The sequence below is a fragment of the Aureibaculum koreense genome (genome assembly GCF_034296135.1).
Lineage (GTDB): Bacteria > Bacteroidota > Bacteroidia > Flavobacteriales > Flavobacteriaceae > Aureibaculum.
The window spans coordinates 1-57671 of record NZ_JAXKVV010000016.1 but is presented as its reverse complement, the minus strand read 5'-3'; the positions used below and the strand labels follow the sequence as shown (position 1 = coordinate 57671).

Annotated in this window: 62 protein-coding genes (1 of these 62 running past the window's edge); 19 read left to right on the top strand and 43 right to left on the bottom strand. The window is 33.4% G+C overall.

Annotated elements, in window-relative coordinates:
* Window positions 1-723, bottom strand: the 5' portion of a protein-coding gene (locus UMM65_RS12975; protein ID WP_321977075.1) for a serine hydrolase domain-containing protein. It extends 378 nt beyond the left edge of the window; 723 of the gene's 1101 nt are visible here — the first part of the coding sequence; its start codon is at window positions 721-723; the stop codon falls past the left edge of the window.
* On the bottom strand, window positions 723-1982 hold the full coding sequence (locus UMM65_RS12970; RefSeq protein WP_321977073.1) for an exo-beta-N-acetylmuramidase NamZ family protein: 1260 nt from the start codon (window positions 1980-1982) through the stop codon (window positions 723-725). Before UMM65_RS12970 ends, UMM65_RS12975 begins: the two co-directional genes overlap by 1 nt.
* 5 nt (window positions 1983-1987) lie before the next feature.
* Here UMM65_RS12970 and UMM65_RS12965 point away from each other — a divergent pair, with 5 nt between their 5' ends.
* The 3 genes from UMM65_RS12965 (at window position 1988) to lpdA (ending at window position 5476) form a co-directional block, all read left to right on the top strand.
* Window positions 1988-3220: an ABC transporter permease gene (locus UMM65_RS12965; RefSeq protein WP_321977071.1), complete on the top strand. Its 1233-nt coding sequence runs from the start codon at window positions 1988-1990 to the stop codon at window positions 3218-3220.
* A gap of 49 nt (window positions 3221-3269) precedes the next feature.
* Window positions 3270-3644 (top strand): GxxExxY protein, encoded by a 375-nt coding sequence (locus UMM65_RS12960; RefSeq protein WP_321977070.1) that lies wholly within the window; start codon window positions 3270-3272, stop codon window positions 3642-3644.
* A gap of 446 nt (window positions 3645-4090) precedes the next feature.
* Complete coding sequence (lpdA, locus tag UMM65_RS12955) at window positions 4091-5476, top strand: dihydrolipoyl dehydrogenase (protein ID WP_321977069.1); 1386 nt, start codon at window positions 4091-4093, stop codon at window positions 5474-5476.
* Between the two features lie 206 nt (window positions 5477-5682).
* Here lpdA and UMM65_RS12950 read toward each other — a convergent pair whose 3' ends face one another.
* Genes UMM65_RS12950 through UMM65_RS12930 form a run of 5 tightly spaced genes read right to left on the bottom strand, consistent with a single transcriptional unit; the run spans window position 5683 to window position 7851 of the window.
* Window positions 5683-6054, bottom strand: a complete 372-nt coding sequence (locus UMM65_RS12950; protein WP_321977068.1) for an iron chaperone — start codon at window positions 6052-6054, stop codon at window positions 5683-5685.
* Window positions 6055-6071: 17 nt separating this feature from the next.
* Window positions 6072-6554, bottom strand: a complete 483-nt coding sequence (locus tag UMM65_RS12945) for a VOC family protein (RefSeq protein WP_321977067.1) — start codon at window positions 6552-6554, stop codon at window positions 6072-6074.
* Window positions 6555-6558: 4 nt separating this feature from the next.
* Complete coding sequence (locus tag UMM65_RS12940; protein WP_321977065.1) at window positions 6559-7062, bottom strand: SRPBCC domain-containing protein; 504 nt, start codon at window positions 7060-7062, stop codon at window positions 6559-6561.
* On the bottom strand, window positions 7052-7516 hold the full coding sequence (locus UMM65_RS12935) for an SRPBCC family protein (RefSeq protein WP_321977063.1): 465 nt from the start codon (window positions 7514-7516) through the stop codon (window positions 7052-7054). The genes UMM65_RS12940 and UMM65_RS12935 overlap by 11 nt, the downstream gene beginning before the upstream one ends.
* Entirely contained in the window at window positions 7513-7851 is a 339-nt protein-coding gene (locus tag UMM65_RS12930; RefSeq protein ID WP_321977092.1) for a metalloregulator ArsR/SmtB family transcription factor, read from the bottom strand. Before UMM65_RS12930 ends, UMM65_RS12935 begins: the two co-directional genes overlap by 4 nt.
* 194 nt (window positions 7852-8045) lie before the next feature.
* Here UMM65_RS12930 and UMM65_RS12925 point away from each other — a divergent pair, with 194 nt between their 5' ends.
* Window positions 8046-9113, top strand: coding sequence for a DUF3829 domain-containing protein (locus UMM65_RS12925; RefSeq protein ID WP_321977061.1), 1068 nt, complete (start codon window positions 8046-8048; stop codon window positions 9111-9113).
* On the opposite strand, the gene UMM65_RS12920 is transcribed toward UMM65_RS12925, so the two are convergent.
* The 4 genes from UMM65_RS12920 to UMM65_RS12905 all read right to left on the bottom strand — a co-directional run bounded on the left by UMM65_RS12920 (window position 9038) and on the right by UMM65_RS12905 (window position 11812).
* A complete protein-coding gene (locus UMM65_RS12920) occupies window positions 9038-9709 on the bottom strand; it encodes a hypothetical protein (protein WP_321977059.1) in 672 nt (223 codons plus the stop codon). The two genes, UMM65_RS12925 and UMM65_RS12920, sit on opposite strands and share 76 nt — an antisense overlap.
* A 101-nt stretch (window positions 9710-9810) precedes the next feature.
* On the bottom strand, window positions 9811-10554 hold the full coding sequence (locus UMM65_RS12915; RefSeq protein ID WP_321977057.1) for a zinc-dependent peptidase: 744 nt from the start codon (window positions 10552-10554) through the stop codon (window positions 9811-9813).
* 22 nt (window positions 10555-10576) lie between these two features.
* Window positions 10577-10993, bottom strand: coding sequence for a hypothetical protein (locus UMM65_RS12910; protein WP_321977055.1), 417 nt, complete (start codon window positions 10991-10993; stop codon window positions 10577-10579).
* A 114-nt stretch (window positions 10994-11107) separates the two neighbouring features.
* Complete coding sequence (locus tag UMM65_RS12905) at window positions 11108-11812, bottom strand: hypothetical protein (protein ID WP_321977053.1); 705 nt, start codon at window positions 11810-11812, stop codon at window positions 11108-11110.
* A gap of 178 nt (window positions 11813-11990) precedes the next feature.
* On the opposite strand from UMM65_RS12905, the gene tpx reads away from it, so the two are divergent.
* The 8 genes from tpx (at window position 11991) to UMM65_RS12865 (ending at window position 20909) form a co-directional block, all read left to right on the top strand.
* A complete protein-coding gene (gene tpx, locus UMM65_RS12900; protein WP_321977051.1) occupies window positions 11991-12497 on the top strand; it encodes a thiol peroxidase in 507 nt (168 codons plus the stop codon).
* A gap of 3 nt (window positions 12498-12500) precedes the next feature.
* Complete coding sequence (locus tag UMM65_RS12895) at window positions 12501-12872, top strand: diacylglycerol kinase family protein (protein ID WP_321977049.1); 372 nt, start codon at window positions 12501-12503, stop codon at window positions 12870-12872.
* 109 nt (window positions 12873-12981) lie between these two features.
* Entirely contained in the window at window positions 12982-15381 is a 2400-nt protein-coding gene (locus tag UMM65_RS12890) for a DNA translocase FtsK (RefSeq protein WP_321977047.1), read from the top strand.
* A gap of 36 nt (window positions 15382-15417) precedes the next feature.
* Window positions 15418-16065, top strand: coding sequence for an outer membrane lipoprotein periplasmic chaperone LolA1 (gene lolA1 / locus UMM65_RS12885; protein WP_321977045.1), 648 nt, complete (start codon window positions 15418-15420; stop codon window positions 16063-16065).
* Window positions 16066-16234: 169 nt separating this feature from the next.
* The gene (locus UMM65_RS12880) at window positions 16235-17680 is read left to right on the top strand and encodes an LptF/LptG family permease (RefSeq protein WP_321977044.1); all 1446 of its coding nucleotides are present in this window, start codon (window positions 16235-16237) and stop codon (window positions 17678-17680) included.
* Entirely contained in the window at window positions 17680-18825 is a 1146-nt protein-coding gene (gene ribB / locus UMM65_RS12875; RefSeq protein WP_321977043.1) for a 3,4-dihydroxy-2-butanone-4-phosphate synthase, read from the top strand. The genes UMM65_RS12880 and ribB overlap by 1 nt, the downstream gene beginning before the upstream one ends.
* A gap of 256 nt (window positions 18826-19081) precedes the next feature.
* Window positions 19082-20125 carry a tetraacyldisaccharide 4'-kinase gene (gene lpxK / locus UMM65_RS12870; RefSeq protein ID WP_321977041.1) on the top strand — a complete coding sequence of 348 codons (1044 nt, stop codon included), beginning with the start codon at window positions 19082-19084 and terminating at the stop codon, window positions 20123-20125.
* Window positions 20097-20909: a purine-nucleoside phosphorylase gene (locus UMM65_RS12865; RefSeq protein WP_321977040.1), complete on the top strand. Its 813-nt coding sequence runs from the start codon at window positions 20097-20099 to the stop codon at window positions 20907-20909. The genes lpxK and UMM65_RS12865 overlap by 29 nt, the downstream gene beginning before the upstream one ends.
* Before the next feature lie 248 nt (window positions 20910-21157).
* Here the strand turns inward: UMM65_RS12865 and UMM65_RS12860 are convergent, their stop codons facing one another.
* The 20 genes from UMM65_RS12860 to UMM65_RS12765 all read right to left on the bottom strand — a co-directional run bounded on the left by UMM65_RS12860 (window position 21158) and on the right by UMM65_RS12765 (window position 39548).
* Window positions 21158-21685, bottom strand: coding sequence for a hypothetical protein (locus UMM65_RS12860; protein ID WP_321977039.1), 528 nt, complete (start codon window positions 21683-21685; stop codon window positions 21158-21160).
* 72 nt (window positions 21686-21757) lie between these two features.
* Window positions 21758-21973: a hypothetical protein gene (locus UMM65_RS12855; protein WP_321977038.1), complete on the bottom strand. Its 216-nt coding sequence runs from the start codon at window positions 21971-21973 to the stop codon at window positions 21758-21760.
* Window positions 21957-22499, bottom strand: coding sequence for a DinB family protein (locus tag UMM65_RS12850; RefSeq protein ID WP_321977037.1), 543 nt, complete (start codon window positions 22497-22499; stop codon window positions 21957-21959). Before UMM65_RS12850 ends, UMM65_RS12855 begins: the two co-directional genes overlap by 17 nt.
* Window positions 22500-22701: 202 nt before the next feature.
* Window positions 22702-23070, bottom strand: coding sequence for a DUF6326 family protein (locus tag UMM65_RS12845; protein WP_321977036.1), 369 nt, complete (start codon window positions 23068-23070; stop codon window positions 22702-22704).
* 17 nt (window positions 23071-23087) lie between these two features.
* Complete coding sequence (locus tag UMM65_RS12840; RefSeq protein WP_321977035.1) at window positions 23088-23708, bottom strand: hypothetical protein; 621 nt, start codon at window positions 23706-23708, stop codon at window positions 23088-23090.
* Between the two features lie 84 nt (window positions 23709-23792).
* Entirely contained in the window at window positions 23793-24371 is a 579-nt protein-coding gene (locus tag UMM65_RS12835; protein ID WP_321977034.1) for a Crp/Fnr family transcriptional regulator, read from the bottom strand.
* A gap of 63 nt (window positions 24372-24434) precedes the next feature.
* Window positions 24435-26021 carry an N-acyl-D-amino-acid deacylase family protein gene (locus UMM65_RS12830; RefSeq protein ID WP_321977033.1) on the bottom strand — a complete coding sequence of 529 codons (1587 nt, stop codon included), beginning with the start codon at window positions 26019-26021 and terminating at the stop codon, window positions 24435-24437.
* Between the two features lie 110 nt (window positions 26022-26131).
* Window positions 26132-28312 (bottom strand): acylase, encoded by a 2181-nt coding sequence (locus UMM65_RS12825; RefSeq protein ID WP_321977031.1) that lies wholly within the window; start codon window positions 28310-28312, stop codon window positions 26132-26134.
* A gap of 83 nt (window positions 28313-28395) precedes the next feature.
* Window positions 28396-30048, bottom strand: a complete 1653-nt coding sequence (locus UMM65_RS12820) for an N-acyl-D-amino-acid deacylase family protein (protein WP_321977029.1) — start codon at window positions 30046-30048, stop codon at window positions 28396-28398.
* A gap of 79 nt (window positions 30049-30127) precedes the next feature.
* Window positions 30128-30550 carry an SRPBCC domain-containing protein gene (locus UMM65_RS12815; protein WP_321977027.1) on the bottom strand — a complete coding sequence of 141 codons (423 nt, stop codon included), beginning with the start codon at window positions 30548-30550 and terminating at the stop codon, window positions 30128-30130.
* Between the two features lie 58 nt (window positions 30551-30608).
* Window positions 30609-31178 (bottom strand): Crp/Fnr family transcriptional regulator, encoded by a 570-nt coding sequence (locus UMM65_RS12810; protein ID WP_321977026.1) that lies wholly within the window; start codon window positions 31176-31178, stop codon window positions 30609-30611.
* An 89-nt stretch (window positions 31179-31267) separates the two neighbouring features.
* A complete protein-coding gene (locus tag UMM65_RS12805) occupies window positions 31268-32089 on the bottom strand; it encodes a CHRD domain-containing protein (RefSeq protein ID WP_321977024.1) in 822 nt (273 codons plus the stop codon).
* A gap of 222 nt (window positions 32090-32311) precedes the next feature.
* Entirely contained in the window at window positions 32312-32929 is a 618-nt protein-coding gene (locus tag UMM65_RS12800; RefSeq protein ID WP_321977022.1) for a hypothetical protein, read from the bottom strand.
* Complete coding sequence (locus UMM65_RS12795; RefSeq protein ID WP_321977020.1) at window positions 32930-33352, bottom strand: hypothetical protein; 423 nt, start codon at window positions 33350-33352, stop codon at window positions 32930-32932. It abuts the gene before it with no gap.
* Window positions 33345-33731 (bottom strand): hypothetical protein, encoded by a 387-nt coding sequence (locus UMM65_RS12790; RefSeq protein ID WP_321977018.1) that lies wholly within the window; start codon window positions 33729-33731, stop codon window positions 33345-33347. The genes UMM65_RS12795 and UMM65_RS12790 overlap by 8 nt, the downstream gene beginning before the upstream one ends.
* Window positions 33732-33734: 3 nt before the next feature.
* Window positions 33735-34286 carry a TetR/AcrR family transcriptional regulator gene (locus UMM65_RS12785; protein ID WP_321977017.1) on the bottom strand — a complete coding sequence of 184 codons (552 nt, stop codon included), beginning with the start codon at window positions 34284-34286 and terminating at the stop codon, window positions 33735-33737.
* A gap of 392 nt (window positions 34287-34678) precedes the next feature.
* The gene (gene uvrB, locus UMM65_RS12780; RefSeq protein WP_321977015.1) at window positions 34679-36667 is read right to left on the bottom strand and encodes an excinuclease ABC subunit UvrB; all 1989 of its coding nucleotides are present in this window, start codon (window positions 36665-36667) and stop codon (window positions 34679-34681) included.
* Window positions 36668-37138: 471 nt separating this feature from the next.
* The gene (locus UMM65_RS12775; protein ID WP_321977014.1) at window positions 37139-37969 is read right to left on the bottom strand and encodes an ABC transporter permease; all 831 of its coding nucleotides are present in this window, start codon (window positions 37967-37969) and stop codon (window positions 37139-37141) included.
* Window positions 37970-37988: 19 nt separating this feature from the next.
* Window positions 37989-38888, bottom strand: a complete 900-nt coding sequence (locus UMM65_RS12770) for an ABC transporter ATP-binding protein (protein ID WP_321977013.1) — start codon at window positions 38886-38888, stop codon at window positions 37989-37991.
* A 147-nt stretch (window positions 38889-39035) separates the two neighbouring features.
* Entirely contained in the window at window positions 39036-39548 is a 513-nt protein-coding gene (locus UMM65_RS12765; protein WP_321977012.1) for an IS1096 element passenger TnpR family protein, read from the bottom strand.
* 267 nt (window positions 39549-39815) lie between these two features.
* Between UMM65_RS12765 and UMM65_RS12760 the strand changes: the two genes are divergently transcribed.
* From UMM65_RS12760 to UMM65_RS12750, 3 genes are read left to right on the top strand one after another with little or no spacing between them, the layout of a single operon-like run.
* Complete coding sequence (locus tag UMM65_RS12760) at window positions 39816-40232, top strand: hotdog fold thioesterase (RefSeq protein WP_321977011.1); 417 nt, start codon at window positions 39816-39818, stop codon at window positions 40230-40232.
* Window positions 40233-40235: 3 nt separating this feature from the next.
* Window positions 40236-41099, top strand: a complete 864-nt coding sequence (locus UMM65_RS12755; protein ID WP_321977009.1) for an alpha/beta hydrolase family protein — start codon at window positions 40236-40238, stop codon at window positions 41097-41099.
* Window positions 41100-41101: 2 nt separating this feature from the next.
* A complete protein-coding gene (locus UMM65_RS12750; RefSeq protein WP_321977007.1) occupies window positions 41102-42160 on the top strand; it encodes a chorismate-binding protein in 1059 nt (352 codons plus the stop codon).
* A 213-nt stretch (window positions 42161-42373) separates the two neighbouring features.
* Here the strand turns inward: UMM65_RS12750 and UMM65_RS12745 are convergent, their stop codons facing one another.
* The 7 genes from UMM65_RS12745 to UMM65_RS12715 form a co-directional block, all read right to left on the bottom strand.
* Window positions 42374-42778: a hypothetical protein gene (locus tag UMM65_RS12745; protein WP_321977005.1), complete on the bottom strand. Its 405-nt coding sequence runs from the start codon at window positions 42776-42778 to the stop codon at window positions 42374-42376.
* A gap of 86 nt (window positions 42779-42864) precedes the next feature.
* Window positions 42865-45168 carry a TonB-dependent receptor gene (locus tag UMM65_RS12740; RefSeq protein ID WP_321977003.1) on the bottom strand — a complete coding sequence of 768 codons (2304 nt, stop codon included), beginning with the start codon at window positions 45166-45168 and terminating at the stop codon, window positions 42865-42867.
* 45 nt (window positions 45169-45213) lie between these two features.
* A complete protein-coding gene (locus UMM65_RS12735) occupies window positions 45214-45540 on the bottom strand; it encodes a hypothetical protein (RefSeq protein ID WP_321977001.1) in 327 nt (108 codons plus the stop codon).
* A gap of 23 nt (window positions 45541-45563) precedes the next feature.
* On the bottom strand, window positions 45564-46451 hold the full coding sequence (locus UMM65_RS12730; RefSeq protein ID WP_321977000.1) for a DUF808 domain-containing protein: 888 nt from the start codon (window positions 46449-46451) through the stop codon (window positions 45564-45566).
* Window positions 46452-46533: 82 nt separating this feature from the next.
* Window positions 46534-46935, bottom strand: coding sequence for a DNA topoisomerase IV (locus tag UMM65_RS12725; protein ID WP_321976999.1), 402 nt, complete (start codon window positions 46933-46935; stop codon window positions 46534-46536).
* Entirely contained in the window at window positions 46935-48278 is a 1344-nt protein-coding gene (purB, locus tag UMM65_RS12720) for an adenylosuccinate lyase (protein ID WP_321976998.1), read from the bottom strand. Before purB ends, UMM65_RS12725 begins: the two co-directional genes overlap by 1 nt.
* Before the next feature lie 65 nt (window positions 48279-48343).
* Window positions 48344-48940, bottom strand: a complete 597-nt coding sequence (locus tag UMM65_RS12715; protein ID WP_321976997.1) for a hypothetical protein — start codon at window positions 48938-48940, stop codon at window positions 48344-48346.
* A gap of 217 nt (window positions 48941-49157) precedes the next feature.
* Between UMM65_RS12715 and UMM65_RS12710 the strand changes: the two genes are divergently transcribed.
* The gene (locus tag UMM65_RS12710) at window positions 49158-49877 is read left to right on the top strand and encodes a toxin-antitoxin system YwqK family antitoxin (protein ID WP_321976996.1); all 720 of its coding nucleotides are present in this window, start codon (window positions 49158-49160) and stop codon (window positions 49875-49877) included.
* Window positions 49878-49951: 74 nt separating this feature from the next.
* On the opposite strand, the gene UMM65_RS12705 is transcribed toward UMM65_RS12710, so the two are convergent.
* A complete protein-coding gene (locus tag UMM65_RS12705) occupies window positions 49952-50932 on the bottom strand; it encodes a fasciclin domain-containing protein (protein WP_321976995.1) in 981 nt (326 codons plus the stop codon).
* A gap of 208 nt (window positions 50933-51140) precedes the next feature.
* Here UMM65_RS12705 and mnmA point away from each other — a divergent pair, with 208 nt between their 5' ends.
* Together mnmA and UMM65_RS12695 are read left to right on the top strand one after the other, a co-directional pair.
* Window positions 51141-52328 carry a tRNA 2-thiouridine(34) synthase MnmA gene (mnmA, locus tag UMM65_RS12700; protein WP_321976994.1) on the top strand — a complete coding sequence of 396 codons (1188 nt, stop codon included), beginning with the start codon at window positions 51141-51143 and terminating at the stop codon, window positions 52326-52328.
* Between the two features lie 10 nt (window positions 52329-52338).
* Window positions 52339-53295: an NAD(P)H-dependent flavin oxidoreductase gene (locus UMM65_RS12695; protein ID WP_321976993.1), complete on the top strand. Its 957-nt coding sequence runs from the start codon at window positions 52339-52341 to the stop codon at window positions 53293-53295.
* Window positions 53296-53392: 97 nt separating this feature from the next.
* Here the strand turns inward: UMM65_RS12695 and UMM65_RS12690 are convergent, their stop codons facing one another.
* The 4 genes from UMM65_RS12690 to mtaB are packed head-to-tail and all read right to left on the bottom strand — an operon-like array spanning window position 53393 to window position 56912.
* Window positions 53393-54331 (bottom strand): lytic transglycosylase domain-containing protein, encoded by a 939-nt coding sequence (locus tag UMM65_RS12690; protein ID WP_321976992.1) that lies wholly within the window; start codon window positions 54329-54331, stop codon window positions 53393-53395.
* Between the two features lie 38 nt (window positions 54332-54369).
* Complete coding sequence (gene rfbC / locus UMM65_RS12685) at window positions 54370-54909, bottom strand: dTDP-4-dehydrorhamnose 3,5-epimerase (RefSeq protein ID WP_321976990.1); 540 nt, start codon at window positions 54907-54909, stop codon at window positions 54370-54372.
* 12 nt (window positions 54910-54921) lie between these two features.
* Window positions 54922-55578 carry an alpha/beta hydrolase family protein gene (locus UMM65_RS12680; RefSeq protein ID WP_321976988.1) on the bottom strand — a complete coding sequence of 219 codons (657 nt, stop codon included), beginning with the start codon at window positions 55576-55578 and terminating at the stop codon, window positions 54922-54924.
* On the bottom strand, window positions 55575-56912 hold the full coding sequence (gene mtaB / locus UMM65_RS12675) for a tRNA (N(6)-L-threonylcarbamoyladenosine(37)-C(2))-methylthiotransferase MtaB (RefSeq protein ID WP_321976987.1): 1338 nt from the start codon (window positions 56910-56912) through the stop codon (window positions 55575-55577). The genes UMM65_RS12680 and mtaB overlap by 4 nt, the downstream gene beginning before the upstream one ends.
* A gap of 90 nt (window positions 56913-57002) precedes the next feature.
* Between mtaB and UMM65_RS12670 the strand changes: the two genes are divergently transcribed.
* A complete protein-coding gene (locus UMM65_RS12670) occupies window positions 57003-57509 on the top strand; it encodes a GNAT family N-acetyltransferase (RefSeq protein WP_321976986.1) in 507 nt (168 codons plus the stop codon).
* Window positions 57510-57671 lie beyond the last annotated feature (162 nt).

The following is a 57671-nucleotide window of genomic DNA, read 5'->3' as shown; positions in this document are numbered from 1 at the left end:
TTGATTTGTTTTTCTATAATAGCCTGTTTTAAATGGAAGTTCTTTATCTGAAGTTTCAAGAACTGTTTTACTCATATGTAAAGGTTTAAAAACTATTTCTTCCATATATTTAGTAAATGGAGTTTCAGCTGCTTTTTGAACCACCGCACTTAACAAATTCCACCCATAGGTACTGTATTTATATTTTGTTCCTGGTTCAGACAATAAAGGATCGTCTTTAAAAATATCCAAACCCTCTGTAATGGTCATTGGCTTATTCAAAATAAACTCCTTGCCTTTATAATGTCTAATTCCTGCAATATGCCCTGCAACTTGCCTTACGGTAAAATCATATTCCTTTTTAGGATAATCTGGTAAATAAGTATAAATACTTTTATCAAAACCCAGTTTGTCATCATCTACTAATTTAGCCATGGCCAAGGCAGATAATGATTTTGATATACTAGCAATTCTAAATTGTGTTATCACCGGGCTTACTTCGGTCTCGGTTTCAATAGTGGCAACGCCAAACCCTTTCGAGTATAATAGTTCGCCATGTTTTGATATGGAAATAGCCATCCCTGGAATTTTTTCATTTTCTAAAAACCGTAAAGCTATAGCACTTGCCGAATCTTCTTCCTTTTGATAGTCAGAAGGAGGTGGCATGGACGGTTTAGGCGGAGCGACTTGAGCTACACAAAAATTTACAGCAAATAAAACGAGTAAAAAAGTTAATTTTTTCATTAATTATAAATTAAATATTTTGATCTAATTTTTTTAAAATCCTCAATATCCTTTTGCCAGGTTTTTCTAATTTCTGCAGTGGTCATACCACTTTCAATTTGCTCTTGCATTTTCTTAGTGCCTGAGAGTCGCTCAAGATTTTTAAAAAAAGTTGATTTGTTAAGGCTGGAATTATAAGTTTCAATAAGCCAATCTAAATTAATGTAATTCAATTTTTTAACTTTTGATAAATTCTTTCCATAACATAATTTACCATTGTGTTTAGGGTTTTTTGCACCTTCGTTGGGTTGTGGCGTAAAAGTAAAAGTAAATTGTTCTTTAGGTAGGTTTGGAGATCCAAATATTTGGAACTGCATTTCCGTTCCACGGCCAGCACTAACATCGGTTCTTTCAAAAAAGCAAAGACTTGGATATAAATTAATAGACTGGTCATTGGGTAAATTTGGTGATGGTTTAATCGGTAAGCTATATGGTGTTTGGTGTGTATAGTTTTTTAAAGGCATAACTGTTAAATCGCACTGAATACCTTTATTTAGCCACTTTTCTCCGTTAATCATTTTAGCGTATTCACCTATGGTCATGCCGTAAACGATAGGTACAGAATGCATTGCAACAAAACTTTTATGTTCTTCTTCTCTAATTGGGCCATCAATATAGTGGGCATTGGGGTTGGGTCGGTCAATTACAATTAGCGGAATATTGGCCTCTGCACAGGCTTCCATTACATAATGTAGGGTAGAGATGTAGGTATAGAATCTTGCACCAACATCTTGAATATCGAAAATAACAATATCTAAATCCTTTAGTTGTTCTTGGGAAGGTTTTCTGTTCTTGCCATATAACGATATAGATGGGAGTCCGGTTTTGGCATCTTTACCGTCTTCTATTTTTTCACCGGCATCGGCTTTTCCTCTAAAGCCGTGTTCAGGTCCGAACACTTTTTTTATGTCAATATTTAGGGAAATAAGGGTGTCAACAAGATGGGTGTAACCATTATTTTCATTTTTGACTATACTTGTATGGTTTCCAACAACACCTACATCTTTTTCTTTAATTAAATGTAAATAATCAACTGGTTTAGAAATTATTATATCTTTATCATAAAGTTGATATGACAAGCTGTCAGGTGTTGAATTTTGGCTAATTTGAGTACTTTCGGTGTCGTTTTCCGTAGTGGTTTTTCCTTTACAGGAAATCAATCCAAAAACCAAAATAAAAACCCAAAAGAAATACGTATTTTTGAAATTGAAATTTATCATAGGATTTGAATTACGAGTTATTTTTAGCTAAAAGAATTATTACGGGTAAACAGTATAAAAGTAGTATTTCTTCATCAATAATAAAAATTGCCATAACGGCCATTGCGTTGGGGTTAATTATTATGTTAATTTCAATTGCAACTACAGCTGGACTTCAAAAAAAGATAAAAGAAAAAATTTCGGGATTTAACGGTCATATTCAAATTTCCAATTACGAAGACAATAATTCTCAAATTACCATTAGCCCAATTTCCATTAATCAAGAATTTTACCCAGATATTGAAAATGTTGAGGGTATTAAAAATGTTCAAAGTTTTGCTACCAAGGCAGGAGTCATCCGAACCGAAACTGATTTTGAAGGGGTAATTTACAAAGGTGTAAATACAGATTTTGATTGGTCATTTTTTAAAACTTATTTAGTTGAGGGTAATGTTATAGATATTGACGATAAAACGACGGATAAAGTATTGATATCGAAATATACATCAGATAGGTTAAAACTTAAACTTGGCAATAAGTTTAACATGTTCTTTATGAAAGATGATGGTTCTGCCCCTAATGTAAGGTCATTCAAAGTAATTGGCATATATAATTCGGGCTATAAAGAGTTTGATGAAAATTATGTTATTGGTGATTTAAAGCATGTGCAACGCCTTAATAAATGGGAAGCTGACCAAATAGGTGGTTTTGAGGTGATATTGAATGATTTTGACCAATTGGAGGAAAAAGGAACTGAAGTTTATAACCAGGTAGGTTCTACTTTAAATGCACAAACCATAGCAGAAAAGTATGCCCCTATTTTTGAATGGCTTGATCTATTAAATACCAATATTGTGGTAATAATCGTTATCATGATTCTTATAGCGGGTATAAATATGATAACCGCTTTGCTCGTTTTAATCTTGGAACGCACACAGATGATCGGCATTTTAAAATCCTTAGGAAGTTCTAATTGGAGCATCCGCAAAGTGTTTTTATACAATGCGGCTTATCTTATTGCCAAAGGATTATTATGGGGAAATATTATAGGAATTGGTCTGTTAATGGCTCAAAAATATTTTGGTTTTATTAAGCTAGATCCAGAAAATTATTATGTTAGTGAAGCCCCTGTTCATATAAGTTTGAGTGCTGTTGTTATTTTGAACATTGGCACCCTATTACTGTGTTTGTTGATGTTGCTAGTGCCTTCTTACATAGTTAGTAAAATTAGTCCAGTAAAAGCGATAAAATTTGATTAAATTTGCGAGTCAAAACAATTTTTTGCCACGAATTCACTAATTTTATATTTTGGGGGAATTAATATATAAGAAAGAAAGTTATTCTATTGTTGGTGTATTGTTTGAAGTTTATAATAATTTAGGTGCTGGGTTTTCTGAAATTGTTTATAAAGATGCGATTGAATATGAGTTTAAGCAATTGAAAATACCTTTTGAAAGGGAGAAACAATATGATATAACTTATAAGGATGTCACGTTAAAACATAATTTTTTCGCTGATTTTGTGGTATTCGACAAAATTATTTTGGAAATTAAGTCTATTGAAAGTTTACATGCCAAACATTTAGCACAATGTATCAATTATCTAAAAGTTTCTAAATGTAAGTTGGCAATTTTAGCCAATTTTCATGAAGATTTATTGGACTATCAAAGAATTGTCTTATGAATTGAGTGATTGAATTGGTAAGGTTGAATATTTTTGCCACTAATTCACGAATAATTAAATTATTGTTGAAAAAAATTATAGCACAAATAGCTGTCCAAAGGACAGCATTGGTGGGAATTATTTAATACGAAAACATAGACAGATTAGTGCATTCGTGGCGTTAATTTATAAAGCATAGAATTGGAATCAGTTTGGTAATTTTTTTTGCCACTAATTCACGAATAATTAAATTATCGGTAAAAAGTATATCACGAATAGCTGTCCAAAGGACAGCATTTGTGGGGATTATTTTATAAGAAAAACATAGACAGATTAGTGCGTTCGTGGCATTAATTTTTTCTATCACTAGCAATAATTGACTAAAATGAAGAATAAATAATACAAATAAACAATAAATATTAAACCGTGTCTTTGACCAACATCCAAAGACTAAAAGACTAAAACACATGAAATACGACATTATTATCATTGGTAGTGGACCAGGCGGTTATGTAACCGCCATTAGGGCATCTCAACTAGGTTTTAAAGTAGCCATTGTAGAAAAGGAAAATTTAGGTGGAATTTGTTTGAATTGGGGCTGTATTCCTACTAAAGCCTTGTTAAAAAGTGCCCAGGTTTATGATTACCTAAAACATGTTGATGCTTATGGTCTAAAAGCCAAGGAGATAGATAAAGATTTTTCTGCTGTTATAAAACGTAGTAGAAACGTGGCGGATGGGATGAGCAAGGGTGTTCAGTTTTTGATGAAAAAAAACAAAATTGATGTCATTGATGGTTTTGGTAAAGTAAAAGCGGGTAAAAAAGTTGATGTTACCAACAATGATAAAACAACCGAATATTCGGCAGATCACATCATTATTGCCACTGGTGCACGTTCGCGTGAGTTGCCGTTTTTGCCAATTGACGGTAAAAAGGTAATTGGATATAGAGAGGCAATGTCTTTACCCAAACAACCAAAAAAAATGATTGTGGTGGGTTCAGGAGCTATTGGTGTTGAGTTTGCCTATTTCTACCACGCTATGGGCACGGAGGTAACTATAGTTGAGTTTTTACCAAACTTAGTTCCTTTAGAAGATGATGATGTTTCGAAACAATTTGCACGTTCGTTCAAAAAATCTGGCATTAATGTAATGTTAGAATCGAGTGTAACCAAAGTGGATACATCAGGAAGTGGAGTTAAGGCTACGGTCAAGACTAAAAAAGGCGAAGAAATTTTAGAAGCCGATGTTATTTTGTCCGCAGTAGGTATCAAAACCAATATTGAAAATATAGGTTTAGAAGATGTAGGTATAGCCACAGATAAAGATAAAATTATAGTAAATGACTTCTATCAAACCAATTTACCGGGTTATTACGCTATTGGCGATGTGGTTGATGGACCAGCATTAGCACACGTTGCTTCAGCGGAAGGAATTACTTGTGTTGAAAAAATTGCAGGATTGAATCCCGAAGCTATTGATTATGGAAATGTTCCTGGTTGTACGTATGCTACACCAGAAATTGCAAGTGTTGGTATGACTGAAGCCCAAGCTAAAGAAGCGGGCTATGAATTAAAAATAGGTAAGTTTCCTTTTTCAGCATCTGGTAAGGCACAAGCTGCAGGTAATTCTGAGGGGTTTGTAAAAGTTATTTTTGACGCTAAATATGGCGAATGGTTAGGTTGCCACATGATAGGTGCAGGTGTAACTGATATGATTGCGGAGGCCGTATTAGGTAGAAAATTAGAAACAACGGGTCACGAAGTGTTAAAAGCCATCCATCCGCACCCAACTATGAGTGAGGCGGTTATGGAAGCGGTTGCCGATGCTTATGACGAAGTAATCCATTTGTAGTTGGTGGTAGTTAGTTGTTAGACTGGTGGTCTTTGGTCTTTTAAGCTGTTACAGGTAAGAATCTGGATGACAACAGACAAGAGCCAAGACTAAACTTAAACAATAATCAAAAATAAAGTCCTGTAAGGTTTTCTAAAACCTTACAGGACTTTTTCATGGTTTTTTGAATTACTTAGAAGATTTCAGATAAAATACAAGCTATTTCTTTATTTTCCTAATATTTGTTCCAAACGGTATTTAACCATGCTCTCGATCAAATCTTTAGGAAGTAGTCTATCCAATGGAAATTGAACCGAGCCTTTCCCTCTTTTATATTCGCTTAATTCCGAGTCGAACTTTTCCATCGTTGTGGGGTGTGGATAAAATCCAACGTGTGTTTTGTAACCTGCAATCATAATTTGGTGTTCTCTTTTTCCGCCTTCGACTAATGTATATGCTGGAATATTATAATTGAACAATTCCGTAGCATTCGGTTTAACGTTGAGAATGCACTTTTTTAACTCGATAAGTACTTTTTTAGTTTCTTCTGGTAGAGCATTAAAGTAGTCGTCAACAGTTTTAAATTTGTTCGATGCCATAATTATAAAATTGTCGATTAAAATTCTGCAATGATTATTTTTTTCATTCCCATCATTTTTTTGAAAGCCCCAGGTTTTTTGTTGAGTTCTTGCCAATTTTCGGGACATACTTGCCAACTCAGTCCGTATTTATCCTTGAGCCATCCGCAGACACTTTCTTCGCCGCCATTGGTGGTGAGCATATTCCAGTAGTAGTCGATTTCCACTTGGTCTTTGCAGGGTATCATAAATGAAACAGATTCGTTGAATTTGAATTGCGGACTGGCATTGATACCAATAAACCGCATTCCTAGAATCTCAAACTCAACGGTTAGTACCTTGCCCGCAAAATCTTTTTGAAATTCTGCCAGACCTTCGGCTTCCGTTTTAGGATAATAGGTAATGTTCCGTATTTTTCCTCCTTTAAATACCGATACGTAGTATTCGGCCGCTTCTTTGGCGTTACCGTCAAACCATAAGTTTGGGATTATTTTCTGTGTGGGTCTGAATGATTTAGCCATTGCACTAGTTTTTAAGTTTTAACAATAGTTCATCTAATCTTTCAAGAGTAGAAGCCATACCCTCTTCCATTCCCATATTGATAATGGTTTCAAGGTCATTTAACGAGTCGTAAGTAACCACAGTTGTAACCGTAGCATTTTCGCCTTTGTCTTTAAAAGTCAATTTCCAATTTGCTGTAGGGAGTTCTTGATTTATGGTGCCTTCACTATCGCAAAATGAATCGATTGTGCGGTAATAATCAATTGGGTTTACGTCGTGATATTGGGTATAGCCCCAATATTCAGTGCCTTCTGGGTCAATCATTGCATAATGCCAATGGCCACCATTTTTAAAGTCCATTGATTTTGTTTTGGTGGTAAATGGTTTTGGTGCAAACCATTGATCCAACAATTCTTGTTTGGTATAGCAGTCCCAAACCAGTTGTCTTTCTGCATTAAACTCACGTAAAATAGTGAGCGTGTTGTTTTCCTTATCCACAAGGAAGTCGAATTGCAAATTACTGTTCATTTTTTTTGTTTTTGAGTGTTAATAATAAATTTTCCAAAAATTCTTTAAGCGAAACATTAATGGCGTGATTCCATCCATTTTCGAAATTATGAATGGCCAATTCAGGGATATCCGCAGGGAAGGTATCAATGTCTGAATGTGTCAATTTTAGTTTCGTGCCATTGTTTTCTTCAAATAATTCAAATGTTACATAGGACATTCCGGTGTAGCCTTCATACTTCCAAGAGTAGGTGAGTTTTTGTTTAGGAATAACTTCAGTAATCTCACACAAATGTTTCCATTGCTTGGCACCTTCTTCGCCACCCCAAAATTCAAACTTGAATCCAACAATGGTCTTGAATTCTTCAACATGGAAATACCATTGTTTCATTAATTCTTTTTGTGTAAGTGCTTTCCAAACCAGTTCTATATCGGCGTCAAAAACACGTTCTACTATTACGCTTTTACTGCTCATTTTTCTTGCCTGCCTGCCGCAGGCTGGTTTTTAAGTGTGGATAATAAATTGTCAAGTTGGTCAAAACGGTTTTCCCATATTTTCCTGAACTGTTCCAGCCATTGATCGATTTCCTTCATTTTTTCGATTTTCAGCTCGTAGTAAATTTCCCGACCTTGTTGATTTGCTTCAACAAGGTCACATTCGTTCAATATTTGAATATGTTTAGAAATTGTAGGTCTTGCCGCATCAAAATTTTTGGCTATTGCTCCTGCGGTCATAGACTGAGATGCAAGCAATACTAAAATTGCTCTTCTTGTAGGATCAGAAATAGCTTGAAATATGTCTCTTCTCAACTTCATTGCGTAGTTATTTGACTACAAATATATATGAAGTTATTTAACTACGCAAATATTTTATGGATTTTTATTTTTACAATACCATAACTACTGTTAGCAGTAATCTAATAAACCCTTTAAACAGGGGTTTTATGTTGAGCACGTTAATTTAGATTTGTAAGTGAATTTAGTGTTCATTTAAACTACAAATCATGACCTCAAAAAAAATATTTATTTTAATTTTAGTTCTAATTTCATTTTTTGCATGTAATAATGCTCCTGATGATAATTCGGATAGTAAAGCAGATAACATATCAATTAAAGAGCCAACCGATTACGACTTAAAAGTCAAAAAGATTAAGATAATTACTGATAATTTCAATAATTTTTCCAAGGAAGCTTTTAAAACCTATCAAGACTACATTAGCTCATTTGGCAATGACCCAGAAAATTTCAAATCTGAAAATATTTCAAACTTTTCTGAAATCAACGATTATCAAGTCAGATTGTTAAAAACATTAGATAGTGCCATAGCCTTGCCTATTTTAGATGAATTAAACCCTTTAATTAGATCTTATAAAATAAATGCACGAGCTTTCTCGGTAACCATTAATAGTTGTGAATCTTATTATTCTAAAAAAGAGTATAAAAAGGATGGGTACGATAAAGGTAACGTATTGCATAAATTGACCATTGATATTTATGACAAATTTTACAAAGCCGATAGTATTTTAAGGTTAAAAAGTGAAAGAATATTACAAAAATTAGATAATGAATATTTGAACAGCCTAAAAAAGGATGGTTTTGAAATTAAATATTGGATTCTATTGGCAAAAAAGGAGGCAGAAAAACTAAATTCTGTTTTGTCAACAACAAAATATAGCGATTTAAACTTAGAAGAGTTAAAACGTTTAAATGGTGCAATTGCAAAAAGCTACAATAGATTAACTGAACTTAAAGATGCTGATAGCATTCAATTCGATAAAAAAAGCACAGCTTATTATTCAGATTTAGAAGAATTATTAAATGCTACAAGCGAATTATACGAACGTAAAAAAGCAAAAAAGGTTTTTTCAAAAAAGGAATTAAAGAAGCTAAATGAAAATGAAGTTGTGGCAAGTTCAGTAACGGGCTCAATACATGCGGTAACTTTTGCCTATAAAAACTTATTGAAGTCATTTAAAGAGGTTGAGGCTAAACAAGTTTATATTAGTCCTAAAATTGCCAATACAAAAGTTGAAATAGCCAACAGCATTAAAATGCCAAGTGCAATTAAATAAATTTTAACCAATTGATGGTTTTCAGACCTTACCGAACTAAAATAATTGTGAAAAAATGGAATGCTAATAGGTATAAAAATCAGAAGTAAAGTATAGACTATGTTTTTAGAAAAAGAAGTTGCCTGATTGTGTTTTTTGATGAAAACGGCCCTTGCGGCATAATGGCAAATTAACGGATAGGCAATTAATAGCCCCGCAAAGCTGATAGTCTCAGATAAGATGGAAAAAACAGATCTAATACCCTCAGGAAAAAATTCGATAAAAACAAAACAGAAACTAAATACTATATAAACCATAAAAATAAAAAGGGCAATATTAAACCACTTTAATGGTATGCCCATTTCTTTTTTTGATACTAAAAGTACAGCCCCCTTAAGCCAAGACATCCAAATTAAAAAAGGAACTAATAAGCAGAAAGTAACAATTATGCTTAAAATTGAAACAATATCATTAAGGCTAGTATCGGAAGCCTCTGAATTTCTATAAATTACGGAAAACGTTGTGTGGAGAACTATTAAAACCAAAGGCAAAATCACTAATAAAATAGCCAACTTTTTTGCTGAAATACTAAAGATGTAATTTGAAAGTTTTTTCATATAATGATTAATAACCAATCTATTATTTTATAACGCTACATCAGACTTTTAAGTTTAATTTATCATATATTCGAAAGAGTACCCTAATTTAACTTATGAAATTAGGGTCTTTCCCATTGAAGTGGGTTTGTTCTATTCCTCGGATCTTGTTTTAATAATTCAGCCATACTCAAATACAGTTCAGGTTCATGATTGTAGAAGTGATGTGGTTTTTCAAAAAATGCTTCCAATGAAACTGAGAAAAGTTCTATTAAATTTGTTCCCGCATAATCTCTTAACACTTTGTTTTCTTTGGCTTTAATCTTTAAAAGTTTCTTGTGAGCTACTTTTTTCCATTTAGAAAATGCTCTTCTTTTAAAAATTCTACTCAAGTAAGATCTAGCGGCATTTTCAAAAATTAAACAATGACCAAATTCGTGAATTGCCAAATTTAAGGCATCGTTATTTATTTCAAAACCTTTTTTAACCACAGGCCAGGTCATGTTTATCTGTTTGGTATGTAAGTTAACATCGCCGTACATTAACACTTCGCTGTGTTTGTAAGCATACGGAACTGGCGTTACAAATATGAGTTTAAATTTTGATAACGTATGGAAATTAAGTCCGAATGTTATTTGTACAAAAGCACTTGAAATAATGATTTTCATCTTTCTGGTCAACTCAAAACCATGTTTTGAATCGAAATTGGTAGTAAAAAGAAAAATCAAAGTTCTAATCTGAAATATTTCCTTGTTTTTTGGAGATAAACCTTGATAATACGTATTGTAAGCCATTAATATTTGATGGCATTCCTTTTTTGAAGATGCTTTAAAAAAGTAATTTAAGAGTTTGTAGATAATTTTCAAATTGTTTTATGAATAAGCACAATTATAACACACTAAAACCTGCTAATTCATTTTGTGGTTGTTTAGTTTCAATAGAAACTTCCGCTTGCTTGGATTGGGTTAATAAAGCATAAAATTGTATTTTCGTTTTCAACTCGGGAAATTCAACCAACAGCTCATTAAAGCTGGTAGTTGTGGCTTTTTTTATAAAATCATAGATTAACTTTACAAAAGCCTTAATTGTAGCTTTACTAAGAACAAGTATGTGGCCGAAATTCGTATTAAAATGGGTCAATTGTTTATATAGCGTAATGGTAGCTTTTTTAATGCCGTGCTTTTTTACATGTATATAAGCCAACCGTAAATGTGCCTCATAAGTAACGAGAGCGGGAGGTAGGGTGCAGTTTTCAAATTGTTGTTCAAATTGTTGGTCAGTTAATAGCTGGTGTTTTTCTGTCATGACCTTAGGGTTTTTTTTTTAAATAATAAATTAACAACATAGGTGGTTAAACTACGATGTTAATAATCAATGGACTATTTTTAATAATTTAGTTAGAATAAAACTAACAATTATCTATTGTTTCACAACGCCTAGCGTAGCTATTTGTCCCATTCTAATATTCCATTCTTTTTCAGAAAGCAGATATCCTTTTTCGTCAAATACCCTTATCTCTGCGGTATTTGGACCTGAAAAACCTTCATTCAATGCCTCAATATCTATTCGGTTATATCCTTTTTTAAGATCAATATTGATAATATAATACAAACCTTTAAGGCTAACTGTTGACTTCAACATTTTTTCGTTCAAAAACACTCGAATTCTATCACCATCTATCAAGCTATGGTCTCTAACCTCAATTCTAACTGTATTTGAGGTGCTGTGTAGTGTGCCTAAACTAAAATCACTTGAGAGTTGTACATCACTTACATCTTTCCCATTAAAATACTTTTTAGTCATGATGTCAGAATCATCTTCATCATTACCAGAACCGGTCATAAAATTAGAAACTTTTTTCTTTGAAACTTCGGGTGGATTAAAATATTTATCAACATTTGATTTAAAGCCCAATAAATAAGGCTTTTTTTCAACATTGAAAATCGACTCTTTTTCGGAAGCATCTAAAATGGAAATATCTAAAGTTTTTAATTTTTTCTGATTATCGTTTATTAATAATGGTGTTGTTTTGGGAATAGAATCCAATTGAGAAAACAACTGAAAATTAAACCCTATCAAAAAAAATAAGGAGAAAAAGGATTTTATAAAACGCTTTAAATTCATAATAAACCAATAGCAATTTTAATGCCGAAATTATAATATCAATAACCAAAAGTAATTAAAATTGACAAATGATATTGTTAAAAATTAATTAATCCTTTTCCAATATTGCTTTTGTCCTTTAAAAAGATGCCCAATCTTTAAATTTTATTGTATTTTTGAACAAAGAAAAAATAATATTATGGCATCAATTACATTAAAAGGAAATAGCATAAATACATCAGGTAATTTACCAAAAGTAGGTACTCAAGCTCCTGATTTTAATCTAGTTAAAACGGATTTATCAAAATCGACTTTATCAGATTATAAAGGTTCTAAAGTAATTTTAAATATTTTTCCGAGTGTGGATACCGGAACATGTGCAGCTTCGGTAAGACAGTTTAACGAAGAGGCAGCGAAATTGGACAATACCAAGGTGCTATGTGTTTCAAGGGATTTACCATTTGCACAAAGCCGTTTTTGTGGTGCGGAAGGCATTGAAAACGTAGTGAGTTTATCTGATTACGCCACAGGCGATTTCGGAAAAAACTACGGTTTACAAATTATTGATGGCCCATTAGCTCATTTACATTCTAGAGCGGTAATCGTCTTGGACGAAAACGGTAAGGTTGTTTACACGGAGCAAGTGCCTGAAATTGTTGACGAACCTAACTATAAAGCTGCGTTAGAAGCATTACATGACCAATAGGTTTTGAAGAACCCAAAAGACAATTTTTTTAAAGGCAGGCTAAGGAGCCTAAAATTCGCTATACGCGGTGCTTTGTTGTTGATTGCCACCGAGCATAGTATTATGGTGCAATTTACTATCGCAACTGTAATGACCATTTTGGGGTTTGTGATGAAAATTTCTGCTACTGAATGGATGTTTCAGTTTTTGGCAATTGGGTTAGTACTTGTAGCGGAATCCTTAAATACGGCAATTGAAAAATTATCGGATTTTGTGCACCCCGCCTATCATAAAAGAATAGGTTTTATAAAAGATATCTCTGCTGGTGCAGCTACTTTTGCAGCTATTATTGCCATAATTATTGGTTTGATAATCTATATTCCAAAATTTTCTTAAAGCCATATCCATACTCTATTATTTTATGTACTTTTGCAGATTATTGAGAGGTCATTATCCTTAATTAACTATTCTAAGAGTAACGACCAAAGACTACCGACTATTTACAATGGCAAAAAAGAAAAAGACTACTTCTAAAACCAAGAAAAAAAACCGCATTGTGCGTTTTTTTAAGAGTAAACAGACACATCTTGTTTTTGGTATTTTTTTAGCCCTTTTTGCTGTATTTCTTTTGGTATCATTTTTATCGTTTTTTAATACTTGGAAATCCGATCAAAGTCAATTACATCTGTTTTTAGATAGATTGGCGGAAACGAAGAACTTACTCGGTAAAATTGGGGCCAATATCAGTCATTTTTTTATCTATAAAGGTTTTGGTATTTCGGCATTTATCATTCCTTTTTTATTGTTTTTTTCTGGACTTTATATTTTGTTCAATATTTCTTTTAAAGCAATGCGTAAAGCATGGTTTTGGGGTATTGTATTTATGATTTGGCTATCTGTAGCCATTGGATTTTTTATTCCGGAAAAGGCTTTACTATCGGGCATTATCGGCTACGAACTCAATGATTATTTAAGGGATTTTATCGGCAAAACAGGTATTTTTTTAATATTGTTGTTTACTGCATTGGCATATATCATTTCTAAATTTAAGGTTACACCTGAAACTTTAAAAGCCAACCTAGACAAAAGGAAAAAAATTAAGGGATTCCGGACTAAAAAAGCGGGTATTGACGATGTTACCGACGAAGGTTATATTGCAGAGACCATTCCAGAAAAACCAAATTCCGAACTAGAACTGAATGTTGAGACCAAAGCTGAAAAAACAGTTACCAAGCAAGAAACCAAAACAGAGATTAAGGAAAAAGTAAAGGAAGAACCGTCCAAATTGGAAGTAACGCCACCTAAACATGAAGAGGTAAAGATTGAAGTTGAAAAAACGTTTGATGAAGACAAACTGGTTGAAAATCTTTCCAATAAGTTGGTTGATGATTTTGGAGAATTCGATCCTACTTTAGAACTTTCAGAATTCAAATTTCCAGGTTTAGATTTGTTAAAAGACTATGGTAACGAAAATATTCAGATAGATCAGGAGGAATTAGAGGCAAATAAAGATAGAATTGTTGACACTTTAAGTAACTATAAAATAGGTATCGCTAATATAAAGGCAACTATTGGCCCCACGGTTACTTTGTACGAAATTGTTCCTGACGCTGGTGTCAGAATCTCTAAAATCAAAAATTTAGAAGATGATATTGCCTTATCATTGGCTGCTTTGGGTATTCGTATTATAGCTCCAATTCCAGGTAAAGGTACAATCGGTATCGAAGTTCCAAATAAAAAATCGACCATAGTTTCGATGAAATCGGTGTTGTCCACACAAAAATTTCAAAATGCAAAGATGCAACTGCCGTTGGCACTAGGTAAAACTATTTCTAATGAAACGTTTGTAATTGATTTGGCAAAGATGCCGCACTTGCTAATGGCTGGTGCTACTGGCCAAGGAAAATCGGTTGGGTTAAATGCGGTATTAACTTCGCTCTTGTACAAAAAGCATCCTGCTGAGGTAAAATTTGTACTGGTTGATCCGAAAAAAGTTGAATTGACACTTTTTAATAAGATTGAACGCCATTATTTAGCAAAATTACCTGACAGTGAAGATGCCATTATTACGGATACTACAAAGGTCATACACACACTAAATTCTTTATGTATTGAAATGGATAACCGTTACGATATGTTAAAGGATGCCTATGTTAGAAATATTAAAGAATATAATGAAAAGTTTAAGGCTAGAAAATTAAATCCCGAAAACGGACACGCTTTTTTACCTTACATTGTTTTGGTTATTGATGAGTTTGCAGATCTGATTATGACTGCAGGGAAAGAAGTGGAAACTCCAATTGCCCGTTTAGCACAGTTGGCGAGAGCTGTAGGAATCCATTTGATAGTAGCAACGCAACGTCCATCAGTTAATGTAATTACGGGTATTATAAAAGCCAACTTTCCTGTAAGGGTAGCCTTTAGGGTGACATCAAAAATTGATTCAAGAACTATATTAGACGGACCAGGTGCCGATCAACTCATTGGTAAAGGTGATATGTTAATTTCTACTGGAAACGAAATTACCAGATTGCAATGTGCATTTGTAGATACACCTGAAGTAGATAGAATTACCGACTTTATAGGCTCACAACGTGCATATGCCAGTGCTCACCTCTTACCCGAATATATTGGTGAGGAGAATGGCACAGGTATTGATATAGATATGTCTGAAAGAGATGATTTGTTTGAAGATGCTGCTCATGTTATTGTAAATGCACAACAAGGTTCAGCTTCCCTGTTGCAACGGAAGTTAAAGTTGGGTTACAATAGGGCTGGTAGAATTATAGATCAGTTAGAAGCGGCAGGTATTGTCGGCAAATTTGAAGGAAGTAAAGCCAGACAAGTTCTAGTACCGGATATTTTAGCTTTAGAACAATTACTAAGAGACGAAAAAGGATTATAAATCAGTAGAAAAAAATTATCAAAATAAAGTATTAAGATGAAGAATAAATTAATAGCAGTAGTTTTAATTTTAAGTGTCTCATTAACTTTTGCCCAGAGCGATGCCAAAGCAAAAAAATTATTAGACGATGTGTCCAATAAAATGAGTGCATACGAGAATATTTATGTTCAGTTTAAGTACAACTTAGACAACGCAAAGGAAAATGTACATCAAGAAACCAGAGGTGACGTTACAATGAAAGGAGATTTATACAATGTTAATTTTCTAGGAACCAATCAATTTTTTGATGGCAAAAAAACTTATACAATTATTACCGAAGACGAAGAAGTAAACATTTCTGATGCAGAGGACAATGAAGAAGGAACGATAACTCCATCAAAATTTTTCTCATTCTATAAAAAAGGATTCAATTACAAATGGGATATTTTACAAAATATTACTGGAAGAAAAATACAGTATGTAAAATTAACACCAATTGATAGTAATTCTGATATAAAGCATATATTATTGGGCGTTGACGTTAATACAAATCATATCTATAAATTGATTGAAACAGGAAATAATGGTACGGTTACTACGCTTACGGTCTCTGATTTTAAAACCAATCAGCCCATATCAAAAACACTTTTTACTTTTGATAAGGGCAAATATGAAAGTGAAGGTTATATTATTAACGAATTGTAAAATCTAAATTGCTTAGAATTCTGTCCTTATCATGAGTATTTTTGATCGTTGCTATTCGTTGCTCTCTAGGGTATGTGGTACGTTTATCAAGTACTAGAAAGTTTCACCTGTAAAATTCCAAATTAAACTTTACTTTTGTAGGTAACTAAATACACTTAAAACGTTTTAATTGAAAATCTTAAATAGATATATACTTAAAAGTTTTTTAGTACCTTTTTTAGCAACCTTTTTTATCATCCTATTTGTACTTGTTATGCAAGTACTTTGGCTACAATTCGATAAAATTGCTGGAAAAGGTATTGGTATTGGGCATATTTTACAGTTTTTGGGCTATATAGCTCAAATGCAAGTGCCATTGGCATTACCTATTGCCATTTTACTTTCTTCTATTATGGCATTGGGTACATTGGCCGAAAATTATGAATTTGCCGCTGTAAAATCTGCTGGCATTTCTTTGCAACGTTTTATAAGGCCTTTGGTAATCCTTATGGTATTGCTAAGTGGACTGAACTTTTTATTTTTAAACTATGCTTTTCCCAGGGCAGCATTTAAGTTTAAAAATATGTTGGCCGATTTAAAAAAGACAGAACCTGCCTTAGCTTTAATACCGGGCACATTTAATTCTGAAATTCCAGGATATAGCATAAAGTTTGACGAAAAATACGGTAAGGACGATAATTTATTAAAGAATGTACTTATTTATACCGATTTGGACAAAGGTCAAGCCAATGTAAAAATAATTACAGCTAAAAGTGGTGAAATTACAACAGAAGCTGGAAGTAGGTATATGACCTTAATTCTCAAAGACGGTCATCGTCATGAAGAATTACCCGAAAAGAACAGGAATTATAAAGATGGTGCGAAACTCCCCGCAACTAAAACCGATTTTAAGGAAGCTTTGATCAATATTGATGTGTCCGATCTAAGTAATGTAGATGGTGTTGAGTACAAACAAGATAGGGAAATGTTAAGTTTAAAACAGCTTAATTATTATTCTGACTCGCTAAAAGTCCCTTATGATGATTATGTTTTAGCAAAATCAAAGGTTTTTCTGGTAAGAGCGGGAATCACGGATATGAAGAAAGACACTACAGATTTTACAGGGATAAACCCAAACATTTTAGAAAATTTTGAAGATAAAGAAAAAGGTGTGGTCATGAACAATGCTGTTGAACTTTCAAAAAATACCTTGGATGATATTGAAGGTTTTAATTCTGTCCTAAAAAATAAACAGAAGTTTTTAAATGTTTACGATACAGAATATCACAGAAGGCTGGCATTCTCTTTTGCTTGCTTGGTGTTGTTTTTTATTGGTGCACCGTTGGGTTCCATAATCCGTAAAGGAGGATTTGGTTTCCCTATGATAATGGCCATATTAATTTTTGTAATCTATTTCTTTATCTCTACTTTAGGCAGAAATATGGCTTGGTCCAGCACTTTAACAGCTCCATTGGGGGGATGGTTGGCAACGTTGATATTATTGCCTTTTGGTATATTTTTAATGGTAAGGGCCACTAAAGAAAAGGGAATTTTTAATCTAGATACATTCTTACAGCCTATTACCCGATTTTTCAAAAAACTATTTAATATCAAAGAAAAAAAAACAATTAAATAATGATTTCTACCCAACCAAATACCATACAGTTGAATACAATTAAACAAGCCATTGCAGATATTAAAAAAGGTAAAGTTATTATTGTAGTTGATGATGAAGATCGCGAAAACGAAGGTGATTTTATTGCCGCTGCCGAAATGGTTACTCCTGAGATGATCAATTTTATGTCCACCCAAGGTAGAGGATTAATTTGTGCACCCATTGTTGGTGACAGATGCGAAGCTTTAGGGTTGGACATGATGGTTCAGGACAATACAGTGTTACACCAAACTCAATTTACGGTTTCTGTTGACTTGATTGGTCATGGCTGTACTACAGGAATTTCGGTACACGATAGGGCAAAAACCATAAAAGCATTGGTTGATGATACTACCAAACCACACGATTTGGGCAGACCGGGACATATTTTCCCGTTGAGAGCCAAAAACGGTGGAGTGCTGAGAAGAACTGGTCATACCGAGGCCGCAGTAGATTTAGCAAGGTTGGCAGGTTTTAAACCCGCGGGAATACTTGTGGAAATATTAAATGAAGATGGCTCAATGGCCAGATTACCTCAGTTGATGGAAGTGGCTAAAAAATTCGATTTAAAAATAATTTCCATAGAAGATTTGGTGGCTTACCGAATGTTGCACGATTCTTTAATCGAAAAAGTTGAGGATTTTCCCTTTAAGACACGCTTTGGTGAATTCCGTTTAAGAGCTTATAAACAAACTACAAATAACCAAGTCCATTTAGCATTGACCAAAGGAAATTGGGGAGAAGATGAACCCGTATTGGTACGTGTTAATTCAACATTGATCAACAATGATATTATCAGATTATTAACCAGTAAACCTGACGACACTTTTAGCCGAATGTTTAAAATGATAAATGATGAGGGCAAAGGAGCAATTGTATTTATCAATCAAGAAAATCAATCATTTAATTTATTGAGCAGGTTAAATATGATTAAAGATTTACAGGAAGATAATAAAACAAAAGTGCCAAGAATAAAGCCTGACACGAAAGATTTTGGTATTGGAGCTCAGATTTTACATGATTTGGGCATCTCAAAATTAAGAATAATTTCTAATGATGCCCAAATTAAAAAACGTGTCGGAATTATTGGGTATGGATTGGAAATAGTTGAAAATGTAAGTTATTAGTAGAATTATCAATCCTGCAAGGTTTAGACCTACAAGGTTTTTAAAACCTTGCAGGACATCCTTGTAGGTATAATAGCTATCTATTTTAATTAATAGCTTTGTAGAACTTAGTTATGAGTTCAGAGTTGAAAAAAGTTTTCAGTTCGCAGTCTTTTGTAGAAAAAAAATATTAACGATTAACGAATGTTGATTTATGAATGCAGAATTAAAAGTTCTAAACTCGTTAATCACCACTCAGAAATCATCATTCTTTTAAATGGGTTTTTTGCGAAAAATATTATATCCCTTTTCCGTCCTTTACGGAGAAATTACAGCTGCAAGAAACACCTTTTACGATAAAGGCATTTTAAAATCTACTCAGTTTGATGTTCCTACCATCGTAGTGGGTAATTTAAGCGTTGGCGGTACAGGTAAAACACCACAAGTAGAATATTTAGCACGACTTTTACAGGATGACCACAAAGTTGCCATTTTAAGCCGAGGTTATAAACGAAGCACCAAAGGATTTATCATTGCAAGTGCAACAAGCACTGCAGATAAAATAGGGGATGAACCGCTTCAATATTTTAAGAAATTCCCAAATATAATTGTGGCTGTTGATGCCGATAGGGTCAATGGAATTAAACAACTCACAAATTTGTTGGACACACCTGATGTTATTTTATTAGACGATGCTTTTCAACATAGAAAAGTTGAAGCAGGACTTAATATTTTACTAACACCATACAACGATTTGTATGTTGATGATAAAATGTTGCCCACCGGCAATTTACGAGAAAAAGTAAGTGGGGCAGAACGGGCTCAATTAATAGTGGTTACTAAATGCCCAGCACAATTGAATGAAAAAGAACAATTTGAGGTTACCAAAAAACTAAATATAGAGAATCATCAAACCGTATTTTTTTCTAATATTAAATACGGCAATAAAATTTTGGGGAAATCAAATAGCATTGCTATTGAAAAACTTTCGGAGTATAAAATTGTTCTAGTAACGGGAATCGCCAAAACCCAGCCATTAACGGAGTTTTTAACGGCAGAGCATTTGGATTTTCAACATTTAAAATATGCAGACCATTATAGTTTTTCAGAAAAAGACTTGGCTAAAGTAGCTAAGGTTTTTGACGAAACAGAATCGGATAAAAAAATTATTCTTACCACTGAAAAAGATTATGTGAGAAGCTTTATCGATACTGCATTAGAAGTTTATTATTTGCCCATAGAGACTGGTTTCATTGACCATCAAACAGATTTTAATAAGATTGTTAAAGATTATGTGGAACAAGGTTCAAGAAACAGTTAGTTTTTTAAAAGAAAAAGGATTTTTAAAACCTGATTTTGGAATTGTATTAGGTTCTGGATTGGGCGGTTTGGTAGATAGTATTGCAGTAGAAAAAAGAATTTCGTATTCCGAAATTCCAAATTTTTCAACAACAACAACTCCAGGTCACTCTGGAAATTTAATTTATGGCACTTTATCGGGCAAAAAAGTAATTGCCATGCAAGGTAGGTTTCATTATTACGAAGGTTGGTCTATTCAAGAGGTTGTTTTTCCTATTCGTGTGTTGAAATTTTTAGGTGTTGAAAATTTGATAGTATCAAATGCCGCAGGAGGGGTAAATCCTAATTTTAAAGTAGGGGATATTATGATTATCAAAGATCATATAAATATGATGCCCAACCATCCGTTAAGGGGAGCAAATGATAAGCGTTTTGGCCCTCGGTTTGTAGATATGCACGAACCCTATAATTTAGAAATGATTGCCAAGCTCAAAGAAGTAGCCAAGAAACAAAACATTAGTTTAAAAGAAGGTGTTTATTTAGGCTTGCAAGGTCCCACTTTTGAAACACCTGCAGAATATAAAATGGTAAAATTAATGGGAGCCGATGCCGTGGGTATGAGCACCGTACCCGAAGTAATTGTTGCCAAGCATTTGAGCATTAACGTCCTCGGACTTTCTATAATTACCGATTTGGGTATTGAAGGTAAAGTAGAAGCAGTATCACATAAGGAAGTTCAGCAAGTTGCACAAAAAGCTGGGAAGATTGTTAGTGCGTTGGTTGAGGGTTTTGTGGGGATGTATTAATCTTTTGCAATTCTAAAACCAAAACCGTCATTTCGGGTAAGTATTGATTATATATTGGAGGTGAATTAGGAGGGATTGTCGTTTTACTTTTTTAGTCCAATTTTTTATGTAGTTTACTCCAGCAACAACACCTTACCACTCAACACATTTTCCAACTTCTAATTATCCCTAACTAATTTTCAATTAACTAACACATTTACAAAAACCGTTGCCAGTTCATGCGGGTTTATATAGTTAGTTCTAGTTTTTTATACTCCGAAAATTACCTTATAGTAGTCATATTGTTCAATTTTTCCATCTTCTTTAATCATGAAAAATACTTTGTCAACAATGTTTGAGGCATTCGAAAAATTGAGTAAATACCATTGGTTCTTTTTCAATTCCATTGGAAGTTTATCATAAGCATCGTTAGAATAATCATGAAACTTTAAGTCGGTTGATCCTTTTTTGGTGAATACCCATTTATAATTCTTACTTATCTCGAAAAACTTAATAATTTTTTGTGCCTTGAATACAATTTCTTTGTCTTTTTTTCCATAAGCACTTTTTATTCGATATCTTGGAAATCGATTTGTCGGTCCACAAAAAACTGATTCTCTATCAGTGTATTTTAGAGGTCTACCTTCTTTATTAAATTCAGTTACAACTATTTCAATCAAATCAAACCCATTTTGAATTGGTTTGTCTCTTTTTATTCCATCTTGAGTAATTTCATATGATGGGTCAGTACAACCACATAATATTAATAGTGTTATTAAATATAGTACTTTGTTCATAGTTCAAAGTGTACCTAACTTACAAATATACGGAATTACAAGATTTTCTTACAATCACTCAGGCAACAACACCTAACCACTCAATTTTTCAGCCAATTGTTCATTATCCCTCACCAATTTTCCATTAACCAAAACCTTTTCAAAACCAGTTGCTAATTGATGTGAATTTAAATGATCTGTAGGTACTTTGCTAACTGTTAGGTCAAAAATTATAGTATTCGCTTTTATGCCAATGGTTAAAGAGATGCATTTTTTACTTGAATAAATTAAGCTATTGAAATAGAACATATCTTGGTGGTACAAGTCCGTTTAATCTTAAATAGACAAGCATTTGTCCTCTATGGTGTGTAATATGGTCGACAAGTAATAAAAAAATTTGTCTTTTGGATCTATTTAATCCGAAATAGTCCAGTTCGTCATTTAACTTAGTTGTGTCAAATTCTTTAATTAATTTTATAGCTTCATCAAATGTTTTGTCTATGGTAGCAATCATTTCTTCTTTTGTTTTATCGGCAACCTTAAAAATAGTATCGGTTTTCCATTCCCTAGCTTCTCGCCCTCCCAATAAAGACTGGCTGTGCCAATCTACGGCAAAACCTATATGCATTAGATTTTCGGCAAAGGTCAAAGATTCTGGTGTTGCTCTAAAACCATATTGGTCTTCTGGCATCATTTCTGCCACAAGTATTAAATATTTATGCGAATTTTCCAATCGCTCTAGATAATCTTCGATAAAAACATCCTCTTGGGCCGATAATGGTGTAAGGGTAGGGCTAAGAAGTATAATTGTTGCCAGAATAAATAAATTCTTCATAGGTTTTTAAATTTTGCTTTTCTCAAGTTTATTTAGTTTTTAATCGCTACTTTATAAAAGTAATTGATTTAGTAGGCAAGGTAAAATTTATTTCTCAAAAAAGAGTATTTCTGATTGATGCGTTTTTTCGTTTTTAAAGTATTTACCTGTTAAAAGTGATGTTATCCGCAGGAGGAATTTCTAAATAAACAACTTAAATAAATCAATTTTCATTTTCAGCCCATTTCCAAGCCGTTTTAATGATGATAAGTAAAATAATCACTTCAATTGAGGCACAAATAATATAATGTGGCATTAAACTTCCTCCGCCAATAACAAATAGCATTGTTATAAAACCTGCAATAATATTTAGTATACGATTAATTTTAAAACCCAATGCTCTGGAAAAATAAATCATAAGTATGGGTATATTGGTAATAACCGCTGCAATGGCCATTGTAGATTTTACTTCCCCTATAATATCAAGTGTATTTTTATTTACCAACTCTACCATAATTGATAAAATGTCTGCAAATAATAAATTAATCAGTACGACAATCCACAAAGTGGATAATTTCACTTTTGTATTCATAGCTTTATTGTTTTTCGTTAAAAGTTAAATCCGAAATGTAGTCCGGGTTCTCCAAAAAAGAATTTTGAATGTTTATCGTCAAGTTTTTTAAAAGATTCTGGCATTTTTGTGTGGTAGGGGCGATGTGTAATCGCTATGGACGGTTCAATAAAAAAAGTTCCTTTAAACAGTTTAATATGATACCCCAATCTATAAGTATTGAATACTTGGAACCCATTATCAATTTTATCCCCGCTATTGTTAATAAAAGATTGCCAAGCGTTCATTACATGAATACCGGTATATAATCCTTTCCACCAAAAACGTTGGTAGGTCAGTGCAAATCCATATTCTCTAATATATCCCGGAAATTTTTCCTCGGGAGCATTAAACGATTTTCCGTAAGGCAGACCCAGCGGCTTGTGATATTTCCAAGTTTTAAGTTCTAAGGAAATCACATCTTTACCTGTTAATCGATAGCCAAGGTTGAGCTGTATAAAATCTGGTCTTTCATTGGAATCTAAATTCATTAACATAAAAAGGGTACTTCCGACAAAGCATTTTTTATACGCAGTTTCTGCATCATAATATTGCGAATGCAACTTTAAAGCACTAAATGAAATAAGGAAAAGGACAAGAATGATTTTTCTATTTTGCATACTTTGAATTTATACGCAAACTTATAGGTAGTTAGTACAATAAATCGTTCACTTAAGTTAATAAATATCCAATAAGAGTAAAAACTATTTTGATTTTTCTAAAAGCCTTTTTCTCATTCTACTTAACGATTGCGGTGTTAGACCAAGATAACTGGCTATTTGATATTGAGGAACTCTTTGAAGTAAATCAGGTTTCGATTGCAGTAAATTCAAATAACGTTCTTCAGGTGTAGCTATTTTAAAATTATCAAAATTAGTTTTATTTTTAGCTAATAGTTCTTCCGAAAGTACACGACATAGGGATTCGAACCTAGGAAATTTTTCAAAAATTTCCTTCTCCATTTCAGAATTGGAAACCATTAAAATTGAATCTTCAACACACGAAATAAAACAGTCTGACGGTTTTTTATTGATTTTACATTGTGGTTCAAGTGATTCGGCTTCGGTATAGAACGCAGTTGTTTTTTCAACTCCGTCAATTATGTAAAAACTCCTAATACAACCTTTTATTACAAAATAACCATAGTCTGAATACTGTCCTTTCTTTAAAAGCAATGTATCCTTTTTATATTGTTTGAATATATTTAAGTCGACAATCGCGTTCTTTTCGTCAGCAGTTAATGTTATGTATTTAGAGAGATAGTCAAAAAGTACATTCTCCATATTTTTCTATTTTTTAATGTTTTTTAGCCTGTTGGCAAATATATCCATTTAAACCAATAAAAATTATTTGGGTAATAGTACCTTGCCATTTAAGCTACTTGCCAATTGTTCATTATCCCTCACCAATTTTCCATTAACCAAAACTTTTTCAAAACCAGTTGCCAATTGGTGTGGGTTTACATAATCTGCAGGAGCTTTTATGTTTTTTGGATCAAAAATGATAATATCAGCTTTGTTGCCAATAGTTAAAGTTCCCCGATTTTTTAATTGAAGAATTTCAGCAGCATACGAGGTCATTTTTCTGACAGCTTCTTCTAGGCTAAGTAAGCTGTCTTTAACAACATAAGTTTCAATAATTTTGGCAAAAGTTCCATGTCCCCGTGGGTGATGACCCGTTTTACTGCCATCGGAACAAATTCCAACAATAGGGTCTTTTAGAAAAGTTTCTTGTAGTTCTTTATTCATTACAAAATATGCCCCAGAGGAACCTTGTGGACCTAAATCTTCAATTAAAAATTTTTCGAAAGGTTTATTTTTAGATGCAGCTGCTTCTGCTAAGGTCATTCCGGTATAAGGTGATGAGCCTAATAGAGTAGCTTCCGGACCATTGCGTAAATTCACTTTGTTTTTAATAAAGTCTTCTAATTCTTTTCTTCGGGTTTTTTTTGCGATTGCAAATTGTTGAGGTGTTTTGGACCAATCGGGAAATACAATGCCAATGCCTGTATAACTTGCCATATAAGGATACATGTCGGCTGTCAATTGAATTCCAGATTTTCTAATTTCTTTAATGGTATCTAAAATTTCAATGGCTCGGGTTGCACCTTTTCCATAAACAGATTTTAAGTGCGAAATATGAACCTTAGCATATTTTCCTTGTCTACTCAGTTCTTTAATAGATTCAATTACGGCTTCGTCATCTTCGTTACGCATGTGGCTCATAATGAGTTTACCTTCTTTGCCTACAACTTCCGATAACGCTACTAATTCACTTTCTTCGGCATATAATCCCGGGGCATATTCCAAGCCTGTGGATAATCCAAACGTATGTTTTAATCGCTCTTTTAAAATTGTTTTGAGTTTTTCTAGTTCTGTTTCCGTAATTTTTGATTTTACGCCTATACCTGCTAAATTTCGCAACGTACCATGCCCCACAAACTCTACAATATTCACACCTAAATTTTGTGTGTTAACTTGGTCTAAATAGGATTTTAAGTCCTTAACATTGGCACTTGAGCCGTCTTGACCTAATACAATTGTTGTTACACCCATTGCCAAAAAGTTCTCAAAATCAGGTGTGTTTAATGGGTTACCGTGTGCATGTAAATCTATAAATCCAGGGCTTACAAAGCTACCTTTGGCATCAATAGTTTTACCAATTTTCAACTTAGGGTTTATCAAATTTCCGATGTAGACAATACTATCACCTTTAATATAAATGTTTGATTGATATGCCTTTTTACCAGTGCCGTCAAGAATATTGCCGTTAATTATGGCTATGCCAACTGAATCGATTTTGGGTTCAACAACAGTTTCCTGTTTTTCTGATTGCGGTTCCTTTTCCATTTTTGTTTTGTCATTCTTGCATGAATAACAAGAAATCATAATAAAAATGATAAAAACTAGATGGATCGATTTATATGATTTCATTTGAATATGATTATAATTCACAATTAGTTTTTCGCGGTGCAAACCTACATGGTATACCTCCTTTGCGTAATGCTTCGGCGGTCAAGTGGAAACCATACAGGACACACTGCTTACTTTTTTTCGCCTGGACGATAAGTTCTTTTAGCTCTGGCTTCCACATCTTCACGATAATACGGCACATCTTTAAACTTAACATCTACATACCGTTGGGCTTGGTCATCAAAATGAGGGGAATTCGGGTCGCCACTTTGTCCACCAGCTAAAATGGTTTTGGCTTTTACTTTATCTCCAAATTCCACTACGGCTACAAAACTATTACCCCTTGTACCATAAATACGCTTGGTTTTTTGTTTGGAACGCATACCAAATGCGGCCAACGCTCCCCATCTTGCGGTGGTCAATCCAACTGCAATACTTGGTTTGTCATCATCAAATTTTTGGTCAATATCACCATCTAAACGTTGATATCTACTAATTTCTCCCCAAGGGGTATTCCAGGTTCCAAAATCTTTTGTCAGATGGGCAATGCTTTTTCTCAACATGTTTAACTTTTCCGATGTAGGGGATTTTGATCCCATATAAGCGACTTTTCTCATTTCATTTAATCCATTAGGGAAATTGCCTTCACGTAGATAAAATTGTGCATAAAAATGAGCTAAGGACATGGCCACACTTTCTTTAGAAACGGCAAAATCCCAATTGCGTAAAACTTCAATCGGTTCTTTTAATTCTGGGTCTTTTGGTGATGATTTATCATAGGCTTCTACCAAACCGGGAATCGAAATTTCAAACGTGGGTAGGTAAGGGTCATAAGCCATATCAATAAGTTTATCCAATGTTAAATCATTAGCCTTTTCTAATAATCTAATGGCATGTACACCTCTAAAATTCTCAAGATTCCTTGACATATAATTGGGATAATCCTCCATTTTAGGGCTATTTTCCCCAGCACTGGTAAATGGCGTAGAATTACAATTTTGAATCCAGCCATTATCAGGATTTATAACCGTAATATTTTCATCGACCGTATGCAGACCATTCCAATCTGTTTCAGGATTACTTCCATCAACAGGTTCAGTATAGTCAAATTTTGTATTCCGTTGTGGTATAAAATTTCCGTGGTAATACGCAATATTTCCACCAGCATCGGCATAGACCGTGTTGTTGGAAGAATTGGTACGCATATTCATCATTTCCCTGAATTCTTTATGGCCATTTAACTTGGTGCGTGTAAACGATTGCTCCAATGCTTTTACGGGATCCCACATAATGGCCGTTGCAACCCAATTGGAATCAATGGCGTGGGTTACAGGACCGTGATGTGTTCTGAACATGGTGAAATTTTTCTCGGTTAACGAATCGCCCATTTTATATTTTAAGGTTACATCAAGTTCTTTTACTGGACGTTGTTCTTCACCATATTTATAAGTATACCCTTTATCCGTTTTGGTGATAGCTTCTACAAATTCATCTTTTATATCGGTATATGTTGAGGTGTGCATCCATCCTGTTTTTTCATTAAATCCTTGATAGACAAAAAATTGTCCCCAAGTTACTGCACCGTAAGCATTATGGCCTTCCTCACTGACTACATGAACTTCACCACGGAAAAAGAAGGAAGTATGCGGGTTTATCAATAACATGGCATCACCAGATTTTGTATGTTTTCCAGAAATAGCAAACCCGTTAGAACCTGCGGGCTCTTCTTCTAAAAAGGGCTCTTTAGCAGTATTAAATGCAGTCATTTTAGAGGAAGGCTGTTTACCATAAAAAGCCTCTATTTTTCTGGTTGAAATACCTTCAATATCGCCACCAATAGAACCCTCGCTGAAATACATGGGCATCCATGGTTCAAAACGAGTTAGCAATTTAGGTTTTACCTCGGGATGTGAATGTAAATAATAATTAATGCCATCTGCAAAAGCATCGCACAGTTTTTTGAGCCAATCTGGACTTTTTTCATAGTTGGCAATGGCTTCCTCTTTTGTCATGTAGAGTCTTGCACGTAAATCGCTATACAGAGCGTCTTCACCTTCGACTTCTGCCAAACGCCCTATAGCCCAGATATAATTACGTTCCACACGGTTAAAATCATCTTCGCATTGTGCGTATAAAAGTCCAAAAACAGCATCAGCATCCGTTTTTCCATAAATATGTGGTACGCCAAAATCGTCACGGATAATTTCTACATTTTCAGCTTGAGCTTGCCAACGCTGTACTTCTTCTGAAACTTGTGGGGTTTGTTTACAGCTTAAAATAAGCAGCAACGCAATGATGGTTAAATTTTTCATTATTGGCTAGTGTTTGAGAGTATGATAGTAAATGTAAGCATTTTAATTAGTAATTAAGGGTTGTTTCATTAAAGGCTTACTTCTTATTTTACATAGCCAGGCCCTTTTACAACCCTCCCAGGTTTCTTACCAGTATGTTCACCATCTTTTAATACATGTGTTCCATTTACAAAAACGTGTACCATTCCTGTAGCATATTGGTGCGGTTTTTCGAAAGTGGCATGATCTTGTACTTTGTCATAATCAAAAATAGCGATATCGGCATAATTACCAGCTTTTAAACTACCGCGTTTTTTGATTTTGAGATTGGATGCTGGCAAAGAAGTTAATTTTCTGATGGCTTCTTCAAGTGAAATTAATTTTTCATCTCTAGTATATTTTCCTATAACTCTTGCAAAATTTCCATACGCACGCGGATGTGTGCTATATTTTAAGAAATCGCCCTCAGTGGCGTAAGATCCGGCATCCGAACCAAAACTCATCCAAGGTAGGGCAATTTGTTTTTTTACATTTTCTTCTGACATCATAAAGTAAACAGTACTTACGTCGCTTCCGTTTTGCACCACTAAATCCATTGCCGTTTCTTCTGGTGTAGTATTTCTCATTTTAGCAACTTCTGCCAAGGTTTTTCCTGTTAAGTAGCGTAAACTGTCATTATCAAAACCAACTAAAATCATTTTATCAGCCGAACCTGCTGCTTGCATCAGGCTTTCCCATTCAATGGCCGGTTTACGCATATCTTCTAATACTTTTTTACGAATTTTGGGGTCTTGTAGTCGCTCTGCCCATTTATCATAACCACCCTCTTGAACCCACGGAGGCATGGAGGCATCCAGACCCGTAGAACCCGCAATATAGCTGTACATGTTGGTGGTTATGGTTAATCCCGATTTTCTAGCAGAATCTATTTTGGCAACGACATCGTCAAATTTATGCCAATTATCTTTACCGCTCATTTTGAGATGGTAAATTTCCGCTCGGATGTTAGCTTCTTTGGCAATACGAAGTAGTTCGTCAATACTTTCCAATAATTTATTCCCTTCACTTCTAATATGCGAAATATAGAGTCCGTCGTATTCAGCAGCAACTTTAGAAATTTCAATCAGTTCTTCGGTAGAGGAGTAGAACGCAGGTGCATAAATTAGAGAAGAACCGATACCCATAGCACCTTCTTCCATGGCTTGCTCTACCATCATTTTCATTGAATCTAACTCAATGGCTGTTGGAGGTCTATCCTCATAACCTACTGTATTTATACGTAGTGTGGTAGCACCTATAAAGGACGCGATATTAGGCGAAACACCTTTTATGACCATTGCTTGTAATTTCTCGTTTAAAGAAATCCATTCAATAGTATTATTAACGGTATCTATTTTCTTTTGAGGGCCTATAGAACTACCCTCGCCAAAAACTTCTAGGGTAACACCCTGTTTGATATCACCGATGGATCGTCCATCTTTATTTAAAGCAGAAGCTGCCCAGCTTAACATATTTATGAATCCGGGCGAAACGACCAAACCAGTAGCGTCTATTTCTTGTTTAGCGGTTTTGTTTTCTGAGTTGCCAATAAAGTCAATAGTGTCTGCATTAATACCAACATCACCTGTGAATGCTGATTCTCCAGAGCCATCGACTATTTTACCGTTTTTAATAAGGATATCAAAATCAGGTTCTTTTGCACAACTTGTAATTAGTAAAACGGATATTAAAATTGAACCTATTTTCAACATTTTCATTTGTAAGATTGTAGTTAAAGATTTATATTTACTAAGTTACAAATATTATTGTGGCAGAAAACAGAATTCAGGTTAAAACTTATTGACTTTCCGCTATTTCTTTTAATTTTTTATTCATTTTTTCGAACCCTCTTCTGGTTTCAGTATTCAGTTTTTTCCAGAACAATGGCACTAAAATACCGCTAAATTTTTCGCTATGTTCAAAATGCGTCGAACCATCACTGTTCTCGGTTAATAGAAATTTATGCTCACCATCAAAGAAGCCTTTAATTCCTAAATGGCCCAGCCATTTGAGTTGTTTATTTTTATCAAAAATGAGAATTTTAGGTTTAAAAACCATGTCCTGTATCCTGATTTTGATGCGATTGCCCACTTTAACATCACCAGATATGGATGTTATAAATGGATTCCATTCGGGATATTTTTCAAAATCGGTAAGGATATTCCATACAACTTTAGGACTTGCGTTAATGTTGATAAAAGTTTTAATTTGCTTTGCCATAATTTAATATTTATGGTACAAAGTTAGTTTAGGATTTAACCATTGGTCTTGACAAAAATCAAGAAATCTTTTTATTTCTTATTCTGCTAAAAGTTTCTGCGGACATGCCAAGCATAGAAGCCAAGTAATGAAGTGGAACTTGGTTAAAGAGTGTTGGATTGTTTTTAAAAAGTTGATCATAGCGTTCCTCAGCACTTAATGATAAATGGCTAAATATTCTATCCTCCAGGGCAAGAAAACAACTTGCAATAAATTGTTTTTCGAGCTTTTCCCAGTCAGGCACAACTTTGTTTAAAAGATTATAATTTTCTTTTTCAATAGTATATAATTGACAATCGGTTAAGGCCAGTATGTTCCACCTGGCTCTTTGTTTAAATACAAAACTGGATAAATCCGTAATAAATTGACCTTTATTGCCGATCCATTGTGTTACCTCTTTATAATTATAATCAGAATAAACACGAACAAAACCATCATTTATAAAACTCAGTTTTTCACAATACTGACCTGATTTTACAAAATAATCCCCTTTTTTTAATTCTGTTGTAGTAAAAAAAGAGGCTACTTTAGTCACATTTTCTTTAGTAGTACCAAAATATGAGCTAATGTATTGTTGAAGTTCTGTCAATTAATTCTCAATTTATTTAAAAGTGCTAAAATAAGACAAATAAAAAAGACCATCATTTCTGATGGTCTTATATAAGGATAAAAATATAATTATCTTATTTGCCCTCGCATTAGACCTGAAGGGTGATCGGTGGAGTGAATGTTAACATAAAGATCATCATTTTTCAATTGAGTAAGCATACTTGATTCTAACTCTAAACTCTTCGTAATGCCTAATTGAGTTTCGTCCGCCAATTCAAGATTAATCAATACACCTCCGTTTACGGTAGCGTCTCCTTCATGTATATGACCTGCGGTAATAGCATCGCCTGCTTTTAAATCCATTACGGACACTTTGTAATAAACTTTATTTCCTACAATTCTAAAAATAGCTGTTCCACTATCCTCTCTATCTGTGATTGAAGGAATTTCATTGGTTGGTGATAACATTACGTTATATGCTTCAGTGACAACTTGGTCAAGTTGACCACGAACCAAGCCTGACGGATTTTCGGTGGAATGTACATTTACGTAAACATCACCACCCAATAAAGTTGCTACTTCGGTATCAGTCAATTGTAATGTGCCAGTGGCCTTATTTCCTTGAAACGAGATTGTAGTTCCGTCTACTAAGGTTATGGCTACGCCACCTGTAGAAACAGGATCTCCAGTATGGATATGAGCAGCGGTTAAATCATCAGATGATGAAAGGTTATCGACGGTAATTGAAAATTCCATAGTGTTATCATCAAATAAATTCAATAAAAACGTTCCTGTTTCATCACGATTTTCTACAATTGGAATTTCATTTTCGGTGTTTAAATCAATTTGTGCCTGTGCCCTAATTGCTGGCCCTGAATTGTCATTATCCAGACAACTGGATGTAAAACCAATTAATGCTGTACAAAATAATAATAAAAGTGCTTTTTTCATTTAGATAAGTTTAAGTTTTGCCTACTTCGGTTTTTAAGTCTTTTTTCGGCTTGTTCCGACTATAATATACTAGATGGTTAAATTGCCATAAGGTTGCGAGAAAATTTGGATTAATTTTCTTTTACAAAAAAAGTAAATATTAAGAAACTAAATTGACGCATTTAGATTTCTTTTTTGTTATAACGATAATTTTTAAAGAATAGTTTAAATAGAAACGCTTATTTATTTGCCAATCATTATCTCGTATTTTGAGGGAATTTCAACTCCGCTGAACTTATCGGTAAGCCCATAAAATATAATAACGGTCAAAAAGATACCAAAAATTAAAATGGATTTTGACTGCCCTTTAGGTGATAGACCTAAAACATTTGTTTTCATTTTTTTGCTATGCACAGAGGCAATATGCCCAAAAAAAGAAATTATGGCAAACCCGTAATAAGGAATAAAAAAGAGCATGTGCGGAAAAGTATTAAGACCAGCTGCTCCGAAATAAAAGTTAGTATCAAGTTCTAAAATGAATCGGCCGCTTAGGACAGCACCTACATGAATTATAAGAAAAATAGCCAAATAAAGTCCTGACCAAATGTGCAGTTCTTCAAATGATGTAACCGCTGTTTGTCTACTTGATTTAAACAATTTTAATCCTGATATTATTTGTACTATTACTGCAATTAATAAAATAGTTTCCGAAACAATATTCCGATAAAAAATCCGTAAGAATTCCATTATTTCAATATGCTTTTCAACACCGTAAATACTGGATAAGTGATTAAATAAATGAAGCCCTACAAAAACGGTTATAATTATTCCCGTTACATAATGTAAATTTTTAGTTTTCATTTATAAAATTCTTTTTGGTTTTAAATACCATTTTTTAAGTCCGCCCACTAAAAACAAAAGCCCTATAATTACTGCTATAACGGATTGTATAGTTTCAGAAGTAGTTGTTGTTCCGTTAACTAAGTTAAAAATTTGTTCTCCAATACCTCTAAAAAGATAAATAAAAGCAATTGTGAAAATCCCTAACTTTAAAAATGGCATTTTTTTGAATTTATTACTAGCAGAAAGTCCATAAAGCCCGAAAATAAAAAAGACAATGGCCACAAAAACGGTAAGCAGATATGGCAACGAATAATGTATTTTTGAAAGTTCATCCATTTGTTTTCCAACACCAGTTGCCTCGAATATTTTTTTTGCCCAGATCAATCCCACAATATGGGCAATAGCAATTATAATATTGAGTATACCGCCAAGTTTAAGCATCTATTTTTTGTTTTTTTAATCCAATAATGGTTAGTAATCCAATTGGAAAGAATAATATCCATTGGGGAATGAACAGACCGTAGAAAATACTGGCGATTATAAAAGGTACACAGAATAATAAATTTAGATACCCTATAAATTTTATCAACTCGGCATTGGTAGAATATTTTTTGTTAAACCCAGCTAATAGTAAAATAGATGATGTTGTAAATAATAAAATGGTTATAATATGCCATATTGCTATTAGCTCATAGCTTTTGTTTTTGTTTAATGTCGATTCCACCATTGGATCGATAAGGTCTATCTGACCGCCAATTAAATGTAAAAAGAATGTAAACAGGTTTAAAACCCCTGCAAATATCCAATATATGTTTTTCATAATCTAAAATTTTATAAATTGATTGAGTTCTTTTGATACTTCAGTGGTATAATTTTTAGATTGTTTTTTATAGCGTATCATTTCGTGATAGCCAATTAAATATTTGTAAAACAATTCTGACTTTAGTTGAGCTTCTTTTTGAGAATACCCCATTTCTTTTAGTATGCTTTTGGTATAATCTATTCTTTGATTATCAATGTCGTCAATTATAGTTTGAATGTTTTTATCTTTTAGGGCATATCTTTTCAGAAAGAAAATAAAATCTAAATGAGGTTCTTTTTTAAAGGCCAGTTCAATGAGTAGTTTAAACTTTTCTTTTCCAGATTCTACGTTATCGGTGACCTCTATTATTTGTTCAGTTTCAGTAGAAACCCAAAAAGATATAATTTCATTTAAAAAGTCCTTTTTGGTTTTAAAATGCCAGTAAAAGCTCGATTTGTTGACTTTTAATTTTGAAGCCATTTTTTCAACAACTACACCAGATATTCCATTTTCTGCAAACAGTTTAAATCCTAGGTTAATCCAATCTTGTTTTTTTGCTATTATTTTTGGCATAATTAGACGGTATCGTTTAATTATGCAAATATAGAAAAATATTTTATTAAACGGTTACGTTTAATAAAATATTATAATTTGGAAACTTTTATGGGTAAAAAAAGTGGGCACAATTTCTTTTGAAAATTTTGAAATGAGTGGTATAAAATTTTCTAACACCTCTTTAAATAGTAATGAATTGGTAATTATTAGCCAAAACATACTTTAAGGTTCTTTTGCAGTGGTTATTTATATTGGTAGCAGTTATTGAAGTTTTCCTTAAACCAAGTTACTTATCCCCATAATTTTTCAATAATGAATAAAAATTTCAAATTAAGGCCTACAAGGTTTTTAAAACTTTGCAGGTGCATACCAAGTGTAACTGAAGACTGCAACTGCCTACTAAAACTAAATCACAACTGCTCCTTTAACACTTTAATCTCATCCCGTAACTGAGCGGCAACTAAAAAGTCTAATGCTTTGGCAGCTTTTTCCATCATTTTCTGACGGTCTCTGATGCGTTTTTCAATTTCGGGTTTGGGTAGGTATTCCAAATCTTCTTCAGCGGCTTTTGTCGCGGCTGCATCATAATGGAACGAACTGATATTGCTTTTACTTAAACTATCGTCCAAACTCTTTTTAATTTGTGTTGGAGTAATATTGTGTTTTGTATTGTAGGCTATTTGTTTTTCACGTCTTCTGTTGGTTTCATCAATGGTAAATTGCATACTTTTTGTGATTTTATCAGCATACATAATGGCCTTGCCGTTTATGTTTCTTGCGGCCCTACCCACCGTTTGTGTCAAAGACCTGTTACTTCTTAAAAATCCCTCTTTATCGGCATCTAAAATAGCGACCAAAGAGACTTCGGGCAAATCCAACCCTTCACGTAATAAGTTTACGCCCACTAAAACATCAAACAATCCTTTCCGAAGATGTTGCATAATCTCTACACGCTCTAATGTATCTACATCACTGTGGATATAGCGACAACGAATATGTATTCTACTTAAATATTTGGTCAATTCCTCAGCCATACGTTTGGTCAATGTGGTAACCAAAGTCCGTTCGTCTTTTTCTACACGGATTTGAATTTCTTCTATAAGGTCGTCTATTTGATTTAAACTCGGTCTAATTTCAATTTCAGGATCTAACAATCCTGTGGGGCGAATCACTTGCTCCACAAAAACACCTTCCGATTTTTGAAGTTCGTAATCTGCTGGTGTAGCACTTACGTAAATTACTTGATTTTGTATACATTCAAATTCCTCAAATTTTAAGGGACGGTTGTCCATAGCTGCGGGCAATCTAAATCCGTATTCAACCAAATTTTCTTTTCTAGATCTGTCGCCACCGTACATGGCATGGGTTTGTGGAATGGTAACATGACTTTCGTCCACCACCATCAGATAATCATCAGGAAAATAATCCAACAAACAAAAAGGTCTTGTGCCGGGTTGTCTTCCGTCAAGATAACGCGAGTAATTTTCAATACCGCTACAATAACCCAATTCACGTATCATTTCTAGGTCAAATTCGGTTCGCTCTTTTAAGCGTTTGGCTTCAAGATGCTTTCCAATTTCTTTAAAATAATCAACCTGCTTCACCATATCTTCTTGAATTTGGTGAATGGCATTTTGCAGCACATCAGGAGAAGTCACAAATAAATTGGCAGGATAAATGGTCAGTTTGTCAAATTTTTCAATGACTTGGTTGTTGACAATATCAAAACTTTCCATTTCTTCAATTTCATCACCAAAAAAATGGACACGATACCCATAATCTCCATACGATGGAAAAATAGTTATGGTATCGCCTTTTACTTTGAATGTTCCACTTTTTACCTCAAATTCGGTTCTGGAATATAAGCTAGTAACTAATTGATGCAAAAATTTTGTACGTGCAATTTTTTGATCGACTTCAATATGAATGACATTCTTTTTAAACTCTACGGGATTTCCGATACCGTATAAACACGAAACAGAGGCTACAACTAACACATCTCTTCTTCCAGATAATAAGGATGAGGTAGTGCTTAATCGTAAACGCTCAATATCATCATTAATAGAGAGGTCTTTTTCAATGTACAATCCACTTGAGGGAATATAGGCTTCAGGTTGATAATAGTCATAATAAGAAACAAAATATTCCACAGCATTATTCGGAAAGAAATGTTTGAATTCAGAATAGAGTTGGGCTGCCAACGTTTTATTATGAGCCAACACTAAAGTTGGTCGTTGTATGTTTTCAACTACATTGGCTACGGTAAAAGTTTTTCCAGAACCTGTAACACCCAGAAGCGTTTGGTACTTTTCACCAGAAGCTATGGCTTCTGTAAGCTGTTTGATAGCTTCTGGTTGATCTCCAGTAGGTTTAAAATCTGATTTTAGTTCAAATTGCATCTTACAAAAATAATCAACAAATTTGTATCATTACTACAATTGGGTTTTTAATAAGTAAAATCTTAAAATGTTAACAATAATTAACACAAACGTAATATTGTTTAATAGTAATTTAACATTAAACCATAAATTCTGCCTTAAATTTGCGGTATATTATTTGAGTTAGTTAGTTAATAAATGGGTATCGGTTCATAAACGATGCCCATTTTTTTATAATGAGACTTTAGTTTAAGAGCATAGCGAATTATAACTAATTGGTCAAACCTGTCTGCCGACAGGCAGGTTAATCCCGCTGAAAATCGGGATCTGCTCAATTTAACTCCCAAATTTTTTTTGATTTATTATTTTAATAATCTTCAAAAGACCCAATGTATTTTTCTTATTTATTAAACGGTAGGTAAGAAGCCACGTTAGACAAATTATAATCTGGATTCATCTAATATCTAACGTCTAACATCTCATGTCTAATTTTTACAGATCCCTTTTCTTCAATAGGGCATAAGAGCAATAAATAAAGATAAAAATCCATATAGAAGTAATTACAACATCTTGCCATTGTACGGAGAAATCTTTTGATAAATCTTTTCCTACTTGTTTTGCCAAACTTTGTACCGCATTTAATCTTGTACCAGGTTCTTTAATTAAGTTGGACATCGCCTCCAAAGGAAAAAAATTCTTGATAGATTGAGCAACCTGCCAAGAAACTAATTTCCATCCCAACAAACCAAAAATAACCCATTCGGCTATAAACCAAACTAACATACCACCTATTGCAAATGCAGACCTCTTAACTAAAATACCTAAAAACAAACCAAATGAAAAGAAAGCGGTTAGTTTTAAGAAAAAAGCAAATAAATATTCTAGGTCGGAAAAAACAATTCTAAACTCGGTGAAATCAGAGTAAATATATCCTAAAATCAGAGATATTATAAAAACGAATATAGTTGAAATAGCAGCGAAAACGATTACAGTATAAAATTTTGATAGTATAAATTCTTTTTTACTGAGCCCATCAATCAAATTTTGCTTTAAGGTTTTATTGCTATACTCGTTCGCCATCATGGAAACAATAACGACTAAGAGAAAAAATTTCAAAATAGCTGCGACATAAGTATTAAAATGCCAGATATACGGAAAGTTAAAGATTCCTATTTCTGCTAAAGGGACTCCATCTCCAAAAGGAAAATTTATCATAGCAATTAATGCGATAGCAGTAAGCAAGGCGAAATAAATGATAGTCAACACCCTGCTTGCTCTATTGTGCTTTAATTTATGGAATTCTATATTTAACAGTCGTAACATATTTTGGATGCGTTATAGGTTAGTTGTTGTTGGTAAGGGTTAAAAATTGTTGTTCCAGACTTGGCATTCTTTTGACTAAATGCGATAAGATAATTCCATTTTTGAACAAATATGCGTTTATTTCTGAAGCGGACAATTCACTTTCCAACATGGCGATAAACTTACCGTCTTCTTCTTTAACATCAGAAATGGCAGGGTGTTGCTCAAGCAGTTTTGTAATTTTTTCAGGATTTGCCTCGGTATTCAATTCAAAATAACCATTTGTGGCAGTAATGCCATCAACAGCTCCAGAATATAATTTTACTCCATTTCTGATAACGACTACATGCGAACATACTTTTTCAACTTCGTCCAATAAATGTGATGCTAATAAAATAGTTGTGCCGTTGCTGGCTATCTCTTTAATTATTTTTCTAATTTCGTGAATTCCCTGAGGGTCCAATCCATTGGTAGGTTCGTCTAAAATCAAAATCTCAGGATCGTTCAGTAGGGCAGAGGCAATGGCTAAGCGTTGCTTCATCCCTAAAGAATAGGTTTTAAACTTGCTATCCCTACGTTCAAATAAATTTACAATTTTTAGCTTTTCATCAATTTTATCATAAGAAACACCTTTTATCTTACAAATAAGCTTCAGATTTTGAACGGCCGTCATGTATGGATAAAAATTGGGACGCTCAATAATAGCACCCACTCTTTTTAAAGCCTCGTGTGTAGAAACATTCCCATCAAACCAAGAGAAATCTCCAGAGGTTTTATTTACAACATTTAAAATTATGCCTAAAGTAGTTGATTTTCCGCTTCCATTTGGACCTAAAATTCCATAAACATTACCTTTTTCAATATCAAAAGATAAGTTGTTTACAGCGTGCACGCTTCCAAATTTTTTATCTAAATTTTTAAGGGATAAGATGGTTTCCAAGATTGTGATTGTTTGGTTATAATAAATAAGACGAACGAAATTTAATTTCGTAACATAGTAATAGAAATAATTATGAAAATGAATTTTTTATTGAGTAAAATCCTATGTTTGGAAGAAAAGTATTGACAACTATAGGGAAAAAATTTTTTAATTCATCAACTCATCAAAATTATCAAAGTCAAAATCATCAAAATTTTCTAAAGTGTTATAGTCATCATTGTTATCATCAGATATATCTTCACTAATAAATTCTTTTTCTGGTGCTTCGCTAGGAACTAAACCTACAGAAAGCAGCAAACTTGGCAGCTCAATTTGATGTGTATTTTCTTCAACACTAATAAGTTCAACAAAGAATGTCCACATGGAGAAGAAGTCATAAACATAAATAAGTTTATTTTTATCTTCAGTAAGAATATCCCTAAGTATAAAGCCCTGCATAGAAATATTGGCTTCAGATTCCGACATATCAAATAGGGGTATTTCTTCTCCTTGATTCCAATCCTCATCCGTCAGGTAAAAAGCCGCCATTTCTGTACCGTCAAAACCAAAGGCATTGGTAATGGCATTGTGCAGGTCTTCTAGAGAATCATTAAAGCCAATGGCAATATCTCTAAAAACATCCTCTTCCGTATCTAATACCAATCTAATTTTATATATCATAAGTATTGTCAAATTAATTCTCGTAGGTCTTTTTTAAGAACCTTTAAAAACCTCTCCTTGGGAGAGGTCAGAATTACTGAAAGTAATTCTGGGTGAGGCAAAAAAAAATAAAATATTGAAGCAACGTATAATTTCATCCACTTAAATATCAATCAATCTAAGTGTTTTTTTGGCCTCAGCTAAGTATTTTATTTTTTGCAAAGTTAGGTATTTACTGGAAATAAATGATAAAGTTTTTAGTACTTTTGACATCATTAATTTAAAAATATGGATAAATCAACTTTACTAGAAAAGTTAAATGGTCGCACAAAAAATACCTTAATGGAAACATTAAATATTGTTTATACAGATATTGGAGAAGATTATTTAGTGGCTACAATGCCAGTGAATGTTAAAGTACATCAACCAGCGGGATTATTGCACGGTGGGGCATCGGTTGCCTTGGCAGAAAGTGTGGGCAGTACGGCGGCTCATTTTTCCATTGATACGGAAAAACAAGAGATACGAGGTCTGGAAATTACAGCAAACCATATTAGAGGCGTTAGAGAAGGTTTGGTTACCGCCACCGCAAAACCAGTTCATAAAGGAAGGACAACTCAATTGTGGGAAATTAGAATAGTTGATAAACAAGAAAAGTTAATTTCTATTTGTAAACTAACCGTAATAGTATTGGATAGAAAATAGGTAATGATGCTGAAAAAAATCAAGAAGATTTTTAAAATTACCGGAATTATTATCGCAGTTCTTCTTATTGGTTTATTGATTGCCGCTCATATTTTTTTTAAGCCTGCATCTGATAAAAAAAGCATTGAAGAATTAACTACCGATTATTTACAGCCAAAAATAATTTATAATAGTTATAAAGGTTTTGAATATCGTGTGGTTGCAATGCAAAAGGAAATAGATACTACAAAATCTACTTTGGTTTTTATACATGGCTCTCCTGGAAGTTTTTTAGATTATAAAAGATATTTAAAAGACAGTATTTTAAATACCAAAGCCAATATATTAAGTTACGATAGAGTAGGGTATGGAACAAAAAATACAGGTAACGTACAGGGTTCTATTGATTTTGAAATGGGTGTTTTGCATAATGTTATTAAAGACATTCCTACCGAAAAAATAATATTAATTGGATATTCCTACGGAGGATCGATTATTTTGGCTTCCCCTAAAACTTATAAATACAAAGTTTCTTTGGCCAGTGCGGTAAAAGCCGATTTGGAACCTATGTTTTGGGCAATGAAAATTTATGATTGGAAATTAACACGATGGCTTTTACCGAAGAAAGTCCAAGCCGCTGCTAAAGAAAAATATTCACATTTGAAGGATTTACCTAAATTTTATAATAAATGGAGCGATAGTCCATCGCCAATTATTAATATTCATGGAGATAAAGATTGGATAGTACCTTATCAAAATTCAATATTTTTACAAAATAAAATCGATGCTGACAAATTCAATATGATAACTATTAAAGATGGTGGACATGAACTTATTTGGTCTGATTTTGAGTTGATAAAAAGCGAAATTTTAAAAACATTAAAATAATTATGGATGTAAAGAGTACTTTGGTTAATGTTTTTGAGAAGGCCGATAAAGCTTTTGAGAATGAATTGCCCTTTGTTGTATATAGACATCCTGAAAGTAATTTGGTAAAGGGAGTTTTTCAAAAAAATAAAAGCCTTTTTTATGCCAAAAATTATACTGAATCCGGATTTGTATTTGCCCCTTTTGACAATGCGGAACCTGCTATTTTATTCCCACTCGAAGATTCAACCCTAATTGATTCTGAATTTTCTGAAAATAGTATTGAAGGTGAAAATAATGCTGTTTCCGAATCAAATTCAGAAATTTCCAAAGCTAAGCATATAGATTTAGTAAAAGAAGGAATCGAATTCTTGCACAATAATGATTTTAAAAAAGTTGTTCTTTCTAGAAAAGAGAGTGTAAGGGTAGAAGAGTTTAAAGTTATTAATACCTTTAAAAAATTACTTTCAAACTATAAAAATGCTTTTGTGTATTGCTGGTTTCATCCTAAAGTTGGTCTTTGGTTAGGTGCTACACCAGAAACCTTATTGAAAGTAAAAGGAAATACATTCTCTACAATGGCATTGGCCGCAACTCAAGTTTATGAAAAAAATAAAGATGTACAATGGAAATTTAAAGAAGTTCAAGAACAACAATATGTAACCGATTTTATTTTAGAGCAGCTCAATATAAATGTTGAGGTATCTAAACCATACACCATAAAGGCTGGAAATTTACTACATCTTCGCACCGACATTTCAGGAACTTTAACACAACAGCTTCCCTTAAAAAAAATTATAAATTTATTACACCCTACACCTGCAGTTTGTGGTGTTCCTAAACAAGCATCCAAGGAATTTATTTTACAAAGCGAAAATTATAGTCGCCAATTTTACACTGGTTTTTTAGGGGAATTAAATCTTAACAATACGTCAAATTTATTTGTAAACTTACGGTGTATGCAAGTTTTAAAAAATACTATAGAAATTCATATTGGAGGTGGTATAACAAAAGAAAGCAATCCGCAAAGTGAATGGGAAGAAACAGTTGCCAAAAGTAAAGTGATTAGAAAGGTATTGTGATTCTTAATTTTAATAAGTCAGTTAGTATTAGCCATTAATGCAAAAAATCCCGGAGAAATCTGGGATTTTTTTGGTTATAAGGATCTTGTCTATGAATAGTTGCGTTTATTAACATTTAGCTTTGCAAACATACACCAAACTGAAAATCCGCATGAATTTTTAGTAGTAGGTGAATATTAGCAATGAATTATACACGTCTTAAGTTAGGAATAGTTATTCTTCTTCGGCGGATTTATAATTAATAATTCGGTATATAAACCTGTCTTTTTTGCCAATTTGTGAAAAGTACGTTTTGTCTTTAGTAAGAGCAAAAACATAATATTTTTTTCCAGATTTTGAGATATAAAGCGTCCTTTCTCCATTATTTTCTTCACTAATTTCATTTATGTCATACGTTTCGAAAGTTTCATTTTCTTCACCGTAAAATATAACTTTTTTTGAATAGACTAGAATGGTGCCTAAGGATTTAGTTTTCCCTTTTTTAATATACTTCTGGTTTTTAATGTCCAATTCGGATTTTGAGATTTCATCATATCTTAGAAGAAGTTTCTTTTCTTGACTAAAAATCTTTAAAGAGAATAGGGTTAAAAGAAGAAATACTAAGCTAAGTTTTATCATAGTTCTCAAATTATTTCTAACAAGCAAATATACCGAATTCGGTATATTTGCTTTATATGTTTATTTAATGAATTTGGCTTTAAACCTTATAAATTAAATTTTAATCCCAACATCGCCGTTCTGCCCATATTATAAATGCCCTCACTTTTTAAACGTGATAAATGTGAAATATATTCCGTATTTAGGGCATTGTTAAGGGTAAAACTAAGGTTAAATTTGGTGTTGTTGAGGTTAAAATCTCCACCCATCCCTAAATGTAATAATTGATAACCATCGGATTTGGTTTCAAACTGTCCAATATTATTTTGATCAAATACACTTTCCAGTTTTATTGAAGCATAGCCGTTGGCTAACCAATTTTTTATATTAAACTCACCACGTAAGGTATTATTAAACTGGTTTGCGGGTATTAATGGTAAATAATCGCCATTGTCTTGTTTGCCAATAACCATTTCAAAACTACTTTCTAAATGCAGCCAATCCAAAGGGTGTGGGTGTAAATGGAAACCAAATTCACTACCGTATAACTTAGAGTTGTCCTGTACATAAGTATAAGCTTCAACATCATCAATAGTTGTTCCGGTTGGTGTAAGAAAAATATAATCTTTAACCACGTTTAAAAATCCATTTGCAAAAAACTCGATGTGATCATTATAATATTCTAAGGATAAATCGATTTGATAGTTTTGTTCGTTTTTTAAATCGGAATTCCCAATTTCAAATCTATTGGTGCCATGATGTACTCCATTTGAGGTCAACTCTGCCAAATTAGGAGCACGAAAGCCTGTTGCCAAATTTAATCGTGTTTCCACTTTTTTAAACAACGTAGTTTTGTATCCTAATGAAGCGGTAAAACTTCTATATGAATTGTCAATGGCTTCAAAGGCATGTTCATGCTCTTCGTCTTCATGTTCGTCATCCTCATCTTCATGCTCTTCATCATGAGTTACAAAATGATCTTCGGTACTTATGTTTCGTGTATCAAAACGTATTCCGGCTTGCAAGAAGTGAGTATCCCATTTGATATTTACTGTAGCAAAAGCACCAAAATCATTAACATTGGCGTTTGGTATCAACAATTCCTCACCAAAATTGGTATTCTTTTGTGTTAAACCTTGTACACCCAAAATACTTTCAAACTTGCCTAAAGTGGGTAGATGATACTGTGCATCATAAGTAAACGTTTTCAATTTCATGTGTAACGATGCCTCATTGTGTTCATCTTCATGATGTTCTTCCTCTTCTTCATGATCTTCTTCATGTTCATGGTGTTCTTCAAATTCCCTTCTATTGTTAGCTGTATAACCTAAGTGAATATCTAAATTAGAATCGTTAAAATAAATATGGTTGTGGGAGCTTACAATATAATTATCGATTCGCTGATATGGATTTTGTGGTGTAATATGTGTATTTTGAGCACCAATTTCTTCCGATATTCCTATTGTTGAAGTTGTTAGATTGAAGCGGTTGTCTGAACTAAAATTTTTCAACTCAAAACCAAAACCAGCTTTTGCATCAAACTCGTTAAAGCGGGAATTTGTAACTCGTTCTCCATCTGGAATTTTATAGTCATGATGCGAATTATACCCCATAGATGCTATAAATTTTATATTTTCCGCTGAAGATTTTAGTGTAAAAGAAGTATTGCTACCTATTGTATTTGTAAAATATTTTTGGTTAATAGTCGCTTTGGTAGTATTTGCATTGGCAAATTTTTCAGGATTAAAATAAAGTACACCGCCCAAAGCATCGGACCCATATAATAATGATGCAGGACCTTTAATGACTTCGACACTTTCAACACCATTGTCATTTAGACCAAGTCCATGTTCACTACCAAATTGCTGATTTTCCAATCTAACACCTTGAGAATACACCAGCACCCTATTACCACTTAAGCCTCTAATAACTGGCTTGCCAATACCAATACCCGTTGAAATTTGAGAAACGCCAGCAATATTGGAAATTCCTTCCACTAAAGAAGCCGCTCCAGAACGTTGCAACTGTTGGATGGTTTTGTGTTCCACTTTCATTACATTTTCACTTTGTAATTTATTGAATGGTGTGGATAGTATCACTTCATCCATTTTAAAAACAGATTCTTCTAAAACTACGTTTAAAACCGTTTCCTTTTCTTCAATTTTTAACGTTTCTGATTTAGTGTTAAATCCTATATAACTAAAAACAATGGTTACGCTACCTTTTGGTAAATTTTTAAAAAAATAGTTGCCATCAATATCAGTTATGGTACCCTTGTGTAATTCAGGAGCATAAATTTCAGCTCCAATTAGCGGTTGATTGTTGATGTCGGTAATTTTCCCCGAGAGGGTATTTTGGGCATGTAAAAAAAGGCCACACCATACCATAAGTATAGAAATATAAATTTTCATTATTATAAATTTTTATTGTTTATTAATATGTTGGTAAATAGCTAATTAAACAATAAAACAGGGTGGTGCTCTTGAAGATTTTGAGCTTTGAAATGAGGAATGATATGTTTGATTGTAAGAATCAAAAAGTTGAAAATAAACTGTTGGCTCTATAATGGTAAAGCCATTATTAAAATCAAACGAATTGTAAGTAATTTTTAAATGATAGAAATGACAATCAATTTCTTCTTTATGGAAATGTTTTTCGTTTTCGGCATTACAATAGTTATGTTCATGGCTTTCGAAAGCATGCAGTGTTTGCAACGCAAATGGCAAAAGCACAATAGCTGTAACGAGTGTGGACAGGACGCTATGTAAAACCTTATTTTTCACTTGCACAAATATACAAAATCTTATCAGGTCTTTAGCTTCTTTAAGGCACCTTTAAATAACTTTACAAAAAGTAATGCTAGTGCCCCAATTAATAATCCAAAAACAAATTCTTTTAGTATTGATGGTAAAGCAGATAACATATCTTCTGAAATATGATGGAGAAAATCAATATAATGTACAAATATCCCTCCTGCTACTAGCAATAGAGCTACGGTTCCAATAACTGATAATGCCCTAATTACCTGAGGTAATGCTTTTATTAAAAAAGTGCCTAAATAATAGGATATATTTTTTTTGTCTTTGCTTAATTTTATCAATCTAAAACCTAGATCATCCATCCTTACTATTAACGCTACTATACCGTAAACACCTACAGTTGCTATAATGGCAACAAAAGAAACTACCATTATTTGGGTGAGTAAAGGTTGATCTAGTACGGTACCTAATGCGATGATTACAATTTCGATTGATAAAATAAAATCAGTTATAATTGCCGATTTTATTTTTGTTTTTTCGAGTGCTAAAATTTCCTGTTCGGTTAATTTTTTGGCTTTAATTTCTGCGGTTTCCGTGTGGTGCGGTACAAAATATTCGTATATTTTTTCAGCTCCTTCGTAAGCTAAGTAAACACCACCTAAAACTAATATTAAAGTTACGGCCCAAGGTAAAAATGCACTTAATAAAAAAGCAATAGGCAAAATAATTAACTTATTAATAAAAGACCCTTTTGTAATTGCCCATAACACAGGAATCTCTCTTGATGATACAAATCCTGATGCTTTTTCTGCATTTACAGCCAAATCATCACCTAAAATGCCAGCGGTTTTTTTTGTGGCAACTTTGCCCATTACCGCTACGTCGTCCATTAAGGCGGCAATATCATCTAGTAAAGCAAAAAATCCTGATGCCATATAAAAAAAATTGATTAACGAACAACTATTAACGTTCCGAAATTTCGGGATTGATTTTTGAATCTATTATTTCAATATTTCGTTAATAGTTATTCATTTTTACCTGTTTCTCGTCTTTCGTACCTCCAACTTTGACCGCTGTTCCTTTTTGTTTAAAATCGGAACCCTTAAAATGGGCTGTAAATGAATAAGAATTTTCTTTAATTCCTGTTATTTTAACTATAAAGGGTGTACTATCCAACTGTGTTTTTGGATTTAGTTTTAATAATTCATACTCAAAGTTTGAAGTCCATTTAACTGCAAAAGTATCTTTTACGTTATTATAGGTTTCTATTTGAATAGAATCGTTTCTATAAGCGATAGAATTGATGTCAGATTCGTCCAAATGAGTTTTAAAAGTTCCCGTTTTAAACTGATCGATATTCCCTTGCTTACCGCAAGAATAAAACAGAAATAAACTGACTATGACTATGAAATATCGCATTAAATTCCTGTGTAATTAGACGGGGTAATCGCTTTCAGTTCTTTTTTTATTGAATCGTTAACTTCCAAACTGTCAATAAAGTCAGCCATCGATTTTTGGTTTATTACAGCGTTAGTTCGTGTAAGCCCTTTTAAGGCTTCATAAGGATTTGGGTAATTCTCCCTTCTTAAAATAGTTTGAATAGCCTCGGCAACGACGGCCCAATTGTCTTCTAAATCTTCTTCAAATTTTTCTTCGTTCAATAATAACTTATTCAATCCTTTTAAAGTGGAAGAAAAGCCAATTAGTGTATGTGCGAAAGGCACACCCACATTACGCAACACGGTTGAATCCGTCAAATCGCGTTGTAATCTTGAAATAGGCAGTTTGGCTGATAAATGCTCAAAAATGGCATTGGCCAAACCTAAATTTCCTTCTGAATTTTCAAAATCAATAGGGTTGACTTTATGAGGCATGGCTGAAGAACCGACTTCGCCCGCTTTTATTTTTTGTTTAAAATAATTCATAGAAATGTAGGTCCAAATATCCCTATCTAAATCTATGATTATCGTATTAATCCGTTTTAAAGCATCAAAAATTCCCGCTAAATGGTCGTAATGTTCAATTTGCGTAGTAGGGAAGGAGTGATGTAATCCTAATATTTTTTCTACAAAATTACTTCCGAACTCTTTCCAATCCAAATTGGGGTAAGCCACTTTGTGAGCATTAAAATTGCCTGTAGCTCCACCAAATTTCGCTGCGTAAGGTATATTTTGCAATTGGTGCACCTGCTGTTCTATACGTTCCACAAAAACCATAATTTCTTTACCCAAACGCGTTGGCGAAGCAGGCTGTCCGTGGGTACGTGCCAACATGGAAATATCTGCCCAATCATCTGCCAAAGCCCTTAATTTCTGAACTAGTTTTGCCAGTTCTGGATAATAAGTAACATCAAAAGCTTCATTAATTGAGAGTGGAATTGCAGTATTGTTAATATCTTGGGAAGTTAATCCAAAGTGAATAAATTCCTTGAATTTTTGTAAGCCTAAATCATCAAACTTTTCTTTTATAAAATATTCAACAGCCTTGACATCATGGTTAGTCACCTTTTCAATATCCTTGATTTTTTGAGCATCTTTAGCAGAAAAATCATTATAAATATTACGTAATTTATCGTTGGTATTTTTATCGTAATCCTCCAATTGTGGCAAAGGGATTTCCGATAAGGCTATAAAATATTCAATTTCTACCTTAACACGATATTTTATTAACGCTTCTTCTGAAAAAAAAGGAGCTAAAGTTGAAGTTTTATTACGGTACCTGCCATCTACAGGTGAAATGGCATTTAATTCGTTCAGGTTCATTCAGTCTAAATTAGACCGTAAAAATAAATGAAAACCGATGAACAGAAAAGTAATTACAGAGTTTTCTAAGCCATACTGGTTTTTTCGATCATTTCCAGTACTTTTTTAGCTTTTGAGGCATAACTCGCACTTTCATTTGAAATGTTTTTATCAATAATTAGTTTCATTTCGTAATGAATCCAGCCAATTTTGTTACCAATATGGTATAGTGCATCCATGGCGTTGGTTTTAATTGACGCCTTATAATCATTCAATAACCAATCAAAACAAGTTTCTATTATTTCTGATAGTTGATCGTAAGTTAAGATCAATTTAATTGGTGAATCAAACTTAGACGTATATTCTTGAGCAATGAAATCACATATTTTTGATAATGATTTAATTGCATTTTCATCTTTAACTCTGGAGATATTCTTTGTGAAATAAGATAGATTGTAAGCAATCCAATCTAGACGTTGTTCTACTACCAGTTCTAAAGTAGCAATGGCTTTTAAAGAAATATCATTATCATAATCAAATGAAATTTCAACCAATGATTCAAATAAAGATTGATCCGTAAGAATAAGTTTTGACAGTTTCTTAAGACTCTCTCTGTTGGTGTTTGGAATTGTGTTTAGCTCTTTTATTAAAGAATACTTATTCATATTTTTTACTGCGTTCATAAACTACATTAAGTATTGAAAAATATTTTTTCCCCACATTTTGGATGTATTTTAACAGAAAAAACAAGAAAATATTATAATAATTAACTTTTTTTTTGTATAGAGGGTTTTTAATTTCTTTAAAACCCCTATAATTTATAATGGATTTTATCGTTTAATTAGTGATACAAATAAATTTTGGAACATTATTTGTATCACAAAATAAAATTACGGATTTATGAAAAAAATAAAACTACCCTCTATTCTATTGATAGTAGCAATTTTGAGCTCTCATTTATCGTTCTCGCAAAATGATATTAATCAGTTAGATGAAAATGGTGAGAGACATGGTGTTTGGAAAAAATATTACAGCAACGACAGAATTCGTTATCAGGGTACTTTTGAACACGGTAAGGAAGTGGGTACTTTTAAATATTATTCTGCCGCACAATCAGACTACCCTAATGTTATCAAAGAATATAAAAATGCAGGGGGCATAGCTGATGTCCGCTTTTATAATGATAACGGATTGCTATTAAGTAGCGGAAAAATGGACGGTAAAAATAGAGTGGGAAAATGGCAGTTTTATCATGAAGATGGCAAAACCATGATGTCTGAAGAAAATTATGTTGATGGTAAATTAGATGGTGATTATAAAACTTTTTATAATACAGGAAAACCAACCGAGGTAGGGTATTATAAAAATGGAAAACTGGACAGTGTTTACAGAAAGTACTCCATAAAAGGACATCTGTATCAGCACTTTCATTATAAAAATGGTTTGCTAAACGGGAAAGCAGTTTATTACAACAGAAAAACTGGAGAACTTACCACAAAAGGAGAATTTAAGGATGACAAAAAAGTTGGTACATGGGAGAATTACTTGGATGGTGAATTAGTTAGTACGGAACAACCTAATAAAAAGAAAGAGCGTCCTAAAAAGCAAGTAAAAAACTAATAGGAACTTAAAAGAAAAAGGCTTGATTACATCAGTAACCAAGCCTTTTAAAAACTAACCAACCAAACTATTATTTAATTTAAAGGAGGTAATATCACTTTATCTATAACGTGAATAACTCCGTTAGAAGCTTGTACGTCAACCGCAACTATATTACTTACTCTGTCATTGGCATCGGTAAGTGTTGCACCTCCAGTAACGTTTGCTGTTATATCTCCACCCAGTGTTCCGACCGTCATATTATCACTCAAAGATGTCGATAAAACATTAGCTCCGCCAACTACATGGTGATTTAAAGTAGCTGTTAAAGTTTCCTTATCAATATCATCCAATCCAGAAGCTTCTAGTTCCGTTAATAAACTGCCAAAAGCATCATTTGTTGGAGCAAAAGCAGTAAAAGGTGCAGGGTCTGTACCATTTTGAGTAGATAAAATTGAAACAAAATCAGGTTGGTCCGCTCTTGTTAGAGCAGCAACCAAAGTAGAAAAATTAGGATCAGCAGTAGCAAAGGTTACAATAGTTGGCAAACCAATTACAGCATCTACTAAATGGACTACACCATTTTCTAAAATGTTATCTGCTCCAGTTACTTTGGCACCACCGTTCAAAGTTACACCGCCTTCAGTATTGACATGCATATTTAAATTTATAGAACCTGGAGAAGCTGTTGAAAGTGTTTCAACGTAACCAGTTGTTAAATCCGTAGATTTCACATTACCACTTACTACATGGTTTAGTAAAATTTGCGATAATATATCACTTGGTACCGCATCAATATTAGCGAACCCATTTGCCGAAAGGAATGCCGTAAAAGCGGCATCGTTTGGTGCAAATACAGTAAATGGACCTGTTCCGTCCAATACTGTTGTCAAACCGCCATCTGCTTTGGTCAAAGCCTCAAGTAGAAGACCATAATTGGCCTCATTTGCTTTTACAAAATCCGTAATGGTTTTAATTTCTTGTTGTTTTGGATCATCGTCGTTATCGCATGATGTAAACGAAAATGCAATAAACATGATAAATAACCCAGTCATTAATTTTGATAGTTTTTTCATTGTTATGTGTTTTTATGTTTTATGTTGGGACAAACATACAAATTAAATTTTAAAATGTTTAATCTTTTTTGTTAAAAGTTAAACAAAATGTTGACTTTAACGTTTTGTTAGTATATTCATCTATCTTTTTTTACACTATTAAACTATAAAACGCGTATTTTTTATCTGCTTTCCTATGCCTATCTTTGCACCGTTATAAAACATAATAATGAAAAGAGTAGTAGTAGGACTTTCTGGAGGTGTTGACTCTAGCGTTGCGGCTTATTTATTAAAAAAGCAAGGTTATGAAGTTATTGGTCTATTTATGAAAAATTGGCATGACGACTCTGTTACCATTTCTAATGAATGTCCTTGGTTAGAAGACAGTAACGATGCTATGCTTGTGGCAGAAAAACTGGGAATACCCTTCCAAGTTGTTGATTTGAGCGAGGAATATAAGGAACGTATCGTCGATTATATGTTTAAGGAATATGAATTGGGCAGAACACCAAACCCAGATGTACTTTGTAATAGAGAGATAAAATTTGATGTCTTTCTAAAAATCGCTTTGGAATTAGGTGCTGATTTTGTGGCAACGGGTCATTATTGTCGAAAAGGTGTAATCAACAAAGATGGTAAAGAAATTTATCAATTGTTGGCAGGTAAGGACGCTAACAAAGATCAATCTTATTTTTTATGTCAATTATCTCAAGAACAATTAGCAACAACGCTTTTCCCTATTGGTGAATTGACGAAGCCTGAAGTAAGGCAAATTGCTACAGACTTAGATTTAATCACCGCAGAAAAGAAGGATTCGCAAGGACTATGTTTTATTGGTAAAGTGCGTTTACCAGAATTTTTGCAACAAAAATTAGAGCCTAAAGAAGGTGTTATTGTTCAAATCGCCAATGATTCTGAAATCTATACCAAATCACAGATTAAATTTGAAACTAAAGAAGAAGAATTGGCTTTTAAAGCTGAGAAATACCAATATAATTTGAAGGATGGTAAAGTGGTTGGTAAACATCAAGGGGCACATTATTTTACAAAAGGACAACGAAAAGGATTAGCTGTTGGCGGAACTAAAGAGCCACTTTTTGTTATAGAAACCGATGTTAAAGAAAATATTATTTATACTGGAGAAGGTAAAAACCATAAAGGACTTTACAGAAGTGTACTTTTTGTAACTAATGGTGAAATTCATTGGATTCGAGAAGACTTAGCCTTGGCAAATGATGGACAAATGCAAGTTAAAGCGAGAATACGATATAGACAATCTCTAGAAAGTGCGACTTTACATAAAGTAAAAGACGGACTGTATGTAGAATTTGAAAATCAGCAATCCGCCATTACCGAAGGGCAGTTTGTGGCGTGGTATCAAGATGAGGAATTGTTAGGGTCGGGAGTAATATCTTAATTGACAAGTCATGTTTTTAAAAAATAAAATCACACAACTTTTTAACATTAAATATCCATTGATTCAAGCGGGTATGGTGTGGGCCAGTGGTTGGCGTTTGGCATCTGCGGTCAGTAATGTCGGTGGATTGGGCTTGATTGGTGCAGGATCTATGTATCCTGAAGTGCTTAAAGAACATATTCAAAAATGCAAAAAGGCAACGGATAAACCTTTTGGAGTAAATGTCCCTATGTTATATCCAGATTTGGAAAAGTTATTTCAAATTATTATTGAGGAAGAGGTAAAAATTGTTTTTACTTCGGCCGGAAATCCTAAAACCTATACTTCATTTTTAAAAGAGAGAGGAATAACGGTTGTACATGTAGTAAGCTCGGTAAAATTTGCTTTAAAAGCACAAGAGGCGGGTGTTGATGCGGTTGTTGCCGAGGGTTTTGAGGCTGGCGGCCATAATGGTCGTGATGAAACGACTACGTTTACATTAATTCCCATGGTGAAAGAGAAAATTAATATTCCATTAATTGCCGCAGGAGGAATTGCAACGGGACGCGGAATGTTGGCAGCTATGGTTTTAGGTGCTGACGGTGTTCAAATAGGCAGCCGATTTGTGGCAAGTAATGAGGCATCATCACATATAAACTTTAAGCAAAAAGTAGTGGAAGCCAAAGAAGGCGACACACAACTGACCTTAAAGGAACTAGCTCCAGTTCGTTTATTAAAAAATAAATTTTATGAGGACGTTCAAGAGTTGTACAAGAAAAACCCAACTGTTGATGAATTAAAAGATTTACTAGGACGTGCTAGGGCTAAAAAAGGAATGTTTGAAGGTGATTTGGACGAGGGCGAATTGGAAATAGGCCAAATAGCAGGACTAATTCACGATATAAAACCCGCCGCAGAAATAGTAAAAGAAATTATAGCTGATTTTGAGAAAGCGAGAATAGAACTTACCTCAGGCTTCAAATCATAAAAAATAATTTATTTATAAGCAGAATTATCTAACCCTTCCTTGACATTAAAATATAGAATTCTCCCCTAGAGGGGGAGATGTCGAAGGCAGAGGGGGCTTACTTAGGTATATCAATAAAATAAACCTTCCTTGACTTATTGTTCAAATGATTCTCTCGCAACCAAGGATTTAAAATCTTTAATTCCCTGTAAGTTGTGTTATTATCTTTTGCAAATTGAGCAATATTGGCAATCGGTGTATCTACTTTTACAGTAGTATATTCGGGATAGGTATATAAATCGGACTCTTCAAATTGAAATCCATATTTTTCAGGATCACTTAAAATATACTTAGCTGCTAAAATTCGAGGTAAATAACGTTCCGTATTTTCACCAGAAAGTAAATCGTAATAACTATCGACCATTTGTTCCCTCAAATATTTACTGATATTGCCTTTACCGGAGTGATAGGCCGCAGCAGCCAATGCCCATGTGCCAAACGTTTTTTTAGCATCCAGTAAATAATCACAAGCAGCACGGGTCGTTTTTTCTAAATGGTAACGTTCATCTACATTGCTGTTAACTTCCAGTCCGTTTTCTCTTGCAGCTCCACTTAATTGTTGCCAAAAGCCCTTTGCACCTGCGGGCGAGGTAACATTCATTAAATTACTTTCAATTACGGCAATATATTTAAAATCGTCAGGTAACCCTTTTTCTTTTAAAATGGGTTCTATTATAGGAAAATATTTATGTGCACGTTTTATCCACAACAATCCATTGGATTGCCAATAAGTGTTTACTAAAAATTCCCTATCCACATCTTCCCAAATATGAGGTTTTTCCAAAGGAACCCTTTCTCCGGCAAATTCTAGATTTTCTGGAAGTTTTATCGCTTTAATGCTATAAGAGGCACTTGTAACCTTGTGGTTTTCAATTTCGGCAACTGGTGATGGTTCAGATTTATGTGATTCACCGTTATTCTGCTGAACGGCATTGATCAAAACGCCGCTTAAAATTATAATGCTTAAAATTACTAGTATTCGTAATGGCTTATTCATAGTATTTGGGGATGACGAACTGATTAAAACCAGCTCAATTAAAAAGGTGTAACAAAATTAGCAAAATTTTCCGCATTTTTATCTTTTTCAGAAATAATTGGGTCTTTTATTTGCCAATCAATATTTAACGTAGCATCGTTCCATAAAATTGCTCTTTCGGAATTTTTATTGTAGTAATCAGAGCACTTATAACAAAAAATAGTATTTTCTTCCAAAACCACGAATCCATGTGCAAAACCTTTAGGTACATATAGTTGCACTTTATTTTCAGAAGATAAAATATACTTAAAATACTGACCGTAAGTAGGTGATTTTTTACGTAAATCGACCGATACATCTAAAACACTTCCAGCAAAAACCCGAACCAGTTTTGCTTGGGTATAAGGAGGTTCTTGAAAGTGCAGCCCTCTTAAAACTCCTTTTTGGGATAACGATTCGTTGTCTTGTACAAACTCTTCATTAACAAATTTTTCCAGATGCTTTTTATTGTAACTTTCAAAAAAATAACCTCTTTCGTCTGTAAAAACCGTAGGTGAAAGAATTAGTAAATCTTTGATAAATGTTTTTTCGATTTTCATAGTTTAAAGATACTAAATTACTTCGGTTAATAACTTGGATATTGGTCGGGCTTTATTTAAAATCATTGTATGCGTTCCGCCTTCAATTACCTTGCAATTTTTTACGTGTTTTATCGGGAAAACACCATCGTTATTACCATGAATATGAACTGTATTAGGTAGCGGTTTTTCTTGTTGCCAGTTGATGACATTATGGATTGCCCATGGTAAATAATTACCATCTCGCATGGAAAGGTATTTTTTGTACAATTCAATACGTTTTTTTACGGTTTCACCAAAGGCATATTTTGCCAAATTATCAATATTGGAAACCGCTTTGGTAGGCAGTAGCTTATATGCTTTTGTAGCTTTGGCCAATTTAAAGCGTTTTGGTAATTCGTCTTTTGACTTTACGCTAGATATGATAATGACTTTTTCTGTTGGGATAATTTTACTCATTTCCTGAACCATAACCCCTCCAAATGAAACACCTAACAGAACAGGATTATTATGTGTAATTCGCTTACACATTCTTTTTGCATAGTGTTGAATATTCTCATTTTTAGTTTCGGGTATTAACCAATCTAAATGATGGATCTCATATTTATCTTTCGGTAAATTCAAGTATTCGAAAATGTCTGGACTTGCCGCTAATCCTGGAACAAAATAGAGATGTTTTGTTTGCATCATATTACAAATTCAGGTTCTTTTACAAAATCGAATCTAACCAATCCATCCTCATCAATTTTAGTAAGTTCAATTTTTTGCAGCGTATTTACCAACTCAGGGTTCCATGGTGTTTTCACTTTCACATAATTTTCTGTAAAGCCGTGAATGTAACCTTCTTTATTTTCACTTTCAAATAATACTGTTAAATTGTTACCTATTTGACTTTCATAAAAAGCCCTACGCTTTTTAACGGATAAGCCCCTTAGCATTTTACTACGTTTATGACGCACATTTTTTGGGACAACTCCATCCATCAAAATTGCTTCTGTATTTGGTCTTTCAGAATAGGTAAATACATGTAAATAGCTGATATCTAGATTGTTCAAATAGTTGTAAGTTTCTAAAAAGAGTTCATCAGTTTCACCTGGAAAGCCAACAATAACGTCTACACCAATGCACGCATTGGGCATTGTTTCCTTAATCTTTTGAACCCTATCTGTATATGTTTTACGCAAATACCTACGTTTCATTTTCTTTAATAAATCATCGCTGCCACTTTGCAGCGGAATATGAAAATGAGGCACAAAACTATCCGAATTGGCTACAAAATCAATGGTTTTGTCTTTTAATAAATTAGGTTCTATTGATGAAATCCGCAATCTATGTATCCCGTCAACTTTATCCAACGCCTGTACCAACTCAAAAAAAGTATGTTCGTGTTTTTTATTGCCGAATTCGCCTTTACCATAATCCCCAATATTAACTCCCGTTAGAACAATTTCTTTTATTCCTCGTTCTGAGATTTCTTCGGCATTTTGAAGTACATTTTTTAACGTATCACTTCTGGAAATACCCCTTGCCAATGGAATTGTGCAATAGGTACATTTATAGTCACAACCATCTTGTACTTTTAAAAACGCTCGGGTTCGGTCGCCAATAGAGTAGGAACCTTCGTAAAAATTAGCATCAGAAATTTCGCAAGAATGGACTTTGCCTTTATCATTCTTTGAAAGATCATTAATGTAATCGGTAACCTTAAATTTCTCTGTAGCACCCAATACCAAATCAACGCCATCGACTTTCGCCAATTCTTCAGGTTTTAATTGAGCATAGCATCCAATAGCAATTAAAAAAGCCTCATTGTTTTGTTTTAATGCTGATTTAACGATAGTTTTAAAACGTTTATCGGCATTGTCCGTTACGGAACAGGTATTTATAACGTAAATATCCGCTTTTTCGGTAAAGCCAACCCGTGTAAAGCCCATATCTTGAAATCCTCTTGCTATTGTTGAGGTTTCAGAGAAATTGAGCTTGCACCCCAAGGTATAAAAAGCGACTTTTTTATCAATTATCATTACTGTATATTTACAAGGTGCAAATTTAGGAAATATTATTGTTAATTTTTAAGTCATTGATTTCTTCAATTAATATACATTTAGTAAAAAATGCCAAACATTTACACTACAAAACGATTATTGGTCAGAAAACTAATACCTAAAGATTTTGAGCCTTTCCATAAAATGCAATCGAACATAAATGTTATGCGTTATGTGAGGGGAAAAGCTATGACTTATCAAGAAAATAAAGAGGAATTACCTAAGTTAATCCAATTATACAATAAAACGGACAATGATTTTTGGATATATGCTATTATTAGAAAGGAAGATAATGTTTTTGTTGGAACGGTTGCATTAGTTAAGGATAAAAATAATGATGACGAAATAGGCTATCGTTTTTTAGAAGAATATTGGGGCAATGGATATGGCACCGAAGTTTTTCAAGGTTTAATTAAATATTGTAAATCGATTGGGTTAAAAAAGATTGTAGCCAATGTGGCTGAAGAAAATATAGCATCATTAAAAATGATAAAAGACGCGGGCTTCCAGTTTATTGAAAATTTTATTAGTGATGATTTGCAACTGCCTGAACAAAAATATATTTTAGAATTATGATAGCTAAAACACCACAAGTACCATATTATGCGGTTATATTTATACCATTTCTCTTGTTAATTTACTCAATTATTTGTAAATTGCCTTATGGCAAAACAAATAGACTTACACATTAAAGAGAGTGAATCAGAACTAAAGGCTCTTATGAATGCTCAAAGCAAG

Bases quoted from the DNA above. Each gene is read 5' to 3' on its own strand.
- UMM65_RS12820 (WP_321977029.1), bottom strand. From the start codon at position 30,048: ATGAAAATGTTGAAAATAGGTTCAATTTTAATATCCGTTTTACTAATT.
- UMM65_RS12750 (WP_321977007.1), top strand. From the start codon at position 41,102: ATGGATGTAAAGAGTACTTTGGTTAATGTTTTTGAGAAGGCCGATAAA.
- purB (WP_321976998.1), bottom strand. From the start codon at position 48,278: ATGAACCTGAACGAATTAAATGCCATTTCACCTGTAGATGGCAGGTAC.
- UMM65_RS12935 (WP_321977063.1), bottom strand. From the start codon at position 7,516: ATGAGCAGTAAAAGCGTAATAGTAGAACGTGTTTTTGACGCCGATATA.
- mnmA (WP_321976994.1), top strand. From the start codon at position 51,141: ATGAAAAGAGTAGTAGTAGGACTTTCTGGAGGTGTTGACTCTAGCGTT.
- lolA1 (WP_321977045.1), top strand. From the start codon at position 15,418: ATGAAGAATAAATTAATAGCAGTAGTTTTAATTTTAAGTGTCTCATTA.
- UMM65_RS12715 (WP_321976997.1), bottom strand. From the start codon at position 48,940: ATGAACGCAGTAAAAAATATGAATAAGTATTCTTTAATAAAAGAGCTA.
- UMM65_RS12940 (WP_321977065.1), bottom strand. From the start codon at position 7,062: ATGAACAGTAATTTGCAATTCGACTTCCTTGTGGATAAGGAAAACAAC.
- UMM65_RS12865 (WP_321977040.1), top strand. From the start codon at position 20,097: ATGTGGAACAAGGTTCAAGAAACAGTTAGTTTTTTAAAAGAAAAAGGA.
- UMM65_RS12825 (WP_321977031.1), bottom strand. From the start codon at position 28,312: ATGAAAAATTTAACCATCATTGCGTTGCTGCTTATTTTAAGCTGTAAA.
- UMM65_RS12800 (WP_321977022.1), bottom strand. From the start codon at position 32,929: ATGAAAACTAAAAATTTACATTATGTAACGGGAATAATTATAACCGTT.
- ribB (WP_321977043.1), top strand. From the start codon at position 17,680: ATGATTTCTACCCAACCAAATACCATACAGTTGAATACAATTAAACAA.
- UMM65_RS12725 (WP_321976999.1), bottom strand. From the start codon at position 46,935: ATGCGATATTTCATAGTCATAGTCAGTTTATTTCTGTTTTATTCTTGC.
- UMM65_RS12950 (WP_321977068.1), bottom strand. From the start codon at position 6,054: ATGGCATCGAACAAATTTAAAACTGTTGACGACTACTTTAATGCTCTA.
- UMM65_RS12920 (WP_321977059.1), bottom strand. From the start codon at position 9,709: ATGAAAAAACTTTCAAATTACATCTTTAGTATTTCAGCAAAAAAGTTG.
- UMM65_RS12705 (WP_321976995.1), bottom strand. From the start codon at position 50,932: ATGAAAAAACTATCAAAATTAATGACTGGGTTATTTATCATGTTTATT.
- UMM65_RS12695 (WP_321976993.1), top strand. From the start codon at position 52,339: ATGTTTTTAAAAAATAAAATCACACAACTTTTTAACATTAAATATCCA.
- UMM65_RS12815 (WP_321977027.1), bottom strand. From the start codon at position 30,550: ATGGCAAAGCAAATTAAAACTTTTATCAACATTAACGCAAGTCCTAAA.
- UMM65_RS12905 (WP_321977053.1), bottom strand. From the start codon at position 11,812: ATGAATTTAAAGCGTTTTATAAAATCCTTTTTCTCCTTATTTTTTTTG.
- uvrB (WP_321977015.1), bottom strand. From the start codon at position 36,667: ATGCAATTTGAACTAAAATCAGATTTTAAACCTACTGGAGATCAACCA.
- UMM65_RS12670 (WP_321976986.1), top strand. From the start codon at position 57,003: ATGCCAAACATTTACACTACAAAACGATTATTGGTCAGAAAACTAATA.
- UMM65_RS12790 (WP_321977018.1), bottom strand. From the start codon at position 33,731: ATGAAAAACATATATTGGATATTTGCAGGGGTTTTAAACCTGTTTACA.
- mtaB (WP_321976987.1), bottom strand. From the start codon at position 56,912: ATGATAATTGATAAAAAAGTCGCTTTTTATACCTTGGGGTGCAAGCTC.
- UMM65_RS12690 (WP_321976992.1), bottom strand. From the start codon at position 54,331: ATGAATAAGCCATTACGAATACTAGTAATTTTAAGCATTATAATTTTA.
- UMM65_RS12860 (WP_321977039.1), bottom strand. From the start codon at position 21,685: ATGAACAAAGTACTATATTTAATAACACTATTAATATTATGTGGTTGT.
- UMM65_RS12710 (WP_321976996.1), top strand. From the start codon at position 49,158: ATGAAAAAAATAAAACTACCCTCTATTCTATTGATAGTAGCAATTTTG.
- UMM65_RS12925 (WP_321977061.1), top strand. From the start codon at position 8,046: ATGACCTCAAAAAAAATATTTATTTTAATTTTAGTTCTAATTTCATTT.
- UMM65_RS12840 (WP_321977035.1), bottom strand. From the start codon at position 23,708: ATGCAAAATAGAAAAATCATTCTTGTCCTTTTCCTTATTTCATTTAGT.
- lpxK (WP_321977041.1), top strand. From the start codon at position 19,082: ATGGGTTTTTTGCGAAAAATATTATATCCCTTTTCCGTCCTTTACGGA.
- UMM65_RS12835 (WP_321977034.1), bottom strand. From the start codon at position 24,371: ATGGAGAATGTACTTTTTGACTATCTCTCTAAATACATAACATTAACT.
- UMM65_RS12945 (WP_321977067.1), bottom strand. From the start codon at position 6,554: ATGGCTAAATCATTCAGACCCACACAGAAAATAATCCCAAACTTATGG.
- UMM65_RS12755 (WP_321977009.1), top strand. From the start codon at position 40,236: ATGATGCTGAAAAAAATCAAGAAGATTTTTAAAATTACCGGAATTATT.
- UMM65_RS12890 (WP_321977047.1), top strand. From the start codon at position 12,982: ATGGCAAAAAAGAAAAAGACTACTTCTAAAACCAAGAAAAAAAACCGC.
- UMM65_RS12910 (WP_321977055.1), bottom strand. From the start codon at position 10,993: ATGACAGAAAAACACCAGCTATTAACTGACCAACAATTTGAACAACAA.
- UMM65_RS12775 (WP_321977014.1), bottom strand. From the start codon at position 37,969: ATGTTACGACTGTTAAATATAGAATTCCATAAATTAAAGCACAATAGA.
- rfbC (WP_321976990.1), bottom strand. From the start codon at position 54,909: ATGAAAATCGAAAAAACATTTATCAAAGATTTACTAATTCTTTCACCT.
- UMM65_RS12850 (WP_321977037.1), bottom strand. From the start codon at position 22,499: ATGAAGAATTTATTTATTCTGGCAACAATTATACTTCTTAGCCCTACC.
- UMM65_RS12765 (WP_321977012.1), bottom strand. From the start codon at position 39,548: ATGATATATAAAATTAGATTGGTATTAGATACGGAAGAGGATGTTTTT.
- UMM65_RS12730 (WP_321977000.1), bottom strand. From the start codon at position 46,451: ATGGCATCAGGATTTTTTGCTTTACTAGATGATATTGCCGCCTTAATG.
- UMM65_RS12760 (WP_321977011.1), top strand. From the start codon at position 39,816: ATGGATAAATCAACTTTACTAGAAAAGTTAAATGGTCGCACAAAAAAT.
- UMM65_RS12785 (WP_321977017.1), bottom strand. From the start codon at position 34,286: ATGCCAAAAATAATAGCAAAAAAACAAGATTGGATTAACCTAGGATTT.
- UMM65_RS12795 (WP_321977020.1), bottom strand. From the start codon at position 33,352: ATGCTTAAACTTGGCGGTATACTCAATATTATAATTGCTATTGCCCAT.
- UMM65_RS12805 (WP_321977024.1), bottom strand. From the start codon at position 32,089: ATGAAAAAAGCACTTTTATTATTATTTTGTACAGCATTAATTGGTTTT.
- tpx (WP_321977051.1), top strand. From the start codon at position 11,991: ATGGCATCAATTACATTAAAAGGAAATAGCATAAATACATCAGGTAAT.
- UMM65_RS12745 (WP_321977005.1), bottom strand. From the start codon at position 42,778: ATGATAAAACTTAGCTTAGTATTTCTTCTTTTAACCCTATTCTCTTTA.
- UMM65_RS12740 (WP_321977003.1), bottom strand. From the start codon at position 45,168: ATGAAAATTTATATTTCTATACTTATGGTATGGTGTGGCCTTTTTTTA.
- UMM65_RS12830 (WP_321977033.1), bottom strand. From the start codon at position 26,021: ATGAAATCATATAAATCGATCCATCTAGTTTTTATCATTTTTATTATG.
- UMM65_RS12970 (WP_321977073.1), bottom strand. From the start codon at position 1,982: ATGATAAATTTCAATTTCAAAAATACGTATTTCTTTTGGGTTTTTATT.
- UMM65_RS12845 (WP_321977036.1), bottom strand. From the start codon at position 23,070: ATGAATACAAAAGTGAAATTATCCACTTTGTGGATTGTCGTACTGATT.
- lpdA (WP_321977069.1), top strand. From the start codon at position 4,091: ATGAAATACGACATTATTATCATTGGTAGTGGACCAGGCGGTTATGTA.
- UMM65_RS12855 (WP_321977038.1), bottom strand. From the start codon at position 21,973: ATGTTCTATTTCAATAGCTTAATTTATTCAAGTAAAAAATGCATCTCT.
- UMM65_RS12680 (WP_321976988.1), bottom strand. From the start codon at position 55,578: ATGATGCAAACAAAACATCTCTATTTTGTTCCAGGATTAGCGGCAAGT.